We start from the raw sequence: 57,671 nt of genomic DNA on the forward strand, positions 1-57,671 counted from the left end.
CTTTTTGTCAAAAACAGTAGCAAGACAACCACGCATCAGGGACGACTTGCCGCAGCCCGAAACCCCGGTCAGCACCGTGAGCCTGCCCAGGGGAATACGCACATCGATATTCTTCAAATTATTGGCATGGCATCCTGTTAGTTTCAGCCAGCCTGTTGTCGCCTTCACCTTGGGCAGGGTTCTCCGGCGGTAGTCGGCTTTGGTTTTTGGAGTTTGGTATTGGCAACTTAATACTTCCCCACCCTCGACTCCCGCCCCCGGTCCGAGTTCGATCAAGGTGTGTGCCCGGGAAATGGTTTCTTCATCGTGTTCCACGACCAGCAGGGAGTTGCCGCGCTGGCGTAGCGACTCTAAGGTGTCGAGCAGTTTTACATTATCGCGTGGGTGCAGGCCAATGGTCGGTTCATCAAGCACGTAGAGGACGCCGCGCAGGTTGGAGCCGAGCTGGGCGGCGAGGCGGATGCGCTGGGATTCACCGCCGGAGAGCGTGTCGGCTGAGCGATCGAGCTGAAGGTAGCCGAGTCCGACGTGGTCGAGGAAGTGGAGGCGCTGGATGATTTCCGGGAGGATGTCGCGCGCGATGAGTTTTTCCCGGCCCGTGAAGCGCCACTTTTCTAACATCGCGATGGCATCGACCACCGAGAGGTGGTTGATGGTCTGGATCGGCGTCTGGTGGATAAAAATGTGGCGTGAGTCTTCGCGGAGACGGGCACCGTGGCAGTCCGGGCAGGTGATGCGGGTGCTGCTGTCCAGTGATGACAGGGTCTCATGGATCTCGGCTTCGAGCTCTGAGTTGAAATGATGGGAGTTTTTGACGAGGCGGTTGGAAACCGCCGTCACGGTGCCGTAGCCCCGGCAGGTGGGGCACCAGCCCCGGTGGGAGTTGAAGGAAAAGTGGTGGGGGTCTGGTTCATCGAAGGATTTTCCTGTGACGGGCGATACGCGGGCGGTGCTGAAGCTCCGCATTTGTGATGGGTAGCTGGGGATTTGTGATTGCAGGATGGCGGAACAGCTGCCCTTGCCGAGGGTGAGAGCCTGTTCGGCGCTGTCGCAGACGGCGAAAATATCGTGGGGTTGGAAGCGTTTGAGTGGTTGAAACCCCTCGGTGTCGATGAGCTTGCCATCGACGAGTAACTGGGCGATCCCTTTTTTGGCGGCGGCAGCGGCGACGTCCGTGTGGTAGCCTTTCCGGGCGCGGATCAATGGGGCGAGGATGAGTAGGTCCTTGTATTTTTTGCGTAGCTGACCGATTTGTTTTTCGATGGATTCCGTGGTTTGTGAAATGACCGCTTCGCCGGACTCCGGGCAGTGCTGGATTCCGAGTTTGGCGTAGAGGAGGCGGAGGAAATGATAGATTTCTGTGACGGTCCCCGTGGTCGATTTTCCACCGCCACGGGAAACCCGCTGCTCGATGGCCACGGTCGGAGGCAGCCCGGTGATGCGGTCGACGTCCGGTTTTTCTAACTGACCAGCAAATTGGCGTGCGTAGGGAGACATGGAGTCGAGGAACCGGCGTTGTCCCTCGGCAAAAACAAGATCGAACGCGAGGGTTGATTTCCCCGAGCCGGAGAGGCCGGTGACCACGACCAGCTCGTCGCGCGGGATATCGACGGAAATGTTTTTCAGGTTATGTTCGCGGGCGCCGATGATGGAGATGCAGTTTTTGGGTGTTGGCGGGCTTGTTATTTTGGTGCGGGTTTGGCGACCGGAGGTCACCGCCACGAGGGCTTTGGATGTTGCCGTATTGGCTTTGAGGAGCTCATCCAGGGAGCCGGCAAAGACGATTCCCCCCCCGTCGATACCGGGTCCCGGCCCGAGGTCGATGATGTGATCGGCTGAGCGAATGACATCGAGGTTGTGTTCGATGACTAACAGACTATGGCCGGCCTCGGTGAGCCGATGGAATACCTCGAGGAGTTTTTCAATGTCGGTGAAGTGCAGACCGGTAGTTGGCTCGTCGAGAATGAGCAGTTTGGCTGTCGACTGATGCGCCTCGGCGAGGATTTTACAGAGTTTGAGTCGTTGTGACTCACCGCCGGACAGGGTGTTGAGAGGCTGGCCGAGTCGAAGGTAACCCAAGCCGACGTCGATGAGGGGCTGGAGAGTGGTCCGGATTTTCTTGAGCAGGGACTTTTCCTTCGGGGTATTCGCTTTATGGCTCGCGGCATCTGAAACCGCCTCGGTCACTGTGAGATCGAGGGTTTCGGCAATGCTGCGGCCACGGTATTTGATTTCCCGGGCCTTGTCGGTGAAGCGTTTGCCATCGCATTCCGGGCAGGTGATATAGAGATCGGAGAGGAATTGCATCTCGACTTTTTCAAAGCCGTTGCCGAGACAGCGCTGGCATCGGCCTGTGCCCGAGTTAAAGGAGAAGTATCCGGGGGTGAGGTTTTGTTCCTTGGCTTCGGGTGTCAGGGCGAAAAGCTGCCGGATGGCTTCAAAGGCACCCGAGTGCACTGCCGGGGTGGATCTGGGGGTCCGGGTGAGGGGTGACTGGTCGACCTGCTCCACCGATGAGAGCTGTTGGTGGCCCGTGAGAGACTTGATAGGAGCCGCTTCATGGGTGGCGGTGATCCCGAGTTGCCGGGCCAGGTTCAGGTAGAGGATATCGTGGGCGAGGGTGGATTTGCCCGAGCCGGAAACGCCGGTCAGGCAGGAGAAAACACCGAGCGGAAGATCGAGGCTGAGATTCCTGATGTTATGTCTGCTGGCACCCGTGATCTGCAGGTGGTGACTGGCTTTTCGGTGCGTCGTCGGTGGTTTGAGCCGTGTGAGCCCGGAAAGGTAGGGCAGGGTTTTTGACCTGGGGAATTTTCTGGCAATGGATTTTTGTTGGGCCTGGCGACCGGTGGTCTCCGCCACGATCTCTCCACCGTGTTCTCCGGCGGCGGGGCCGAGGTCGATGAGGTGATCGCAGGCGCGCATAACCGTTTCCTCGTGTTCGACGACGACGACTGTGTTCCCCTTGTCGCGGAGATCGTGCATGACCCGGACCAATTGATCGATATCACGTTGATGAAGCCCGACCGTTGGTTCGTCTAACACAAAGAGGGTATTGGTCAGAGCTGCGCCGAGACATGTTGTTAGATTGACGCGCTCAATCTCCCCGCCGGACAGTGTGTTAGCGGGCCGGTCGAGGGTGAGGTAAGTGAGGCCGACCTCGCACAGATAGTGGAGGCGGGATCGGATCTCGGTGAGGGCGTGGGTGATTGAGTTTGAGGTTTTCTGTTTGAAATTGGCAGAGAACCAGTCGGAGAGCTCATTGACAGGCATTTGCCAGAGGTCGGGCAGGGTTTTGCCATTGATTTTGAAACAAAGAGCCTCGGGTTGGAGGCGGGAGCCTTTGCAGTCCGGGCAGTTGGTGTAGGCGCGGTAGCGCGAGAGAAAAACGCGGACGTGCATTTTGTAGGAGCGGCTTTCACACCAGTCGAAGAACCCTTTGACACCATACCACTCATTGTTTTCCCAGGCGTCCTGGGAATCCTCGCGCTCACCATAGAGCAGCCAGTGGCGTTCGTGGTCCTGGAGTTCGTAGTATGGAGTGTTGATATCGATGCCGGATACCCTGGCGGCGCGGAGCAGGTCCCGCTGGCACTCCGCACCCCGCGAGGTGGTAAAGGGGGTTACGCACCCCTGTTTGATACTGAGCGACGGGTCGGAGATGGCTTTGGTGAGATCGATGCCGATGGTGCGGCCAAAGCCCCGGCAAGTAGGGCAGGCACCCAGCGGGGAATTAAACGAAAACAGGGACGGGGTAGGGGGCCGGAGGGTGAAGCCCGTGGCCGGATTGGTCCACGAGGTGGAAAACGCCATGATTTGTCCGTCATGCACAATGTGCACGTTCCCTTTACCCAGGGTGAGCGCGGCATCGATGGCTTCGAGAAGACGAGCCTTGTTCTTTGGCGTGACCTTGAGCCGGTCCTGTACCACCAGCACCTCATGGGTGAATACCAGAGGGTTGTCAGGCTCCTCGGTACGGTGGGTTTTACCGTCGTGGAAAATGCGTGGGTAGCCTTGCTGGTTGAGAATCGACAGGACGTCACCGGTTGTTGCCCCTTCAGTGACCGGAACGGGAAACACGACCATGATGGTTTCGTTCAATTGCTGCTTGCAACACCAGGCGGCAATGCTGTCGGTGCTGTCGGGTCTGATTTTCTCGCCAGTGCGCGGATCGAACGCCTCGGCGAGGCTCGGGTAGAGCAACTTCAGATAATCATTGAGTTCGGTCAGCGTTCCCACCGTGGAGCGGGTGCTGCGGATCGTGTTTTTCTGTTCAATGGCGATGGCCGGTGGGATCCCGTCAATGCGGTCGACCGCAGGCTTATCCATTCGGTCAAGAAACTGGCGCACGTAGGGGGAAAAAGTCTCCACATAGCGTCGCTGCCCTTCCGCGTACAGGGTGTGGAAGGCGAGGGATGACTTCCCGGAGCCGGAGGGCCCGGTGATCACAGTGAGCTTGCCCAGAGGAATCCCGAGGTCGAGGTTTTTTAAATTGTGTTGCCGGGCACCGTGGATGGTGATCGCATCCGTGTTTTTTGTGGCAGCTGGTGGGGTCGTCTTGGTTGGCACGCAGCGAATATGCTACCTCCGTGAAAAATTGCCAACAAGGACTTCGTGCATGATTTGCTTTATCGGTTTCCCGTCGGTGTCGTCGAAGTGGGTGACGAGGAAGCGGGTAAGCCACCGGTCGCCACAGGTGGCTGACTGCCCTGTTTCTGCGAGCTGATCAGAATGGTAATCACGGCCAGTGCCAGAGTGATGCAAGCGGCCATGATAACAACCATCGATTTGGCGTTGGGCAGGGAACTGTTTGAGAGTGACGGCAGGGGAGTCGACAGTCTGGTCGGGCCCTGGGTGACGCGCCTGCCGGGTGTGGAAATGGGTACGACGTTAGTGGCCGGGATCGGGGGCGCGGCCAGGTAGGCGGTTTGTCCGGTTGCCATCTCGGGAAGCGTCGCAGGGGTGAGCAAGAGAGGGGAGGAGATGAGTTCCTTGCCAGCGAGGATATTATCGAGATCAATCGCCAAGGCATCGATGCTGGTGTAGCGCATGGCAGCCGTTGGGTGTATGGCGCGCATGACAACAGAGTCATAACGCTGGTCCACGGGTGCCAGGCGGGAGGGCGGGATATAGGGTTTTTGTGGCAACTGACCGGTGAGCAATTCGTGGAAAAGAACCCCGATGGAGTAGACATCCGCCCGCTGGTCGGCGCTGTAGGGTGGGACAAGGACTTCCGGAGCGGTATAGCCCGGCGTGCCGTAAACGGTTTCCCCCTTCATGGTGGATTCATGGGCGTGATGGGCCAGGCCGAAATCCACGACCACCGGGTTAAGCTTGGAATCGATCAGAATATTGGCCGGTTTGATGTCGCGGTGGAGGATACCCGATGCGTGGGCGTGCCCGAGAGCCTTGCTGATGCTGGAAACAAGTGACGCTGCTTCGTTCTGGGTGACGGCCCGGCCATTGGCGGCCTCGTGTAGTGACCGGCCTTCGACAAACTGCATCACGATGAAGAGCATGCCATTGACCTCGCCGTAGTCGTAGATGGATGCGAGGTTCGGGTGGTTGAGCTTGGCCATCACCCTGGCCTCACATTTGAAAATCTCGCGGAACTGCGTGGAAGCCGAACATGCATGGGTGAGCACCTTGATGGCCACAGGCCGGTCCAGGGAGATCTGTCGCGCCTTGTACACAGCTCCCATGCCGCCTACGGCGAGCAGTTCAATCCTGTCGTAGGAGCTGAGTTGAGACTGGAGCTCTCCAGGGGTCGGAGAGGTGCTGGATGCCGTCGCCGGGTGTGTGTTGATCATGTGTGTTGAGGGTGAACAGCATGATCGTAAGTATTTTTAAACTATACAGCAAGGCTAAACTTTATTTTTTAATAAACGGGGCATTCCTGCCTGAATCAGTCCTTTTTATCATTGTTGCCGGCATTTTTATTGTTTTTCCTGCCCCGTTTACCCTTTTTGTCCTTTTCATTTTTGTCCTCAGGATCGGGTTCTGGCTCGGGATCCGGCTCCTGGCCTCTCAGGATGCGGATGAATCGCGCCATCTCTTTTTGCGTCAGTGAGATTTCCTCCTCCAGCGAGTCGGCGTGACGGTCATTGCCTTCTTTTCTCAGAATCGAGATTTGTTTGTCGAGTCCCTGGATGTAGGTGATGCGTAATTTGGTAAACTGGGTGAGGAATTTGGCATCAACCTCCTCCTGGTCAAGCAGAGCCGCCTTGTAGAGATCCTTGATGTGTTTCGGGGTATCTTTGTCGGTTTCTTCGGGTAGGCGGCCAAGAAGTCGGAATTTTTCAAAAGTTTCTTCGGCAGAAAGTTCAGCCGGTTTGCGGAGGTTCCGGTCGAGCTTGCGGATGACACGTTTCACATCGCGCTCGAAGCGGTCAATGTTGGCTAGCAGAGCCTTGTCGTAGTCGGAGAGGATATACCGCCCCTTGTTCTGCATATAGTCACGCGCTTTCAGCAGCCATGCGTCGATATCAAATTCCGGGGGGGCTGGCTTTACGGGGGGTGCCGGGGCCACGGGCGGTGGGGTGTCAGCCACGCCGGTGTCTTTTGGCTCCGGGGGGGTGACTGGTTCAGGTGGACCCTCTGGTTCCGGGGGAGTGACTGGTACGCGTGGTTGATGGTTGGTGATGTCCCGGTCGTGCTTGGGACGTTTTTTGGGTTGAACGGGTTTCGGTGGTCCGTCGTGTTTGTTTAGTTGAGAATTGTTTTGAGCTCCGGATGGCTGGGTGGTGGATTTCCCAGGCTTGCCATCCGGTGTTTCCGAGGCCGAATTGATGACGACGGCAGCGATGCCGATGATGACGGCGACCGTGAGCAGGCTGACGACAATGGCGGGCGTATTGGATGGCTTGGCAACATGGATCGCTGTGGCGGGCCTGCGTGAAGCAGATGAAGCAGCGGCCGAGGTCATCATGGTCTTGATGACTTGCTGGGTGGGGGCGGCCCCCATTTTTTTTAACATCTCCTCGATGGACTTGGCCATTTCACCCGCGGATTCAAAGCGATTGGCCGGATCGGGCTGGATGGCACGGTAGATGATCTGGTCCAGCTCGGGGCGGCAGTTCCTGACTTGTGAGGGAGGTTGATAAGGATTGCTCGGCAGCTGCCCGACAATGAGTTCATAGAGCATCATGCCGGCTGAATAGATGTCGGCCTTGGCATCCACCACGCCCCCATGTTGGAAAAGCTCGGGGGCACTGTAACTAGATATCTCGTCACCGGTATCAACGCCTGTCAGGCCAGCGATGCCGAAGTCGACGATTTTTGCCTGCGCCTCGTTATTGATCAGCACATTGTGGGGGTTGAGGGCCCGGTGAACAATCCCGGCCTGGTGGGCATGTTCGAGACCGTGACAAAGGTCGGCGACCAGGCGGGAGCTTTCCTTCTGGTCCACATGATGGCCGTGTGTTGTCTCGAAGAGGGACCTGCCTGGGACGTGCTCCATGATGATGTAAAGCATGCCCTGGATGTCGCCAAAATCGAAGACATCGACCAGGTTGGGGTGGTTGAGGCGGGCCATTGCCTTGGCCTCGGTTTCAAAGGCGTTTCGGAGGGTGGCATCCTGGCCGATTTCAGGGGGCAGGACCTTGATGGTGACCGTGCGATCCAATGAAATTTGTTTGGCGTGATAGAGAGCGCCACGGATACTGGACGATACAAGTTCGGTTACCTCATAGCCGGGTATCAGCCGGGCGAGTTCTGCCGGGCTTGGGCAGTTGAATTCTAGTTGGGGCGACATGATTGCGTATGTTGTCCTGATCCGTTAGCTGGTGGATACTTGGTGGGCGGGGAGAGGCTGATACGGGTCATGTATCCATAAATCCATGACGATGCTAGATCCCGGGCTGCTGCAGTTTACCTTGCATGACTCAAGGGTTTCAAGCTGAAAGTATGGTATGAGATACATTCAAGAAAGCCTAAGCTCTCAAGTTGGAGGCGTGGGCAAGGTGGGGGAACTCACCGGATTTGGCTAACCGTTTCCCAGCATGTAGTCGATAAAGCTCTGGCCTCCTGACTTGGTCTCATCGATTTCCTCCTGGACTTTGCGGAGTTGGAAATTGAGGCCCTTCGCCTTATGTTCATTGGCGATGTTGAACAGGTTGGTCCTGTATTTTTCACGCAGGGTTTCGATTTCCGCGAGGCACTTGGCCTCTGTCTTGCGTTGCCTGAATAGTCGGGAATCGAGTATCTCCGCTAATTTGGCTGGCATGGCGGCGCGTGGGATATCTTCGGGAATGCGGTTATTGACGTAGCGGCTTTGCATTTCCAGAATCCCAGGTCCGTAGGCTTCCTGGAGGCTCTTGGGGAGGGTGCGATGAAAGGCCCGCAGCTCTTGTTCGTAGCCTTTGATATTGTTCGTGAAGTCTTTCTCGTAGCGGGCGATGATTGAGCTGACCAGGAGGGCGCATTTTTTATGCAGTTGGCCAATACCTCCTGTGCTGGCAGTGGCTGTATGTTTGACGGTGGTGTGGCCCTCTCCGTCTTTACTCCATTCTATGAGAAAGCAGGGGAGGGCGGTATCGACCGGAAAGTCGTCCCATGTACGGGTAGGCAGCACAGCGCAGGCACTGTCGGTGGATTCGTCTTCATCGGGTAAACCCTTACCCCAGCGTGCGAATTGCCATGGTTCACCCGTGGCCCAGCTCCAGGCGTGGTTGGCCTTACGGAGGCCACCGATCCAGCACGCCTGGTCTTTATTCATTGAGGAGGCGAGCAGCCCGAGCATCCATTCGTTTTCGTCCGCATTGGATGGCACCGCGAGCACACCACCACCGAGTTTGGCAAGTGCGCGTGCAGCGTTCCAATCGGAGTCCTGCTGGATGAGAAGGAAATTACGGTTGTCGTAGGAAATGGTGCCCGCAGGGTACTGGGCCGATCCCTTTGCGATGGATTCGGCGCAACGTTTCAGCTGGTTTTCGAGGGTAGCCGGAGTCTTGCCATCCAGATACCATTCGATGAAAAAGCTGTGTTTGGTCCGACCCGGCTGGGGGTCGAGGACACCTGTATCGTTGACGGCAACGTAGGAGGCTTTGGAGGTATTGCGGATCGCCAGTTTCCACGGTGAGCCATCGATCCATCGCCAGGCGCCATTGCCGGCACTGCCTGCGCCAAGCCAGATGGTATGTTGGTTACCCAGCTTTGAGCAGAGCCACTGAAGATCGGTGTTTTCAGGAAGCACGGCCAGATGGCCGCCATAGCGCTCGCAGTATTGTCGCGCTTGATGCCAGCTCATGGCATCCTCAATAAAAAACCTGGCGCGTCCCGCCTGGGTCAGTGTGCCCTTGGGCATTTCGTCGCGTTTTCCAGCCCTCAGGGCTTTTCTAAGGCGATTCAACGACTCGCGCGCGGTTTCAACCTTGGGGGTAGCGGGGATGTTTTTTGGGGGAGGGACGGGGGGGGGGACTGGACGGTGTAACTTTTTGGCTTCCTCGGCTTTTCGTTTGCGCTCAGCCTCGGCTTCCTGTTTTTGTTTTTCGTTGAGTTCAGCGATGCGTGCGTTTTCCTTCTCACGTTGGACCCTGACTATCTTGAGCCCTTCCCATGCGATATAGATGGTGGCGAGCAGGGCGATGATGATGATGATATTGCGGACAAACGGGATGTTGGAGCCCACTTTCACCGGTGGGGTCGTCGAGGTGGTGGCTGCTGGTGATCCAGTGTTACCCGGGGTGAGCGCAGTGTTGAGCGCGGGCTTGCCTGTACCGGGAACGGCGGTGAGCAGCGTTTTTGCGGTTGCCGTGGTTGGCTTGGAGGCTGGCTGGAGAAGCTGGCCGACCGGTGGTTTGTTGCCACTGATGACGCGCTCGATTTCCTCGGCCATGGCTTCTGCACTGCGGTAGCGCAGGGCGGGCGTCGGGTGCATCGCCTTGCGAATGATTTGATCGAACCTCGGGTCGCAGTGGACGAGTGTTGCTGCCGGGATATAGTTACTGTCGGGCAACTTGCTGGTGAGGAGTTCGTAAAGGATGGCGCCGACGGCGTAGATATCCGTGCTTTGGTCCACCGCGGTAGGGTTGTGCACAACTTCCGGGGCTGTGTATCCCGGCGTTCCAAAGGATGAGTCCGCTTCGTGGTCCCCTACGGGGCGGGCCAGTCCGAAGTCACCGATTTTGGGGGATGCGCTGGGGTCAAGGAGGATGTTCGCCGGTTTGATATCGCGGTGGAGAATACCGTATTTGTGTGCATGGGCCAGGCCGTGGCAGATACTCGCAACGATGCGCGCGGCTTCGGTCGGGTCGATGGTTTTTCCGTAGGATGAATGGTAGAGGGATTTCCCCTGGACCATTTCCATAATGATGTAGAGCAGGCCGTCGATTTGCCCGAAATCATAGATACTGATCAGGTTGGGGTGATTGAGCTTGGCCATGCTCTTGGCTTCTGCTTCAAAGGAGGCGCGGAAATCGGCGTCCTCGCCAAAGTGGCGTGGGAGGACCTTGATGGCGACCTCGCGGTCAAGGGATCTTTGACGGGCCATGTAGACGGCGCCCATGCCTCCTTTGGCTATGAATGAGAGAATATCATAGGCGGGCAGGAGTTTGGCGATTTCTTCCAGCTCAGGAGGCGTGAAATCTGTTGGTGTGGGATCGGTGCTCATGGTGCTAGCTGGCCAAGACCCTGAGTATACTTAAACAGGCATGCCTGCAACCACAATACCTTGTAATTCAGGGCGGGGTTGTGACATGAGGGATCATTCTTTTCCAAAGAATCCCTCTTTGCGACGTTCGATCTGTTCCTGTCTGATGATGGCTAACGGATTGGGTGAAAGCGAGTCGGTGCGAGCTGTCCGGTATGTCCGAATGGTCTCGCCAGGGCAGATGGATTCGCCGGGATCGGATGTGTAGCCATGGCCGATGTGGATGCCGGTGCTGTCCCTCATTTCCAGATGCAAGTGGGCCGGGTAGTTGAGGTTTGCGGTGCCAACCGTGCCGATGACCTCCCCGAGAGAGACAAGATCATTGAATGGGGAAAAACTCTTGTCGAGGTGGGCATACATCGAGAGCAGGATGGTCCCCTCATGGTTCTTGTGGGCCAGGACCAGGGTTTTCCCCCAACCTGGCGACGGTTCGCCGCGGTAGACCACCAAGCCGTTGGCAATGGCGTAGACGGGGTCGCCAAGATCGGTATTCATACCGCCGATACCATTGAGGTCATCGCCGGTGTGATGACCTCCCCTTTGCGGGTTGTTGCTCCAGTAGGGTTGGGCGTTGTAGGTGAGAGCGCCCGATTCGGTTCCCATGGCGGATGCCATGTGGGTAGCCAAGGGCACAGAGGCTCGCTCAAAAGCGCTTAGTTGGATAAACCGCGGATCGAATGGGGGGGCGGCCCCTGTGGAGGGCAGGGGAAATCCAAGGGGAGCATCCGCCTGCTGAGGTGATGCCAGGGATTTCACCGGCACGCTGCGATCATTCTTGCTACGCATGTAGCCCAGGGTAGCCATACCCAGGACCGCAATGAATATGGCGGCGACAAAGCAGTAGAGGATTCTCTGTCGTGTGCTGATGGGCTTGGCTCTGGCCATGGTTAGAAATCGAGAAGTATTTCCGCACGCCGATTGGCGCGGCGCCCGTCTGGGTCGTCCGATCCGTCTTCAGAGGTATTGGGTAGGCGTGGTTTTTGTTTGCCGTAGCCGATGATTTTCATCTGGCTTCGGGCGACACCTTTGTCCACCAGGAACTGCATGACCTGCTCCGCCCGCTGTTTGGAAAGGGAGAGGTTATATTCATCTGACCCAAGGGCATCGGTGTGGCCGGAGATGGTGAGGTTTTTTTCAGCGTCTGTTTTGAGTAAATTGGCAACGATGCTGAGTTGGCGTTGGGTCCGGAGTGTTAGATCATTGGAGTCGAGGTCGAAATAGATGACCAGGGAGTCGCCGCCCTTGGGGTTTTTGATCAGTGGTGTGTAGTGGATATCTCCACCCGATACCCGGTTGGCGTAGTCAGCGAGTAACTTGTCGAGATTGACCTCGGTGATTTTCCAAGGCGACTGGTTGTCTTTGCGTTTTGAGTTCAGGGCAAACATGGCGGATTCCCCGGTGCCCTCTGCTTCAACGCGGGCCAGCCAGCCCGCCGAGGTATCACGCAGGAACATGTTGCGCAGGGCTTTTTCCTTGATCAGGCTGTATTTGCCTTCTTCGAAAATGATACAAAGGCCGGCGATCCTCGCATAAGAGACCTTGGTGGGATCGATGTATACGCGAGCCGAGGCGGGGTCGAGCTTGATGATGGCATCCAGGAATCCCTGGACTGCGGCGGCAGCCTTTTGTTCCTCGTCGGGATTGACCTGGTTGTCAGGGTTGGTAGGATCACCTGTTCCACCGGCGGTTGCCCCCGGAAGCGTGATGCGGTTCACCTGCCATTTGCCGTCGCTGGTTTTGGAGAGGTCGAGGTAAATGCGTCTCCGGTCGGCCATGTTGAGAAACCACCGGTTATCGACTCCCTGCACCGAAGAGAACGGGGTTGACTGGTTTAGTTTCAGTCGGGATGCAGCGGCAAGTTGGCGCAGGTGCTCCGTCTGTGCGGGAGTGAGGGCGTGTTGTCCAAGGATGTCGACCAGAGGTTGGATGTCACCGGTATCGTTGGCCCTGATCGTAACCTCGCTGATGCGACCGACCAATTCTTCGGGGGTTCCGGTATGGCCGGTATTAACGTCATCAACGTGTTTGCCATCGGGCGTGAGTGTGATGCTTGAGCTGTCTCCAGAGTTAGCCGAGTTGTCAGCGGCAGTAGTACCGTCGTCAGTCGTCGCCTTGTCAGAAGAGCATTTACTGACGAGCAGAAAAACCGCGACGATACTCAGTAGAAGAACTGCGCCGAAAAAAATCAGAGGTGTTTTGGAGCGTGTCTGTTCCATGGCACACATGTTAACTCCAAAATGCGGAACTCCAACTTAAAAAACCGAGGCTGCCGTTGTACGGACGCGTACCGAATGGAGCGGGGCGCGGTAGGTGTCGTCGCGGGACTTGAAAATGGGAAATTGATGACCTTCTATCTGGCGCGGGCGTTGGGAGCCTCGGCAAACGGGGTGGCACCGTGACGCTGCTGCACGGCAGAGCGGGACCACTTCCAGGGGTTGACTCCTTTTTCTGTGAACACAGCCATGCCGATGACACCGACATTGCGTGTCGTGCCGTGACGTTGGTTGGAGTATGAGCCTGCCACGGATGAGAATTTAAAGGTTGCAACGGCAGATTCGCTGGTGCGAAAACCTTTGATAGTCAGCGTTTTACCCGGCTGGATGATGTAACCGCGCTTGCTGACCGAGGCGGCGCGCCCGTCCATGACATCCAAACCGTCAACACTCAGGACAACCTCCAGGCGTGAGTGGCAGATGTTTTTGACCACCAGGGCATAGGTGGCCCCTTTGCGCCCAACCACATATCGCCGACTGCCTGCGTTATAGTTTTTTAACGTCCCCCAGCTTCCCTTGACACCCCACTCCACGAGCCCGTTGGCGGCGCGCTGCATACCGCTGCCGGTGTAACGCCATGCGCCGGTCATGGCGGCAACCCCCTCCTTGTCGTTGTAATAAATGGTGGCGACGCTTTCAGGTTTTGAGCTGGCACGCCGGAAGCTGGTGTACCCGATGTTAGAGCTGACCTCCGAGCCCCATCCGGTGCCAAGACCTGGGCGGGTCTTGGGATTGTTCTGCAACGCGTCGATGGAATTGCGTGTAGTGCCATAATCGCCACTGCGCATTCCGGCAGTGGCTGTGTTGCCTGCCTGGCTCCTGGCCGGACCGTTCCAGGGCATCTCCGCGGTCGGAGCCACAGGAGCAGGCGCGCCAGTAGGTGCGCAGGAAGAAAAGAAAAACGGGGTGACCAGCAAGGTTCCCGCGACGACTAGGTTGATGCATGTTGAGCTTTTCATTTCGGTGCTAAAAAACCAGCAATTGGGGGTGGTGTCAAACCCTTTATGCTAAAAAATCAGCATTTTTTAATTGCGGGATTTCCAGCACTGTGTGAGGTTACGGTCATGAACCGAATTGAAAAGGGGCAGATGTCACGTCGTGAGCGACAGATTATGGATATTCTCTATCGTCTTGGTCAGGCATCGGCGAAGGATGTCCTGGACAATCTGCCGGACCCTCCCTCGTATTCCGCCGTGCGTGCCCTGATGGCGACACTCGAAAACAAGGGGATGGTGAAACACAGCAAGGAGTCCCGACGTTATATCTACAAACCTGCCATCACCGAGCAACGCGCGCGTCGCTCGGCAATGAGCAATCTCCTGAGTACCTTCTTCGATGGTCGACCGGAGAAGTTGGTGGCTGCCTTACTTGACCCCAATGACATGCAGCTTAACAAAAAGGAAATCGACAAGATTCGCCAAGCGCTCGACGATGAAGGTTAGGGGTGCGTTTTTCCATTTATTCAATCATTCACACCTGCATCTCCCATGGCTCTTTTACTGACCAGTATTTTGATTTCGTTGCTAGCTGCGCTGTGGGTGTGGATGGCTGGTAGGAAGGACCCGCGGGGACGGCCATGGTTAACGGGGTTGTGTATGGGTATGTTGTTAGTGTTGCCGTTGATGACCCTGCTGCCCAAGTTTCATTGGGAACTCGTGGCTGTGGGGGATAGCTTGGCTCAGAGCCTGCACCGGGATGGCAGCCAATGGGGGGTGGTGGCATGGTTGTTGGTTGCCTGGTCCGTGGGTGCCGGTTTGATGGCTGTGCGTTTAATCCGCAGGCAGCGTCTGTTAGTCAGATGGGTGGCCGATAGTGCACCCGCTGACTGCCGGGAGTGGAAGAGCTGTATGGCTCAATGTGTTTCGATGTTGGGGATGAAGTCCTTGCCCGCGCTACGTGTTAAGATGGATCTGAACTCTCCCGTGGTGACCGGTTTGTTCAAGCCTGTGGTTTTATTTCCGCCGTCGGCGCAGCAATGGCCGGAAGAGACGGTGAAAATGGCCGTGCTGCATGAACTCGGTCATATTCAGCGAAAAGATTTATGGCTTAGGCTGACCGCGGACATCACCTGTGCCATGCATTGGTATAATCCCCTGGTATGGTGGATGAAGTCGCGGCTGCTTACCCAATGTGAATACGCTTGTGATGCACGGGTGATTGCTTCCGGGGCGAACCCGAAGACCTACATCCATGCGTTGTGTGATGTGGTGGAAAGTGCATACCGGGCTACCCCAAGCCCCTGTCCAGCCGGCGTTTGTGCCATGGCCGACCACGCACCACTGAGGATGAGGGTCAACCGCTTGCTCCAGGGGCATCGTGTGCGTAGCCCGTGGCTTGCGGTTGTGGCGGCGGTAATAACCATTGCGACATCCCTGGGGATGACGATGGTGCGACCGGCATTGAAAAACCAGGCGGGTTCATCGGTACCGTCATCCCCCGGCTTACAGTATAGCCAGGAGGAAATCGACCTGCGCCATTCGGCAAACCCATTCCCGGAACACTAATTTTGTCGGGAAGGAAGCTGTTTGATCCCATCCTTGAGTTTGATGCATAAATCCGCGAGTTCCTGATGGTGCTCGGGTGATGCCCCCTTGGGATCAAACCGGATGATGGAGTGGATCCTGATGGCAGGTATCAGAGATGATTCCAATGCCTGTTTGGCCGGATGATCCACTTGCAGGAGCCCTTGTAGCCAGTCGCAGAGCGGGCTTCCATCGGGGCGTGCACCTATTTTTTTTGCAGCCAGCCGCTCTAACCTGTGAAGGGGCGTGACGGGTGAATCTTTCGGGCGTCGGTAGCGTGCCTGTTTCGACCGCGTCTGTCGTTGGCGTGACTGCCATAGCCGCCATGAAATCCAGAGGACAAGCAGCGTGATGATAATGGCAACAACCACATAAACCTTGTTTTTGTTAGTCTCCCTGGTCCGCCAGATGAGAAAATCCTCGCGGAATCGTTGCCACCAGTCGGATAGCTTTTGCTGCCATTGTCCGATGTGCGCAGTATCCATGGACTCCCACGCCGCTGGGGTGAGATCGACATCCTCCCAGTGGCCCTCGATCTTGCCTTGTTGGTTTGCCTCTTCGATCCACACCCGGCACCATGCGTGGGCATGGGTGCCACGCATCACCCACTCGTCGCGGTCGTGATCACGCTCGTTGACGGAGAACCCGACGCAGTAGCGGGCCGGTACACCGGTTTCCCTGAGCAGCATCGCCGTCGAGGTGGCAAAATACTCACAGTGACCGGAACGTGTTGTTTCGAGGAAAATACCGACAGCCGACTGACGTTTGGCGCGATCGATATGAGGTGTGTTCAGGTGGGTGCTGTATTTGAACTCGGTGTTAAAAAAGTGCCTGAGCTTACTGATTTTATCACGGGTGCTGAGGTTTTGATTATAGAGGTCGAGCTGATGACACACGCGCTGCAGGGCATTCTGTTCCTGATGGGGGATGCTCAGATCGAGGTTCTTTTTTTGGTCCGGTTCAGGGTCGGGTGGATCTTCCGTGCTGGAGGTGTCACCCAGCCAGATAGCATATTCCACGACGTTGTAGTTGGGGTTAGCCATTCGGACCGTCCCGAGTGAGTTGCATTCGATGTCGGCCTCGGCATCGAGGTCGCCAATCGCGAGGAAAAAATGGGGCAGGGGCAAGGGGTTTTCCTCCACCTTGGCATCGACTTCCCCAATGATGGTGATGGGTGCTTGCTCGGATAAGACCGGTTCATCTTTGGTAAACCACCGGATGTCGCGATCGTCCTCGGTGGCATCGACAGCCTCAGAGTAGCGCCGGTAGCCAAACTCATCGTAATCACTGTCGGCCATGTGCCTGAATTCATGGCTCCATCGGGCACGGAAATACTGGTTGTAGGTGGCGGTGCGCAGCAGGGTGGGGGTGTTGCCCTCCACGACCTTCATTCGCCAGAAAATGCGTGGGCTAAGCTTGAGGCGACCGAGCCTGCCGATGCTGGTTGTTGCTTCATTGGCCGAAGTGTGACGGCTGGAGTCGCCGCCCTCCCCATCGACGTAGTAATTGTAGAGTTTGAACATTCCCCACTGGCCGAGGTAGGACAGTGTGAGGACCAGTAGAAAGGCGGTGATCCATGCCCAGGGCCGGAAACCTGCTTTCCGCATATAGGAGTATAGGCTTGTTCCTAACACCAGGGCGAGGCCGATAAAGTGATAGAGTTCGTTTCTGCTAGCCATGGCCGTGGCCAGGACGACCACAGCCATATAGGGGTATCCCGTGTTGATCATCCGAGGTGAGATGTTGCGACCATACTCAATATCCTGCTCCATTTTTTTCCGGGCAAAAAAGGAAAAGGTGTTCAGGGGGATTGTTTTCGCGTTGCCATAGCGCTGGGCAAGCTCCACGGGCAGGATGATCAGCGGGGCCCAGACAAACAGGGTATGGATTTTACCTACTTTCATACCGTTCATCCACGCCAGGATGGCGATGAAGGCGCCACACAAAATGGAGAACTGCCACGCCTTGATATAGGATTCCCGTTTGAAGTCCCAGCGCAGCCCCAGCCACGATCGGGCCTCCAGCAGGACGGCTGCAAGCACCCCCGCAACCAGATGCTCGGTGAGGTAGCCCCAAAAGAGCAGGGACGCACCGGCAAGCAGTCTGGGAGGGGAGGTGGACATGGGGAGGGGGAGGAAGGAAAGGGGTTATGACGTCCGGCTCATGAGGTCTTGTTGCACGCGACCGGATCTTAACCAGTGCACGGGAGCCGGTGAGGGATAGCGTTGGTGCAGTTTTCCGGTTTCCTCAAGATTACTGCATACGGAAATGATTTTCAACTCCATGCCTGAGCGGTGCAGCCGGGTGACGGTATCGCGCCGCTGTTCGCACCACCCTGTGAAAATACAAATACAGGCAGTCAGGTCATCACGATACCGGAGAACCAGTTTTTGCAGTGCCTCAAAGTCGGCGGTGGGTTCACAGTTCACACCAGCAAGGACCTCCAGCATTTTATCGATGCGTTCCTCACCGCGACCCGCACTGAACACAAAGGCCTCGTCGCGGATAAACATCAGGTCCAGCAGTGTTTCCCGGGTGTCGATGCTGGCCGCAAACGAGGCGGCCACCGACACGGCTTCTTCAAAAAGGTCCGACTGTTCGGCACGGGCGAAGGTGTCGAGAACCAGTCCGTAGCGGGGGAAAAACACGTCTTCGTATTCCTTGACGATCGGTTTGCCTGTGCGCGCCCAGCTTTTCCAATGGATGTGTCGGAGCGGGTCGCCGGGGCGGTATTCCCGGACGCTGGTGAAATCGCCCGACTGACCGATGGCGCTGGAGGCGGCTTCACCACCCAGCTGGAAGCGGGCACTCCCGGGGATGTCCAGCAGTGGTAAACGGTAGCGGTGCGGGAGCACAATGAGTTTGTCACGACTTGATTCCACCTTGCGGCAGCGCTGGAACACGCCGAAGGGATCGGGCAGGCAGAGGCGGAGGTCCTTGAGGATGATGACCCCTCGCTTTTTGGGAGTGAGTGACAACATCAGGTGGGCTTCCTCGCCCGGTCGTAGTCGGGGGACGGGTGGGGAGGCTTGGTTGGTGAAGGGAGTCAGGTTCTTTTGTAGCCACTCCCACCGATAGTATGCCAGGGTGCGGTCGAAGATGTTCCTGGTTTCTTCACCCGGCTCATGGGATCGACTGAAGAGTTGGAAGCCGGGTCGGTTGTCCGGTGCCATCTCTATCAGGTTGGTTCCGGCGAGTGCCTTTTTTCCGGTATTCCGGACATTGACGCGGTAGTGCAAGGTCTCACCTGCCGTGGCAAGCCGGGGCAGATCCCGTGTTGCTTTGACCGTGGCTTTGCGGAAAAACGCCCACAGGCAGCTGATGCCCAGGATAACAAAAATGATACCCCGCACTTGAAAAATAGGGCCCAGTGCATGAATGGGCATAAGGATCCATGAAGCGGGGATTAGCAAAACCAACAGGATTCCCGCTGGCCGGATCCTGTGGGTCAGAAAATGGGCCAAGGCGGAGTTCCGGTGATAGACCCAATAGATCAATCGTAAGAACAAGGGGGATGTTTGGGCGTCCGCCATGAATCCGGGCCGATTTAAACGGGTACGGGAGTTTGCTCGAGAATGGTTTCAACGATGGCCCTGCTAGTCAGTCCGTTGAATTTGGCTTCCGGTGAAACGACAAGGCGGTGGGCGATGACATCGGGGGCGAGCTCCTGGATTGTTTCAGGGGTGACAAAGTCCCGGCCTTCGAACAGCGACAAGGCTTGCGCGAGTTTCATCAACGACAGGGACGCCCTTGGGCTGGCTGATAGATGGACTTCCTCGATGCTGCGCGTGGCATTGCTGAGTGCCACAATATAATTCCTGAGCTCCTCGCTGATCCGAATATTGGATACAGCTGCGGACAAGGCCTTGATGTCTTCAAGTGTGACCGCCGGTTTCAGGTGATCGAGTGGATGGCCCTTGTTCTGGTCGGCTAGAATACGGGATTCTTGTTCGGGACTGACGTAACCGAGTGCGCATTGCATGGTGAAACGGTCCATCTGTGCCTCTGGCAGCGGGTAGGTGCCCCGGAACTCCACGGGGTTTTGGGTGGCGATGACAAAAAACAAGCCGTCCAGATCGTGGCGTTTACCCTCGATGGTGGCTTGTCTTTCAGCCATGGACTCCAACAACGCGCTCTGGGTCCGCGGCGAGGCGCGGTTGATTTCATCCGCCAGCAGAATATCGGTAAACACAGGTCCGGGGTGAAAGCGAAACTCACTGGTCTGCTGGTTGAGGATGGAAACACCCAGGATGTCCGACGGCAGCAGGTCGGGGGTGAACTGGATACGACTGAACTTCGCACCACCAATCGAGCCGGCGATTGCCTTGGCCAGTGTCGTCTTTCCCGTCCCCGGATTGTCTTCTAACAGGACATGCCCGCCGGAGACCATGCAGGCGAGGACGTTGCGGATCGTTTTTTCCTGTCCTTTGATAATGCTGGAGACGGAGGTTTCCAGGAGTTGTGCGGTTTCCAAGGGTGACATAGACGGGTTGACTGGGTGTTGACGTGAGACGGGAGGCTGGCGGCATGGGCTTCTATTCACGCAGCTTGAGCTGGGCTTCGACATCCTTGGCCGTGAGTTTGAGGTGCTCGTCGAAAATGGCCTTCACATCATCGAGCGAGTCCTTGGCGAGGATTTGCTCGAGTTTGCGCCAGTTCTTTTTGTTGAGTAGTTCCCGGCCTTTGTTCGATGCCTGGCGCAGGTCGATATCGAGCAAGACACGGGGCCCCTTGGCGGTGTTTACAATGAGGTAAAGGGGGTAGTCGTTGATGCCGACGAGCTTCGATTCCGTGCGCACGGAAAGTCCGGTCCATTTGCCCCTTTGGGTTGTGCCGCAAACGTGATCATAGTTCGTATGGTCGGCGGCTCCACGGAGGGCGTAGTTAAATGTTTTGAGTGTCTGGATGCTGCTGGTGCCTTTCAGCACAGCGCAACTCGAAAGGGCGGCTTGTGTATCCTTGCCACGCAGGTGGGCGCGGTAACTTTTGAAGAGCCTGGCGGCGTCATCAGCGGAAACGGGTTCGAGTTGCAGGGGGGGCGTAATGGTCACCACCTTGTCGAGAAGGTCCCTGGCCTGCTGGTCCTGGCGGTCTTTTTCCTGAGCGAGGAAACGCTGTTTGATCCTGGCCGAGGAGGTTTTGATATCGTCGCCCAACGATTCGCCGAGTTCTTCCGGGCTGATGAGGTGCCAGCCGTCATCATCTTTGATCATCCAGACCTTGACCGTCTCGAACTCACCGGTGCGATTGGTTTTTGCATACTGGAGGGGTGCGAGCGCGAGGTTCTTTTCTTCAATGATAGCAAAGGCCCGGCGTGGTGATGACCGGAGTTTGTGGATACTGCGCCAGAGGTTTCCCAGGTTGGAAAGGATTTTGGATTGGTTGTCTTCTTTGCCGAAGTAGGCACCCTTGCGAGGCAAGAGCCTGATGCAGTCGGTGAAATCCTCCTTCTTCAACGAGTCCAGGAAATGATCCATCAGCTTGCCGGACGTCGGGTAACTCACTTGCCGGATATTCTTGAAGATGGTGGCAGGGAGTTGTTTGCGTAGTTCGTCCTCGTCACCCCGGCGGTGCCGCCAGCGTTGCTGCCAACGTTCATTTTCCGGTAGCAGCGCCACTTGCAGCAAGGGGGATAAGCGGACAAAAATCTTGCCGTCCGCTTTATGGGTGGGGAAGTAGAGCACCGCGGGTTTGGTTCGTTCAAGGGGGTTGAAAAATCCGACAGCCACCTCGTTGCGGGTGAGGTCGATCTTGAGGGTCTGGGCGATGACGGACCGACTTGTAACCAGGTGCCACTCGCTGGCCGTGTCTTTGTTGTTCAAGCCCTGGGTAACGAGGGTGATCGTGGTCTCCATGGGCTCGGTCAAGGCATCTGAAGCCCCTCCCATACTGGCGAGAATGCCGTGGAGGTTTTTATTGCGGCATTGTTCCAGGAAGTTTTCGACGGCTTCTTCCGGGGACATTTTTTGCAGGCCTGCCTGTTGCTCAATGGTTGCGAGCGTCGACTTGAAGTCCTTGGTCGCCTGTTCCCGGTAGGTGGATTCCAGCCGGTTTTTTTCCTGGGCCATCCACCGTTGGAGCGAGCGGACGGACTGTTCTACCTTTTCATCATACCCGTAGCCTGTGTTAGAAAACACACCCGGCAAGGGGGCGGCTTTCCAGGCCTTGCCTTTTTTGATCAGCGCGACAGTGTGGATGCGTGTGCTGAGAGGGGCTGCTGTGTTTTCTGCCCGGACGAGAATGCCGGCCAAACCGGAGTCCACCTTCTGGGCTTCGATGGTCAGGGCGTCACCATCGCGAAAGTAGTTCTTTTTCAGAAAATCGATACGTGTGCGCAGCACCTTGCGCCGCTGGATACCACAATGCTCGGACAGGGCAGTGTGCTTTGCGAGGTCCAGCTCCCCCTTGGCGAGTTGGTTCAGGTAGGTTAATGCCACCCTGGCCCGGTCATCGGCCGCGGAGTTGTTTGCAGCATGATCTTCTGCGCCCGTAACCGTGGCAGCTATGGCGATGAAGACAAGGCTGTGATAGAAAATGATAGCAGGGTTTCTCATGGTTGTATGTTGGGTTGTTGGCTGATGTCGTCTGATGCTGTGAGCGGATTCCACGACCGGATGCACGCAGTTTGACGGCAGCGGGAATGCCATTGGGGATGTCAAAGTCTTATCAGCATCCGTGCCTGCGAACAAGCTGGCCGTTTCATGTTCAAGGGGACGGTGCAGGTGTTAGCCTCCACGGAGCCGGTGAAGTTGCACGTTGAGGCGCCCCTCATGGGTTGACCGGGCATTGCAGATCCCGGGTGGGGTGGAGTCTTGAGCAGATCGAAGGGAAACGTTTTGTCCGCTTTGGTCATAAAACTGATTCAAACAGTTTTTGCTGCGATGACAACCCCAGATAATCAGGAAGACTATCGAGTGAGCTCTTCGAAGTCTTTTTCCTTCTGCCTGGCTTCCCCGTTTGTCTTGTCCCGCGGGTCAAGCAGACCTGCTCCCGGTCCGGGTGTGGGGCTGGGTTGGGGTGTTGGATTGCTGGCTTGAAGAAGCTCGTTGAGGTTGTCGTGCGGATTGTTGATACTTCCGCTGAGCGTTACCTTGGTATAGATAAAGCCAGCGTGTGGCTCGGAGAATATCGTAGGCGCGGGCAGATTCTTGGTAAAGATCCTGGCGGGGATGCCAACAGTGAGTTCGCCTGATAGGACACCCAAGGCGCTCACCGAGATATCACCGTTCAGGGTGATGATGCGGCTGCTTGTCAGAATGAGGTTGCTGAGTGTCACCCCGTCCGAGGTCCGCATGATGGTGCCACGGCAGGAACTGAAAGTAGGGCGCACATACTGGGTGTCACGGGTCACGTCCTTCAGGTCAGTGAACATCGGGAGCTCGCTGAAACGCAGTTCGGTGGAGTTGAATGGCAAAATAAAGCTCAGGGCCTCGGTGTTTTTCTTTTTGTAGTCATAGGAAAGGGAGCCCATGTCACTCTGGATTTCCCCTTGGATGATGCGGCCCAGCTCTTTACCGAGCAGTTGCTGGATGGGGTAGTCTTTTGCTTTGACATCGAGAACGATGGGGCTGTCGGTCGACTTGGCAATCCTTCCTTTGATGACCAGCTCTCCCTTGAGGCCGTTGCTGGCTTCGAGCCGGGCTTCAATTTCGGTGTCACTGGAATTCAAGCTCATGATACCCGATGATATTTCCAGGGCCGGCCAGTTGGGGACATTCATCAGCCCGTTGTTGAAAACGATCTGATAATGGTCATCAACTTGTTTTCGCAGTGATACCTGTAAGCCGGTGATGGCGGGCGAGTTCCGATCTGCCCCAAATTGAATATCCAGCTGGTTGCAGCGGAATGCACCGAAACTGTAGGGTGACAGAATAGGGTCGGTGGATGTTTCGACTGTGACCGCAGGAGTTTGCAGCTGGACTTTTCCCAGGCTGGCAACAACTTCCTCACCTATCCAGTCGCTTGTAAAAAAGCTGGTCGCCTTGATGTCAGCCTTGATGGCATTGAAGGTGGCCGACTTGAAAAACGAGTGTTTGTCCCAGGAGAGTTCGGCTTTGCTGGCCTTGGCCGAGACGGGTGTCACCCTCAGCTGGGTGAGCTCGGTTGATTCCGCCCCGGCGAGTTTGGTGACCGTCGACTCGGTGGTCTCCTTGAATGACCTGCCGTTGTATTTGGCAATGATGAAAATGGTGCCCGCTATCAGAATGACAAACAAGCCGATCAGAGAGCCTAGAACGGCCCACTTGATTTTTGGGTTGGTTTGTTTCTGCTTTTTCTCGGGTTGCTTAGAGCGTCTCTTGCGCCTGCGCACTTTGACAACCTGTGAGCCATCGGGCCGCGTGATGAGTTCACCTTCCTCCCGGGATGATGAATCCGCTCGCTTCTGACGGTCATTCCGCTTTAAGCGGGCCATCATCTCATCGACCGAATAATTTTCGTCGCCTTGTTTGGGGTTGTTCGGGTTGGCTTCCATTGACCTCAGGTTGTTGCGCGCAAACTAGCGAGTATTCATCGATCTGCAACCGTCAAATGAAAATATCAGAGGCGTCTAACGATTTCTCCAAGGTGTGCCCGTAGGGTCGACCAATTCAGCATTGACCGTAATGATGACGGCTTCACGGAATGTGCGCTCGGCATCGGAGCGGAACAACCTGCCCGCGAATGGAATATCGCCCAGGATGGGAATTTTGTCTTCCACCTTGGTTTTCCGGCTGGTCATGACTCCGCCTAAAACAATCGTCGCTCCATCCTCGATGGTCAGGGTGGAATTCTGCAGTCGGACGGTTTTGAACACGGGCATCAGGATGCGGTTGTCGGTGATTGCACCAAAGGTGCCGGCGGTGGTGGAAAAGACGTTACCGCCCCCGAGGTTGTCTTGATCAACACTAAGACTGCCGCCGGAAACCCCGCTGATCGGCGTGCCGTAGTTGATAAATCCCTCGAATTCGACCATTTCGGGACGGAGTGAGAGTTCGATGAACTTCCGGTCAGCGCCTACCGTGGGCTCGACCTCCAGAGTGACACCAACATTGCGCGTTTCGAATGCAGTGGGGTGTGCAGGTGTTACAGCTGTTGCCACGGGAGCCTCTCCAAACTCTCCGGAGATGGGGTCGATAAGCCCACCGCCACCGACGCTGTTAGGTAGTTCGGGTGGCTCGTATTCCGTGGGGTAGATAAACTCACGGATGATTTCAATCTTGGAGCGTTCACCGCTGCGGGAAATGGTGGAGGGATTGACCATCACATCGGCACCGGTGTTTTGGTTCAGGCCACGCATCATCATCTGGATAGCCATACCATTGGTGATTGCCGTGACAGTCAGGATACCGGGAGCCCTGGCGCCGGCGTTGAAGATACCGGTCGAGCTCGAATTCAGGTAGGCATCGATGGCTTGGCCCGGCGTGGCCTCGCTGCCACTCCGATTTCCCGCGGTGACACTGGATCTTCCGTCAAGGGTGGTAAAGGGGGGGCTGGGGATTGGGCCCAGTGCTGAGCCATTACCCGTGGTTCCGCCACCTAGGTGGAGGCCGCCACCCAGTCCAAGAGGCGTAATCGCCCAGTCGAAGCCAAGCTCTTTTAATTTTTCCTCACTCACCCGGATGATGGTGGTCCTGATGACGACCATCACCGGTTCCTCATCCGCGATGAGCGATACGAGCTGGTCGACCAGGTCGATGTTGTCTGCGGTGTTGCGGACGATAAGTGTGTTGTTGGAAGGGGTGTAGGTGGCTGAAGCTCCGTCTGGGAAGCTGACGCCGCTTTGTTTCAGGAAATCCGTGATACTCATCTGGGTGGGCAGTTTGCCCTCGTCATTGTCATCCTCACCAAATGGATTCTCGTTATCCTCCTTGCCGGAAACGGCGGCCGACTGAAGGAAGTTCGGTGGCACCCGGAAGGTTTTCGAAATCAGCTGCCCGGTGGCTGAGCCGACAGGGGTGACGAGAACCCCGACACCATCAGTGCGCCATTGGGTCCGGGTCTGGTCGGTAATATAGTCGAGCACTTTCGAGAGGGGAAGGCTGCGCGCTTTCAGGGTGACACGTGTCGCCGCCACGGCCTTGGCCATTTCCGAGGATTTATCACCGAGGTTCAGGATGACGTTGATTCCGGTTTGTTCGCCAGCGGCATTGGGCGCATCCCCTAGCCGACTCTGGAGTCGTACGAAGTCGAGCGCCTCATCAATGCTGACGTTATCGAGATCCATCGTGTCGACGATGATACCGGCCAACTTGTCGCGCAGGTCGGGAGCGAGGGCCGTGGGGGCGTTGAGGGGCACATGGGGGGGCTTGTTTTCAGCCGACGGCACATAAAGCTCCCAGCTGCCATCCACCTCGGCCAGCATACCTGCTCTGGTGTGGTCTCTGGCAGCACGGTAGTAGTCGGCCTGGATGTCGTTGACGCGTTCCATGCCACGACGGGCAGCCTTGTTAAACGGGTCGATACCGATGACCGCCTCATAGACAGTCATGGCGCGGTCGTATTGGCCGATGCTGTAAAACCCTTCCGCTTCACGGAGAAGCCTGCCGACCTTGACAATGTCGACGACGTGTTCGGGGGTGATGGCGTGGTTGTAGCGGATGGGGTCGTCAATCTGCTGCCTGAGTTTTTGCGCGCCGAGATGGGACGGGGCGATGCCGGGTTTCAGCACCTTGTCGAGCAAGCTGCGGGCTTTATCGTAGTTGCCTCCCTTGGCTAGGGCACGGCTGCGTTCCGTGGCTGCGGTGGCATAGCGGTCAGCGGCGGCCGAGCGAAGCTCATGGTTCAGTGCGCCGACAGGGAGCAGGTCGAAGGCCTGGGCGTAATCTTTAACGGCGGATTTATAGTCCCCTTTTTGATAGGCAAGATCTCCGGTATTGAGAAGGTCGTATGCCTTGCGGGCGTTGCCAATTCTGCGGTTTAATTCTTTTTGGACGGCGGACTCCTGGGCGGTGACAGGGGGGGCGAGAAGCGGTGCACTCAAGCTGAGTACACATGCCAACCCGGTGCGCGCCATTTGCCTCCGGTATGCAAAACACAATTTTTCCATGGGACGTAGTGAGAGGCTTATAAACAGGACTGGGCTCGGGGGTAAGCGTAAAATTCAAAAAAATGACGTGTTGGCATTGTATTATCCTGGGGCGCGATATCGAGGTGGTGTCGACGAAGCCGCCCTGTTTGAGAGTCATACAGTCAAAAATTGCCTGCAAAATGGGCTTGTGATGGGGATTTCTCAAGCTAGGGTTCGCACGCGGACGATGTTCCGCCCTCCCATTCGACTTCCTCCGACCTCCTTCCGCTAATTGCCATGGTACATTCTACCGATCATTCTGCTGACACCGCCGAATCCGCACGCTCTGTTCTCGCGCATGCCGCCTACGATTCCAAAATCGAGGGAAACGTGATCTTTACCCGTGTGGATGCCGCCATTAACTGGATGCGGAAGAATTCCCTCTGGCCGATGCCGATGGGGCTGGCCTGCTGCGCGATCGAGCTGATGGCCACCGCGTCATCCCGCTTCGATATATCCCGCTTTGGCGCTGAGGTGATGCGTTTTTCTCCCCGTCAAAGCGATGTGATGATCGTTGCCGGCACGGTGACCTACAAGATGGCGCTGACCGTCAAACGCGTCTGGGACCAGATGCCTGACCCCAAATGGTGTATCGCCATGGGTGCCTGTGCTTCGAGCGGTGGCATGTATCGCAGCTACGCCGTGCTCCAGGGCATCGACCAGTTGCTGCCGGTGGACGTCTATATCTCCGGTTGCCCACCACGCCCTGAGGCATTGATCGAGGGTTTGATGAAACTGCAGCAAAAAATCGACGGTGAACAATCGACCCGTGACCTCAAAGCCGATCCCGAGGCAAAATCCTCCTGCCCAGGCTAACCGAGGCTAACATTTGCTAACACTCGTTTTTCCTCACCCGTTTTCCGCCCAACCATGAACGCGCAAGAAGCAGCCCGGCAAGTCCTGGAAAAATTCCCATCCTCCACCAGCCTCGAATTCCGGGGTGAGCACAGCGTGACGGTCAAGCTCGACGAGCTGCGTGCCGTGATGGAGTTCTGCCGGGAGGAGATGAAGCTTAATTTTCTGCTCGATGCCTCCAGTGTCGATAACATGGGCACTGAGCCGAGGTTTGAAATGGTCTATGAACTTGCGAAGGTGGACGACTCCGTGCATCTCCGCGTCAAGGCACCCGTCCCTGAAGGGGAGGAAGTGCCCACGGTCAGCGACCTCTGGGCAACGGCCGATTGGCATGAGCGTGAGGTCTACGATATGATGGGGATTCGCTTTGCGGGCCACCCTGACCTGCGGCGTATCCTGATGTGGGAGGGCTACCCTTACCACCCGCTGCGCAAGGAGTTTCCGCTGGCCGGAAAACCAAGCGAGATGCCCGATGTGGCAAGCTCAGGTGTGGCACCACTGGCCGATGGTCCGTTTGTGACCAGTGCCGGTGCAGGCTCGCGCGTCAAGGCCGAGCCAAGGTCCAGAGCCTGAGATTCCCCTGGAGTGCGGACGGCTTGCCTCCGCTTTGGGGAGGGCCGAGGCTTGCCGTGATGGGAAATGATCTGTAAAATTGAGCAGATTGTCGGTTTGTCTGTCTGAGGATGGTAGCCAATTTCCGTGTGACGGTTGACGGGGATGCTAACCTAACCCGTAATACCCAGCTAATGCCCTCGCAAAACCGTCAACCCTCCTCTTTCCCTGCACTGTTCCCGCGCATGCAGGTGCATCTTCCGGGTATGGATGTGATGACGGGCTTGGCACTGGTGCTGGTATTGATTCATCTGTTTTTGGAGCGGGCGGGCGGGCCGTCGGAGGCACCTTGGTACTATCTTAATTTCGGTCTGTCGTGGGACGGGTTTTCCCATGGCAAGATCTGGCAGTTAGCCAGTTATGGTTTCTTGCATGGCGATTGGTTTCACCTGCTGGTCAACATCCTGATGCTGTGGCTTATAGGGGGGCGTGTGATACATATCCTGGGTCACCGGTGGTGTTTTAAAATCATCGTCATTGGCATGCTCGCCGGCGGGGTGGTTCATTTGCTGACCGGGTTGTTGATGCTGCGGACGGGATACCACGAAAGCCAGTTGATCGGCATCTCGGGCGCCTGTTTGGCGTTGCTGCTGACGCTGACCACGCTGTCGCCTGATTCCCGGATGTGGCCTGTACCGATCAGCGGCAAGACCCTTGGCCTCGGTATCATGCTGGCCGAGTTGCTGCTTTGGCTGATGCAGCCAGGCCTTGGGCTGCCATTTTTCTCAAGCATGGGCGAAATGATCATTGCATGGAGTGGCGGTGATGACTCTATTTTCCGGATCAGTCACGGCTGCCACCTTGGCGGGGCTTTGGCCGGCTGGTTACTTGCCCGCCGGTTGTTGGCTCCGACGCCAAGTCTGGAAAGCCTCCGGCAAATGCGCGACAAGCGGGAAAAAGACCGCAAGCTGGAAGACCACGGTTGAGGCTTGCCAATGGGCGCCCGGCACCGCTACATTCGCGTGGCGCTGCACGTGGCGCCAATGATAACAACCCAAACCAACCATCTTATCACTATGAGTATTCAAGTCGGAGACAAAGCCCCTAATTTCAACCTCGTCACCCTCACCGCCGAGGGCCCGCAGACCGTTCAGCTGAGCGATCTCGTCGGTGCATCCAACATCGTCCTCCTTTTTGTGCCCATGGCATTCACCGGAGTATGCACCGAGGAGTTCTGTGCCATCACCAAAGGCCTCTCTGTTTACGACCAACTTGATGCCAAAGTCATCGGTATTTCCGGTGACAACCCGTTTGCCCAGGCTGCATGGGCGGAAAAAGAGGGTATCGGCATCACCCTTCTGAGCGACTACGAGCATACCGCTACGCAAGCCTATGGCGTGGCATACGAGTCCTTCCTTCCTGAGAAAAACCTGATCATGGGTGGTGTGCCCAAGCGTTCCGCCTTTGTTGTCGATAAAGCCGGCGTCGTCCAATATGCCGAGGTCAACGACAACCCGGGTGACCTCCCTGACTTCGACGCCATCCAAGCGTGTCTGAAGGCACTCTAACGAATTTGATCCGATGATCTGGGCTCTGCACGGAGCCGTCGGAATGGCGGCGGACTGGCGCGCGTTTGGTGCCAGTCTGTCCGCCGAAATCGGTGGCCTGCGCCGACTCGACCTCTGGCGCTTTCTGGATTGCTGCCCGATGCCGTTGGAAAAATTCGGCGACACCCTGGCGGGGGAAATCAAACGAGTCGACCCGGAGCCGATACTTGTCGGTTACTCCATGGGGGGCAGGCTCGCGCTGCACGCATTGTTAGCCCAGCCGGAGCTCTGGAAAGCGGCGGTCATTATCTCGGCTCACCCCGGTTTGGCGGATGAATCCGAACGGATGGACCGGCAAAAAAAAGACGCCGAGTGGTCAGCGCTTGCACTGAAGGCTGACTGGTCCGATTTCCTGGATCGATGGAATGCGCAGGGGGTGTTAGGGGGGGCTGGTGAGTTGCCCGACCGCACAAGGCTCAAAAGCCGCCGGGCATCTGTCGCCCGGTCGTTCATCGACTGGTCACTCGGCGCGCAGGCCGACCTCCTGCCTCGGTTCGATAAAATCACCTGCCCGGTTTTGTGGATGACCGGGGAGCGGGACAGCAAGTTTACCGGGATCGCAGAGGCCGCCGTCCCTCATTTGCCACAGGGCAAACACGTGGTAGTCCCCGACTGCGGGCACCGGGTTCCATGGGAAAATGCCCCCGGTTTCACACGCCACTGCGTGGAATTTATGGGTGATAGATCATGATCTTTTCACCTTCCTGCCGCAGGTTGGTATCGAAGCCCTCCTGGATGCGGTCGAGTGGGAAGCGGTGGGTGATCAGGCTGCTAACAGGTATACCGATCCGCTCCGCCCGCTGCAGAAAATGATAGGCGTTCGGGTAGTCGGTGCTGTTATAGACCCATGAGCCGATCAGGGAGATTTCCTTATGGCAGATATCCTGATGCGGATTGATCCTGGCTTCCCCGCCCTCGACGAAGTGGCCGATTTCGATCACCGAGCCACCGCGGCGCACCATTTTGAAGATGTTGGAAAATGCCTGGGCCACCCCGGTGACCTGGAAGCCAAACTGGGCACCCACCCCCTTGGTGAGCTTTTGCACCTCCTTGACCAGTCCGTTGAGATCCGGGTAATGGGTGAAATTGAGCGTGTGGTCGGCGCCAAAGGTCCTGGCCATGGCCAGCCGTTCGTCGTTTCCATCCACGGCAATGATGTTGTTCACCCCGTAGGTGCGCAGCACCGCGATCATCAGCAGTCCGATAGGCCCGCAGCCTTGCACTAACACCCGGCTCCTGAAGTTGAGCCGGCTACTGCTCTCCTTGGCGCGGTCAAGGGCATGGCAGGCGACGGCGGCTGGCTCGATCAAGGTGCGTAGTTCCAGACTCATGTCCTTGACCACAAAAAACGACGAGCCCGGACGGATGATCAGGTATTCGCCGAAGTAACCATTGAAGTGGTTGTCGGGTGTGTCCGGGAGTAGTCCGTAGATTTGCAAATCATCACACAGGTTCGCACGCAGCGGATTGTACTTGGCGATCATGCACTCCTGGCTGGTTTCCATGATGCTGGTCACGATTTTATCGCCAACCGCCACCGGTTTGCCGACGGAGTCCATGACGATGTTTTTACCGACCTGGAGCACCTCGCCTGTTCCTTCATGGCCGAGGACCACGGGGGTCAGTTCAAAGGGGTCATTCTGGTAGCAGTGAATGTCCGTGCCACAGATGCCGCAGGCTTCCACCTTGACCAGGATCTCGTCATCGGTGATGGCGCGCAGTGGGAACTCCTTGATGCGCAGCGTTTTTTTAGCTTCAAGCACAGCGGCCCGACCCGTGGTAGGTACGGTGCTTGGCCTGGATACCGTCCGGTTTTTGAAGGCGTCGTTTACTACTGAGCGAATGAGTGCAGGGTCGATTGGGTCAGCCATTTGACACGGCTTCTACCCTGAAGCCGCCGCTATTTCAATAGCAGAGAAGCAGGATGACACCCAAAATCGGGATGGTTTTTGGTATTTGGAGTTGGAAACTTAAAACTGACAACATAAAACAATCCCATGTGGACATCAGCACACCAATTTGAAGACATTCTCTACGAGAAAAGCGAAGACGGGCAAATCGCCAAAATCACCATCAACCGGCCGGAAGTCCGGAATGCGTTCCGACCCGAAACCACCAAGGAACTACTCGTCTCCCTTGAACTCGCCCACGAAGACCCGGAGGTCGGTGTGATCATTCTCACCGGGGCAGGGGACAAGGCGTTTTGTTCGGGGGGCGACCAGAAAGTGCGCGGCCACGCCGGCTACATCGGTGGCGACGGGGTGCCCCGCCTCAACATCCTCGATGTGCAACGCAAGATCCGCAATTTGCCCAAACCCGTCGTCGCCATGGTCGCCGGTTACGCCATCGGCGGCGGACACGTCCTGCATGTGGTCTGCGACCTCACCATCGCCGCCGACAATGCCATTTTCGGCCAGACCGGCCCCAAGGTGGGATCATTCGACGGCGGTCTCGGCTCCAGCTATCTCTCCCGTATCGTCGGTCAGAAAAAAGCGCGTGAGATCTGGTACCTCTGCCGCCAGTACGATGCCCAGCAAGCACTCGACATGGGACTGGTCAATACCGTGGTGCCACTCGCCGATTTGGAAAAGGAAACCGTCCAGTGGTGTCGGGAAATGTTGGACCACTCACCCATCGCCCTGCGCTGCCTCAAGGCGGCGTTGAATGCCGACTGCGATGGTCAGATGGGTTTGTTAGACCTCGCCGGAAACGCCACCATGCTCTACTACATGAGCGAGGAGGGCAAGGAGGGGAAAAACGCCTTCGTCGAGAAACGCAAACCCGATTTCTCCAAGTTCCCGCGCGTGCCGTAGAGGTCGAACTCCAAGTTTTAAACTCCAAATACCAAGGTAAGAAGTAGCGACCGTGGCGGTCGTGCTACTCAGCAGGCTCGATCATGCTGCCGTATTTATTGCGCAGGGTGACGGTGACGACACCAAAGACCTGACCGACCACACAGGAGATGAGGATCACGGGAACCGACTTGCCGTAGTCGCCCCCCAGAAGATGGTTAGCTGCGAAAAAACATGCGGCACCCACAAACCACGCGGGGATGAAGTCGAGTGCGGGGACTTTTTCAAAGAGAATCACAAAGAAGGCGATCAGGCCCACCGAGACAGGGAAGCCAATATTGGCTGATCCGGAGCACTCGGTGAGCATCAGGCCAAGTTCGATGATGGCGATGGAGGCTGCAACGCCGAAGACCCAGCAACCGATCACCTTGGCGCCACCCTTCGGAGTGCATCCGGCCACAAAGTAACAGGCCCAAGCGGCAAAGCCTGCCCAGGCATAAAACCAGTCACCGGTCATCAGGTCCAACCACTGCATCAGGCCTGCGAGAATCGCGATAATCAAAGCGTGCGGCGTAAATTTAAGGAATTCTTTCATCGTGGGTTTCCTATGTAGAAACAAGTTCTATATGACAACCCAAATCAGCAAAAACCCAAAAGCCGCCCCGAGGTGAGCAAGATATGCGCAGTGGGGAGGGCGGACACTCCTGTCCACCGGCTTTCAAGGGCGACAGGAGTGTCGCCCCTCCCTATTCCACAGCCTTGAACCGATCCCGGTAAAAGCTGCCGTCGGGGGTGATGATATCGGCGTGGAGGATCAGGAGCAAGGTGTGGGTATTGCTGTTGGGGTGGCCGGGTTCGATGATGGCTGGTTCCCCGCGCCGCCAAACGGATCATCGTCTACGTCTGTTTCGGACCGGTCAAGTTGTCTGAGGAAATGGTGGGGAACGGTGATGAATCCGTAGACATATGGGGAGCCGCCGGTAACAACACCATCCTCCCGATGATGGTCATCCCAGGCATATTCCGGTTTCTCCCCGTTGGTATTTTCCTCTGCAAATGCGGTCAGGAACACCCCGACAACAGCAAGTGATCCTACATACAACCAAGTCTTCATCTTAGCGGCACTCTATCAGCCCATCCGAATTCTGTAAATGATGTTCATTCTGTCAAAATACCCGACTGAAAAGCTTGCAAATCCGCGCCAGTAGTGGCTTTTTTGCGCCGCAATGTCAGAAAACCATGAACGCAAGACGCTGGACGAGCGTCATCAGATGTCCGACCTGGAACGCCTCAGGCACTCGTGTGCGCACGTGCTGGCCACCGCCGTGCTGCGGATTTGGCCGGATGCCCAGCTTGCCGGCGGCCCTCCTGTGGACAGTGGTTTTTATTATGACATCGATCTGGATCATTCCATCACCCCCGATGACTTCGCGGGCATCGAGGACGAGATGAAGAAGATCGTCAAGGAGAACCAGACCTTTGAAAAAGTGGTGGTGACCCGCGACGAGGCGATGGCGCTGGCACAGAGCGGTCGGTTAGGCGCCCTCTCCGGGCGCGATGCCGTCAGCCAGTTCAAGATCGACCTGCTCAATGACATTCCCGAGGGAGAGGAGATCTCGATTTATAAAAACGGCGACTTCTGGGACCTCTGCGCCGGACCACACGTGGGCCGGACAGGCAACTGCAAGGCGTTTAAAGTGATGAGTGTGGCCAGTGCGTTTTACAAAGGCGACAACACACGTCCACAACTCCAGCGTATTTACGGCACCTGTTTTAAAAACAAAACCATGTTAGACGAGCATTTGGAAAAGCTGGAGGAAGCCAAAAAGCGCGACCACCGCAGGCTCGGTAAAGAGCTTGGCATTTTCCATATCGATGAAGCGGTCGGTCAGGGGCTTATTCTCTGGAAACCGAAGGGGGGGCTGATGCGCCGTGCGTTACAGGACTTCATCACCGAGGAGCTTGACAAGCAGGGGTACTCCCAGGTGTTCACCCCCCACATCGGCAAACTCGATCTCTACCGCACGTCCGGCCATTTTCCATACTACCAGGAAAGCCAGTATCCGGCGATTGCCGAGCGTGATGCGTTGGAAAAACTATCCGATGAAGGCGCCTCCTGCGCCACCCTGGTCAACGGTTTGGAAACAGGCACCATCGAGGGCTACATGCTCAAGCCGATGAACTGCCCGCATCATATCAAGATTTTTGCCAGCGACCACCACAGTTACCGTGATCTGCCCGTGAGGCTGGCCGAGTTTGGCACCGTTTACCGCTGGGAGCAATCCGGCGAGCTTGGCGGTATGACCCGTGTGCGTGGATTCACCCAGGACGACGCTCACCTTTTCTGCACACCGGACCAGGTGGCGGAGGAAGTGCAGAGCTGCCTCGAACTGGTGAAAAAAGTCCTCAAGACACTCGGTATGGACGATTACCGGGTGCGCCTCTCCCTGCGCGACAAGGATAGCGACAAGTACGTCGGGGACCCGGCGAACTGGGACAAGGCGGAAGACGCCCTGCGCGCAGCGGTGCAGGTGCTTGGGGTCGAATACACCGAGGAGGAAGGCGAGGCTGCTTTCTACGGGCCTAAAATTGATTTCGTGGTAAAAGACGTGATTGGGCGCGACTGGCAGTTAGGCACCGTGCAAGTGGATTACAACCTGCCCGAGCGTTTTGACCTTTCCTACATCGGCTCCGACAACAAACCGCACCGGCCGGTGATGATTCACCGGGCGCCGTTTGGTTCGTTGGAGCGTTTTAGCGGACTGCTCATCGAGCACTTCGAAGGTAAGTTCCCGACCTGGCTCTCACCCGAGCAGGTGCGCGTGTTGCCTATTTCCGAAAAATTCAACGATGCCGCCGAGGAGGCGGTGCAACTGCTGCTTGAGGCAGGCGTGAGGGTTGCCTGTGACCGGAATGCCGACAAGGTGGGTGCTAAAATTCGTCTTGCAAGACTCGACCGTGTGCCGTATATGCTAGTCATCGGAGCACGGGAGGCCGAGAGCGGCACCGTCTCTGTCAGACACCGGGATCGGGATGATCTTGGTTCGATGCCAATTAATGAATTTGTTTCTACCATCCAAACGGAAATTGCTACTCGGTCATTGTAAACCGACTAGGCTCCGTTGATTGCTACCTGCATGGATTATTTTATTGGCATATTCATTACCCCAACACGTCGAAGTGACGTGGATGCCCCGCCGCGCTCGCGCCGTGGACTCAAATCACTTTTCCCAACAAACCAAAGGAGAACACCATAGCTAAACCTAAGAAAAAAACATTCCGTCCCCGTCGTGATATTACGCGTGTCAACGAACGTATCCGTGCCCCCAAAGTACGCGTAGTCTATGAGGACCAGCAGCTGGGCGTCATGAATACGCGGGAAGCCGTTGAAAAAGCCAAATCCGTTGGCCTGGATCTCGTCGAGGTCGCCGCCAACGCCAGCCCGCCAGTGTGCCGCGTGTGCGATTACGGGAAATACAAATACGAACAGGCCAAGCTGAAAAAGAAGTCGCCTAAGACGGTGAACCGCATCAAGGAAATCAAACTTCGGGTGGGAACGGATAAACACGACTACAACATCAAGCTCGCCCGTGCTGAGCAGTTCCTCGATCATGGAAACAAAGTGCGCGTCCGTCTTCAGTTCCGTGGCCGGGAGAATGCCCACCGTGAAATCGGCTTCGATGTTCTCCAAAAAGTAGCCGAGGATTTGAAAGGGATTGCGAATGTCGACCAGCAAGCCCGCCTGGCAGGCCGCGCTGTCAATATGATGCTGTCACCACTCCCCGAGGCACAGCGCAAACGTAAATTCCTACTTAGCCACGGCAACCTCATCGATCCGGATGACCAGGGTGACGAGCATCTTGAGTTCAACGACGACGATGAATTGGTGGCAGGCCACCAAGCAGCGCCCACGGATAACAACGCAACCGACGAAGAAGAATAGGGGGGTTAACACCCTGGAATTCGAAATGTCATGGGCCCGTTAGGATATCCGGAGCTGGTTGTCATCGCTCTGATCGGCTTCTTTTTCCTCTCGCTGGCATTCTGGATCTGGATGTTGGTGGATTGTATTATCCATGAGCCTGCCGAGGGCAACGAGAAGTTGACCTGGGTGATCATCATCGCCCTGACCGGGGCGATCGGCGCGTTGATCTATCTGTTAGCCCGTCGACCAACCCGGAAAAGACTGTATGGTCGTTAGAGTGCATTCACCGCGCCGCGAAACTATGTCCAGACTGCTGTTATTTGATATCGACTGCACCCTGATCGACACGGGGGGTGCGGGTATGGCGGCCATTAAAGAGACGGCCTGTGAACTCTTTGGTGCCGAGGGCCCTGAGCTTGATCTTGCCGGAAGTACCGACTCGGGAATCGTAAGTGGCCTACTCAAGCACTTCGGCAGCGATCTTACGCTGGAGGATTTCTATCAAGTCTACCTCACCAGGCTGGGGCCCAATCTGGCTTCGTTCTCCGGTTGTGTGCTTCCGGGCGTGGAGACGATGTTGTCGGAGCTTGAACAATCAGAAGTAACCCTCGGGTTGCTAACAGGTAATATCGCAGCAGGGGCAAAAGCCAAAATCGATCACTACGGCCTGGATGGATACTTTTCCATCAGCGTAGGAGCCTATGGTGATGACCACCATGACCGCAATCTGCTAGGCCCGGTGGCCCTCCAGAGAGCAAGTGCCGAATACGCCAAGGATTTCCAGGCAGCCAATACCGTGGTCATCGGTGACACCCCCAAGGACATCGCCTGTGGCAAAGCCATGGGGGCGTTGACGCTTGCCGTTGCAACCGGTGGCTTCACCGTGGATGACCTTGCGGCATACGGTCCCGACCTGACGGTGGCTGATTTGACCGCCCCCGTGGTCAGGGAGTTCCTCCGGTAGGACAGCTTTGCAAGCTGTCGGCTGGATGAGGACTTGGGTTGCCGACAGCTTGCAAAGCTGTCCTACCATAACAAAGGTACGACGTCGGCGCCGTGTCGCCGGTCATCTGTCCTGCTGTGACCGCGCCTATAGAGAAATCCCCCAATCAATGCTCCGCCACGGCAGAGCCTGCGATGTAACCGCTGGTCCAGGCATTTTGGAAGTTGAATCCTCCGGTGACGCCATCGATATCAAGAATCTCGCCGGCGAAGTAGAGGCCGGGGGTGATTTTACTCTCCATCGTCTTAAGGTTGACGTCTTTCAGGGGGACACCACCGCAGGTGACAAACTCGTCTTTGTTGATGCTCTTGCCGGAAACCTGATAGGTTCCACCGGTCAATTCACGGCAGAGTTGTCGGGTGCTGTTTTTGCTGAGTTGCGACCAGATACAGTCGTCTGCGATTCCCGCCGATCTACAGAGGCGGTCCCAGAGTCTTTTGGGGAAAGGGTCAAAGGGCGCCCGACCGCACACGCGTCGTTTTCCCCAGTCCTGGCGCGTGTGGCGCAGGGTATCCTCAACGGCTTGGTGGGGGAGCCAGTTGATGTTGATTGGAAATTGGTATCCACGGTCATGCAGCTCCCGCGCGCGCCATGCCGAGAGCTTCAGGATACCCGGCCCGCTGAGTCCGTGATGCGTGATCAGCAGCGGGCCGCTTTGGCTCGGTTTCATCCCGGGCACTGAGACAGTGGCATCGGATACCGAGACTCCCGGAAGACCCTCAAGGCGTGGATCATCAACGTTAAAGGCAAACAAGGACGGCACATTCGGGATGAGTACATGACCCAAAGATTGCGCCAACCGTGCACCGGCCGCTAGGCGGGTGCCACCTGTGGCGAGTAACACAGACCTGGCTAACAGCCTGTCGCCCGGCTCGGTGGTGACGCTGAAATGTCGGGAGTTGTCATTGCCTGGCTGAACCGACTTGACACCGGTGTTTGTTCTAACAGAAACTCCGGCTTCACCGGCTGACCGGGTCAGGCAGTCGATGACGGTTTGTGAGTCATCGGTGACGGGAAACATCCTGCCGTCTGGCTCGGTTTTAAGTTCCACCCCACGGCTCTGAAACCAATCGACGGTGTCGGCCGCCCCCCATCGGTGGAACGGGCCGATCAATGACTTGCACCCACGCGGGTAATATTGAGTCAGTGCCTTGGGGTCGAAACAGGCGTGGGTCACATTACAGCGGCCACCGCCGGAGACCTTGACCTTGCCGAGGACGTGGGCGGTTTTTTCCAGAATTAGCACCCGCGCGCCGGGCAGGGATTCCGCACAGGTGATGGCGGCGAAATATCCGGCGGCACCACCCCCGACCACCAGCAAATCCCACGGTTCTTGATCAAGCATCTTCCTCGAGTTCAAACTCGGCCCAGGTCACGGATTCGTTGAGGGCTGCGACCGCTTCATCGATCAGCTGGTCAAGGTCAGGCTCCTCTCCCTGGCTGTTGAATGCCAGCAGCGGCCCGCCGTGTTCGACTTCCGGTGGATCGTCATCGATGCCCGACTCGCGGACAAAAAACCAGTCGAGGATACCTTCGCCGGTTTCCGGAAGCCATTGCACGATCAGCTCGATGGTCGCGATCGGGTCGTCATCACCGGCTTCACGCTGGTTGGCGAGATCCTCGTCATCACAATCTATGCCGGCAAGCACTTCTAGCTGGGTGTCGTCCTTACGCGCAGCCAGCGATTCTTCAATCTTCGGATACACGGCGTCTTTGGTAGATATGATTCTCATGGTTGGTGGGTTGTTTTTTGACAGGGTTTACGAAATTTACAAGATTTTGGGAATGGTATGTGTGGGGGCATCCCCTTCCTCGGTGTCTGTTTTTTTCTAACACAGATGGGCACAGGTGAAGATTATGAGATGGCAACTATTGTTTGCTGCAAGCCTGTGACTCAATAAGTTTTTTGTTATCAGTCCAACCGGAATTCACCCTCCTCATCGGAGCCATACCAGCCGAGTTTGCCAAAGGCGGCGAGAATCCGCGTATTGATGTCATCGCCATCCTCCTCCGCGTGCTCGACGGTCGCCGAGCTGGCCAGACCACGCATCGACTCGATGCTGATGACGGTTTGTTTGCCGGTGAATGATATCCAGTCGCCCCAATCCTTTTTCTCATGCGTGGGTTCGAGTTGTTGGCTGCGAAGTGCCACCATCACCTCCGTGATACTTGACGGCGGCTCCATGTCGGGGAGATGCACTCGTGTTTCCATGGGGAAATTTTAACGGATGATCCGGGAGCTTGCCAGACTTATCGGGCTTATTGTTTTTCAGCTGCCAGTCGGATGGACTCGAGCTCTTCCCAGCGGGTGTAAAGCCGGGGGACTTTGGCTTTCGCTTCTTTGAGTTCGGTTTCAAGTGCCTGCCAGTTGTCTCCGTGCTTTTCGTAAAAGTCGGGTGCTTCGAAAATGGCCTCGAGACGAGCCACGTTTTCCTCGGCGGCGAGGATGTCATCCTCGATGGATTCAAGCTCCTTGGCTTCAGCCCATTTCAACTTGCGGGGGCGTTCTTTTTTCGGCTCTTTTTTGGCGGCGGGCACCGACTTGTAAACGCTGCTGGTCGCGGCGCGGGCGGCTTTTTTCTCCAAATAGTAATCGTAGTTGCCCACCTGGTAATCGATCACCCCGTCACCCTCAAAGGCGAGGATGTCCGTGCACACCCGGTTGAGGAAATAACGGTCGTGACTGACCACCACCACGACACCTTTGAAGGCACACAGGGCTTCTTCTAACAATCGTAGTGTATTCAGGTCGAGGTCGTTGGTTGGCTCGTCTAACACAATGACGTTGCCGCCCTTTTTAAGGATCTTGGCAAGCATCACCCGGCTTCTTTCCCCGCCACTGAGGAGTTCGATCTTGGTATTGATACGTTCCTCGGTAAACAGGAAACGACGCAGGTAGGCGCGCAGGCCGATGGTTTCACTACCGAGCTGCACATTCTCCTGGCCTTCACCCACTTCCTCGAAAACGGATTGATTGTCGTCGAGTAGGAGGCGGTTTTGATCGATGAAATTAATGTCGGTCTTGAGGCCGATATCGACCCTTCCCTCCAGTGGGGTGAGCTGACCGAGGATGATTTTCACCAGGGTGGATTTACCCATTCCATTTTGGCCGACAATTCCCAGGCGCTGCCCGCCTTCCAGGCTCATGCTGAAGTTGGAAAAGAGATAGGGGCCGTCGTCATACGCCATGGCGACTTCGTGTACATCGATGATTTTATTACCCAGCTTGGGTGGCACCGGGATGATCAGGTCGACGTCGAGCTCCTCTTCGGGTGCCTCCTGGCCGGCAATTTCAAAGTAGCGGTCCATGCGGTCCCTGGCCTTGGTCGTCCGCGCCTTCGGTCCCCGGCGCACCCATTCGAGTTCCCGGCTGAGAAAGCGTTGCCGTTTGTGTTCATTCCGGGCCTCCGCCATGTCGCGTTCGGCGCGGGAGATGAGGTAGTCGGTGTAATTCCCTTGGTAGGTATCGCATTTTCCACGGCGGATTTCCACAATGCGGGTGGCGATGCGGTCGAGGAAATAACGGTCGTGGGTGACAAACAGGCAGGTGCCATTGTAGCGGGCGAGAAATGTTTCCAGCCACTCGATGGAATCCGTGTCGAGGTGGTTGGTCGGCTCGTCCAGAATCAGGAAGTCCGGTTTGGCAAGCAGTGCCCGGCAGAGGGCGACCCGACGTTTTTCCCCTCCGGAAAGCGTGGCGACGATGCGGTCAGGATCGGGTGCATGCAGGTGCGTCAGCAGACTGGTCGCCCGGTGTTCGAGGTCCCACCCCTCGAGATGGGTGATTTCATCCAGCACCTCGGCGCTACGATGGCTGTCTGCGGGGATGGTTTCGTATTCCTCGATCAGATCGAGGGTGTACTGGGCACCCGCAAGCACGTTGTCGTGTACGTTTGCCCCTTCATTGAGTTCGAAGTTCTGCGGCAAATAGCCGGTGACCAGCCCGCGTTTAAAAGTCACAGCCCCGGTGTCGGCAACGGTTTCGCCGGCGAGTATTTTCAGGAAGGTCGATTTGCCGCAGCCATTGCGCCCGACCAGGCCAATGCGGTCACCCTGCTGGATCGCGAGTGTGGCACCGTCGAGCACCGTGTGGGAGCTGTAGCGGACAACAAGCTCGCTGGCACTGGCAATGGCATCTGGGGCAGGGGCGGACATGGGCGGCACTATACTGGTGGATCGCATCTTGTCATGCTTTTTGCATCATTGCATGGAGTGCGCGTTTGCAACGTGCGGCAACCCATGTACATAATCAGCGGCAGGTTGAAAACCTGCACGCCACAATATGTCCCTACGTTCCAAAATAAAACCCGGCCAGCGATGGATCAGTGAAACCGAACCCGAGCTGGGGGTCGGCATCATGCTCAATGTTGAGTTTAAACGTGTCGAAGTCATGTTTCCGGCCGCCAATGAGCTCCGCCAGTATGCCCTCGACAGTGCTCCGCTGCGTAGGGTGGCCTTGAAGGCCGGGGAGACGTTGGAAACCCATGAGGGTGATGTGATGGAAGTCGACGAGGTGTTGGAGCGTGATGGGCTGTTAGTCTACCTCTGTGGTAAACGCGAGGTGGATGAGGCCGGGCTGTCCGATACCATGAGCTTCAGTAAACCGGAGGACCGATTGCTGGGCGGGAATATCGATGACCTGCACACCTATGACCTGCGCGTCGAGGCCCTGCGGAAACAGTGCGAGGTGATGAAGTCACCCGCGCGTGGCTTTGTCGGCGGTCGGGTCGATCTGATCCCCCACCAGATGTACATCGCCGGGGAGGTGGCATCGCGGCTCGCTCCACGGGTTCTGTTAGCTGATGAAGTGGGCCTTGGGAAAACCATCGAGGCCTGCCTGATCATGCACCGACTGCACCTCACGGGACGTGCCGACCGGGTTCTGATCGTCCTTCCCGAGCCATTGCTGCACCAGTGGTTTGTGGAATTGCTGCGCCGGTTTAACCTGCTGTTCAGCCTGTTCGACGAGGAGCGTTGTGAATCGATCGAACATGGTGGGGAAGGGGAGGATAATCCGTTTCTCGATAGCCAGCTTGTCCTCTGCAGCATTGATTTTCTCGCGGGTAGCGAAACCAGGTCCAGGCAAGTCATCGACGCAGGCTGGGACCTGCTCATCGTGGATGAAGCGCACCACCTGGAATGGAGTGCCACGGCACCCAGCCCGGCCTATCAAGTGGTGGAGGCGCTGGCCCGGCAGACCGAAGGTTTGTTGTTGCTCACCGCCACGCCACGCCAGCTGGGGCCCGAGGGGCACTTTGCCCGGTTGCGATTGTTGGATCCCGACCGCTATGTCGATATGGAGGCGTTTCAAGAAGAGGCCGACCACTACGAGGAGGTGGCGGATGCGGTCGGGCGGCTTCAGTCCGGTGAGGTGCTCAGCGCGGAAGACCGGGCGCTGTTCACCGCGCAGTCCGAGCGTGTCCACGACCACTGCCTGGCGCTTGACGGGGGTGACGAATCGGCCCGCGAACCGCTGGTGCGTGAACTGCTGGATACCTTTGGCACCGGACGCGTGATGTTCCGCAATACCCGCGAAGCGTTGACCGGGTTCCCCGAACGACGTGCCTCATTGGTCGGCCTGGACTCCGCGGAGGAAAAAATCACCTGGTTGGTGGAGTTACTCAAGGAGCTGGGTGAGGCGAAGGTGTTGCTGATCTGCCGCACCCGTGAACTGGCGGAAGAAATCCCTGAGCAACTGAAACATATCATCAATATCAATTGCGGCCATTTTCATGAGGGGATGACCTTGCTGCAGCGCGACCGGTCGGCCGCCTACTTCGCCGAGGAAGAGGGAGCCAGGATCCTGGTCTGTTCTGAAATTGGTAGCGAAGGGCGGAACTTCCAGTTTGCCCACCACCTGGTTCTTTACGACCTTCCCGATGATCCGGAGTTGTTAGAACAGCGGATTGGCAGGCTTGACCGGATTGGCCAGACGGAAACCATCAACATCCATGTACCCTACGTCAAAGGGAGCCACGAAGAGGTTCTTGCCCGTTGGTATCACGAGGGTTTGAATGCCTTTGAGCACAGTTTGCATGGTGCCACGGAGATCATGCGTGAGCTCGGTGGCAAGCCGCCGCATCGGGGCATGCACGAGCCGGCCTTACATGCCTTTATCGATATCTCCAAGGCCTGCCGGCAGAGGGTCACGCAAAGGCTGGAGCGTGGTTACGACCGGCTTCTGGAGCTGAACTCAAGTAGGCCCGAGGTCGCGCGGGAAAAAATCGACCTGATTGAAAAAATGGACTCCGACAAGGAATCCGAGGCGTTTTTGCTCCGGCTCTGGGACCACTTCGGCCTGCACATCGACGAGCTGGTGGACCGGTCCTATTTACTGCTCCCTGGGCACCTTATCACCGATGCTTTTCCAACCCTTCCCGACGACGGGCTGAACGTGACCTTCGACCGGACACGCGCCTTGTCGCGTGAAGACACCACCTTTATGAGCTGGGACCACCCGGTGGCGAGAACGGCGCTGGAGCTGCTGCTGACATCCGAGGCCGGCAATGCCTCGTTTGGCGTCTGGGAAGGCGCGCCTACAAAGGGAATTCTACTGGAAACCTACAGCGTGGTCGAGTGCATAGCACCCGCAGCGCTGCACAGCGACCGTTTTCTGCCCGTGACTCCCATCAGGGTGCAGGTCGACCACACGGGGGAAGACCGGACTGACGATTACCAACTCAACGGCGACCAGCTACGGACGGGGAATGTGCACAAGTTACTTGCGCAGGAAAAATTCCGTCGCGTGATGCTACCGATGATGCTCGATGCATGCCGGGAAATCGCTACCGGGTTGATGCAGTCGGTGATCGACCAGGCCCTGGCAGAATCCGATGCCAAACTGGGTTGGGAAATTGACCGCCTGGTGGCACTGGGCGAGATCAACGACCATGTGAGTGAGGAGGAGATTTGCGCCCTGCGAAGCCAGCGCGACGCCTTGCATACCGCCATTGCCAAATCCCGCCTCCGCCTCGACTCCGTGCGGGTGATTTTCTGTCAGCCATAAGCACGTATAAGCACGCAGGTGGGGGGATACGAGGGCGTATAGGAACTTGCCGAGTCGTTACAAGCTGATCATAGTCCGCAGTACACGTGATGACAACAGCTGCCAACAAGACAGGTATCCTCTATGATGCGGGTTTCCTCAGACATGACACCGGACCAATGCATCCGGAGAGTGCGGAGCGTTATGAGGTATTGATGACGGCGATGGCCAGGTTGGATACGGGTAAAATGCCACTCCTTCGCTTGTCGGGTAGGAAGGCGCAGATCGGGGATGTGCTGCTTTGCCATGAGGCGTGGTATCACGATGTTGTTAGGATGGATGCGGATCACTTTGCCGAGGTGCTTCGCACGGGTGACACGGCGATTTGCCACGACTCGTATGATGTGGCCTTGGAGGCGGTTGGCGCATCGATTGCGGCGGTGGATGCCGTGTGTGATGGCGTGGTGAAAAATGCCTTTGTTGCCGTCCGCCCACCCGGACACCATGCGTCCCAAGGTTGTGGTATGGGGTTTTGTATTTTTAACAATGTGGCGATCGCAGCGCGGCATTTGCAAAAACGGCGCGATGTTGAGCGCATCGCGATCCTCGACTGGGATGTGCATCACGGCAATGGGACCCAGGATATTTTTTACGATGACGGCACCGTGTTTTTTGCGTCGAGCCATGAGGACAACCTCTACCCGCACACCGGAGCCGTGGAGGAAACCGGCGAGGGCTTCGGTGCGCACACCACCTTGAATCTACCCGTGCCCGAGGGCTCGGGTGGAGGTGTCATCCTGCCCCTGTGGCGCGAAACCATCGGTGACGCCCTGCGTGCGTTCCAGCCCGACTTCATCCTCCTTTCCGCCGGGTTTGACGCGCGGGTGGGTGATCCCGTGGGAATGTTGAATCTAACGGATGGCGATTTTGTAGAGCTCACCCGGATGGTGTGTGGCTGGGCGGATGAGATGTGCCGCGGACGTGTCGTGTCCGTGTTAGAGGGTGGTTATCATCCGGAGGGGCTGGCCAGTGCCGTGGTGGCGCACATCGGCGAATTGGCAAGCCATTGAGTCACGCTTACGCTTGTTGGTGGAGCTGCTGCGCCTGGATACAGGTGATGGCGATGGTGAAGACGATGTCTTCGACCGAGGCACCGCGTGAGAGGTCATTGACCGGTTTGCGCAGCCCTTGAAGAACGGGGCCCATGGAAATCACGTTGCCGGCGCGTTGCACGGCTTTGTAGGTTGTGTTGCCGGTATTGAGATCGGGGAAAATGAAGACGGTGGCATCCCCCTTTATTTTGCTGTCAGGCGCCTTGGTTCTGGCCACACCGGCATTGCTGGCGGCATCATACTGCAGCGGGCCGTCGACCAGGATGTCCGGTCGCAGCTCGCGCACCTTGGCAGTGGCGGCGCGGACTTTCTCCACATTGGCACCGCTGCCGGAGTCGTGGGTGGAATAGGAAATCATCGCCACGCGCGGCTCAATACCAAAGGCTGTAGCGGTGTTGCTCGACTGGATGGCGATGTCAGCAAGCTGGGCCGCATCGGGGTCGAGGTTGACAGCGCAGTCGCCGTAAACCAGCACCTGGTCGGGGAGGCACATGAAAAAGACGGAGGAAACACCGGTGGCGTCAGGCGCGGTGCGGATGAGCTGGAGTGCGGGGCGGATGGTGTCGGCGGTGGAGTGGATGGCGCCAGAGACCAGGCCGTCGACCTCGTCATTGGCCAGCATCATGGTGCCGAGTGTGATGTTGTTTTCCAGCAGACTCACCGCCTGCTCCTCGGTAAGGTTCTTGTGTTTCCTGATTTCCATCAAGGGCGCGATGTACCGGCCTTGGCAGTCGAGTGGATCGATGACGGCGAGGTCGTCAGGAAGAGTGATGCCATTGTGGGTGGCGACAGCCTTGATGGTTTCCCTGTTTCCTAACAAAATAGGGATGGCGATACCACGTTGCATACAGATTGCGGCCGCCTCCAGCGTGCGGGGTTCCTCACCTTCGGGCAGCACGATCCGTTGCGGGTTCAGACGGGCAAGCTTGGAAATCTGATGTCGGAATGCCGGCGGGGAGAGCCGGGGTTTGTTAGGAGTGGTGCAATGCTGTTTGAGCCACTTGGTATCGACATTGCGGGCAACGTGGTCGACGAGGTGTTCCAGTCGCTCGGTGTCATCGGGAGGGGTTTCCGGATTGAGTGACGACAGAGCCTGGGCGGTTTCAAAGGATGATGTTTTTGCTGTCAGCACCGGCAGCCCCGAGGCAAAACCCGCCTGGCAGAACTCGAGTACGTCCGGTTCCGGATCGGTGCCCCCGGTGAGCACCAGGCCGGCGAGCTGGATGCCGTTCAGTGCGGCATAAGCTGCGCTGATGATAATGTCCGAGCGGTCTGACGGGGTCACGACCAGCGAGCCCGCATGAAAGACGTGGGTGATGTGGGCAATATCGCGGGCGCACAGGTGGATCCCGGTGACGCGGCGGGTGTTGATCTCGCCCTCGTTCAGGGTGGTGGTGTGGAGCGGGGCGACGAGATCACTGGTGCGCAGGTACCTGAGGCTTTCTTTGTAGGGAATGAAGCCGATGAGTTTGATTTTCTGGTTCACCAGCACAGGGCAATCCTGGGCGAGGGACTTGGCCGTGACGGAGCACTCGCTGCTGCCCTGGTTGATGAGGACGCCGATGATGCGTTCGCTGTTGATCCCCCCGAATGCCTGGCAGGCGGACTCCAAGCGACGGTTGATTTTTTTGCAGACCTTGGAGGAACTTGATCCTTTGGCGGAGGATACGAAAATGACCTCGGCATTGAGCGCGTGGGCGATACGCGGGTTGAGTGAGTTGAGGAACTGGTTTTTTGACGATGCTTGCAGCCCCTCGACGATCACGACATCGGCATTCCTGGCTGCTTGCTGGTAGTTCTCGGTGATGTGTTCGAGCAGGTTTTCAGTCTCCCCGGATGCCAGCAGGGTTTCCGTCTTGTCCATTGAGATCGGCTCGGGTGGATCGAGTGCGGTGATGCAGCGGATATAGGCGGTCGAGAGATCCTTGCTTCGCTCGTGGTAGGACTGGCTGATGGGTTTGAAAAAACCGACGCGCAGCCCCATACGGTCAAGCGCCCGGACAAGCCCGATGGATGCCGAGGTGAGGCCGGCGTGATCGGATGTAGGGACGATGAGGAAGGTGTGCATGTTTTTCGGGTGACAGGGGTCAGGGGTCAGGGGTCAGGGGTCAGGGGTCAGGGGTCAGGGTGCTTTTGGTGAGCCGGGCGATCATCAGCTCTTCGTTGGTGGGGATGACGACGGCTGTGACCGGGCTGTCATCGGTGGTAATGATGCCGTTGCTTTGGTGGCCGTGGCAGTCATTGCGTTTCGTGTCAATTTGGATTCCAAGATAGTGCAGGTGGGCAATGATCTGTTGACGTGTGCGTGGGTCGTTTTCACCGATTCCGCCGGTGAAGACCAGGGTGTCGAGACCTCCGAGCGAGACGGTGAGAGCTGCCAGGGATTTGGCGGCGCGATAGCAGAAAATCCCGATCGCCAGGGCCGCCTCCTCGCACCCGTCGTCTGCTTCCTCGCGGAGTTCCCGCATGTCATTGGATATATCACTGAGTCCGAGCAAACCGGATTGTTTGTTGAGCAGGTTGGATATTTCCGGAGTGGTCATGTGCAGTTGCTCGGAAAGGAAAATGACGAGTCCGGGGTCGATGTCGCCGGAGCGTGTTCCCATCACCAGGCCTTCGAGCGGAGTGAGGCCCATGGTGGTATCGACACTGCGTCCGTCCAGGATGGCGGTGGCCGAGCAGCCATTACCGAGGTGCGCGCTGATGAGACGTGATTTTTTCAAGGGAAAACCAAGCTGGTTTGCCGCCGTTTGGGAAACGTAGCTGTGGCTACTGCCGTGGAAGCCGTACCGTCTGAGACCATGATCCCGGTAGTATGACATGGGGATGGCATACAGATAGGCATGTTCGGGGAGTGTCTGATGGAATGACGTGTCGAAAACGGCGACTTGTGGGGTCTGCGGGAAGAGTTGTTGGGCCACCTTGATGCCGAGCACGCCGCTGGGGTTGTGCAGTGGGGCGAGGTGATTACAGGATTCTACCAGTCGGACCACCTCGGGTGTGATCCTGGACGGGGCGGAGAAGTATTCACCTCCATGCACGATGCGGTGGCCAATGGCATCGGGGTCGGAGTCCAACGCGCCGTGTTCCTTGAGGATGGTGACGGCGGACTTGAGGGCTTGCTCGTGGTTGGAGCCGGGCACCGGCAAAGTAAGGCCCGCCTCGGGGAGCTTGAGCTTGAGGTTGGCATCGGGCGTATTCAGGCACTCGCCCAGGCCGGAGGCGATGGGGGAGGTGTCGCCATTTTCGAAAAGGGCGAAACGAAGTGAGGATGAACCACTGTTGAGAACGAGGATGCGCATGGCCGTAGGTGGGTTGGCCCGGGGAGAATGCTCTTGGTTCGGAATTACTTACAAGTTGAAAGAACGGGGGGGCTTGCTAATTGTTCTGCATATTCTTGCGGGGGCAATGACCGGATTGTCGTTGTGTTGTAGAGGTTTGGGGCACATGATCCGGGTATGAGTGACGCGCCGGGTGAGACCAGACCGCTTTGTTTTCAACGTATGTCCGGGGGGGAGATGCAGAGCATGGCCCGTGGATTTTACGAGGAGATCCGTCAACGGAGATCGGTGCGCGACTTTTCGCCCGACCCGGTTCCAGAGGGGGTCCTGGTCGATTGTATCCTGGCCGCGGGCACGGCTCCGAGCGGAGCCAACCTGCAACCTTGGCACTTTGCGGTGGTGACGGATACGGGGGTGAAAAAACAGATCCGTGACGCGGCCGAGGCAGAGGAGCGCGAGTTTTACGGGGGCCGGGCAACGGAGCAGTGGCTGGATGTCCTGGGCCACCTTGGCACCGATGCCAGCAAGCCATTTCTGGAAACAGCACCGGCCCTGATCGCCATTTTCCAGAAATCCAGAACGGTTGATCACCGGGGGGTGGAATCCAGAACCTACTATCCCAAGGAGTCGGTGGGGATTGCCACGGGTTTTTTAATCGCCGCGCTGCACCGCGCTGGTTTGGCGACACTGACCCATACGCCGAGTCCGATGAAGTTTCTGAACGAAATACTGGGGAGGCCTGCCGATGAGAAACCGTTTCTTCTCTTGGTGGTAGGGTTTCCCGCAGCTCATTGTAAAGTGCCAGTGATCGGCAAAAAGCCACTGACGGACATTGCCAGTTTCCACTGAGGGTGGGCCAATGGGATCATTCTGTTTGTGCTTTACATCGGTTCACGGAACACATGATGATCGACCGTATGAAGGCAGTGTTTTTCTTCCTGGCTTGGCAGTTGGCAAGTGCCTTGAATGTATCGGCGGCCGACTATTTGTTGCTTTATAAAGTGAATCATACCGACCGGGATGCCGAAGTGAGATCTGTGTTGTGCAAGAAAATCGAGCGTCGCGACACCCATATCCATGCCCTTTCCGAGAGCGGCCGCATGATGGTTGTGGCCTCTGCCAAATGGCACCGGGTGTTACTTATACCCGATTACCGTTTCCCGGAGATCACCAGTCAACGGGAGGTGGAGCTGTTTAATCAGAGGCTGGAGCTGCTGCAAGGTTACGCAAGGACCTACCCGAGTTCAGCGCCGTATCTGAAAGCGGCAATTGCGGTGATGGAGCCCATTGACAGCAAATTGAAGCAAGGGCTTGTCGTTCACGGTGGGGTATGGATGGCCAAGGATGAATATCTCGCTCGGATGGAAACCGAGCGCAAACAGAAGGCGGCGGCGATGGCGGCAGCCGAAAAACACAGGCAACAAACCATCAAGGAGGAAGAAGAACGGGCCAGGATGATCGCTGAGCAAGAACGCAGGCTGGCGGCGGCCAGGATGGAGAAAGAAAGGCGTGAGTATGAGGCGCAGGCGGCTGCGGAACATGCCCGGAGGCTGGCTGGTATTGAGCGAGAAAAAAAGGAGCGGATCAAACAACTACAGGACGAGATCCAGGAGCTTGATAGCGCATTGGAACAGGCGTCTGCCGACAAGCAACGGAGAATGGAGGAACTGCAGGCACTGCTCAGGAAATGATGTGCAACTCATCCAGAATCGTAACTGCCCTGGTTATCGCTGCCTCGGTATTGGCAAGCGCTTGCAAGAGTGATCATGCGCTGGGCAATCTCGGGAAAGAACGGGTGGATGGCCAGTTGTTCATCGTTCAGAAAAATCGTGAAAACATCAAGTTGGGCGATGTGAAAATCATCCTGGTGGAACGGCGTGTGTTTGATGCCACCCTGGATGAGGCTGCCCGGCAGAGTCAGTCCATGGAAGGGTTCATGGATTACAGCAGGCAATGGAGGTCTGTGAGCGATAAGATTGAATCGGATTGCCAGGTGTACGTTAGAAGTCGGAATGAAGACATCAGGATTTCCGCTGAGCACGCGTTAAGGAAAGTGAAAAAGGAGAAGTTGGCGTTTGAAAATACTGAATTCGCCAGGTCGATGGGTGGCCATTGGGCGTTCTATCAGGCTGGTAACCATCGTCTTGCACCGATCCGGCTTGATCAGGAGGCATTACAGAAGTTGTGTTTGTCCTATCTGTTTTATGCCTCAGGAAATTACGCACATCTGGCGGTGACAACGACCGATGCCGACGGCAAATTCTCACTCAACATACCGACGTATAAAGATTGTCTGGTCCTGGTCAAATCATCGCGCTCACTGATGGGGGCGGCCGATGAGGACTACTACTGGGTCCACCCGCTCGATCCCGGGATGACGGGGGCGTTGATACTGAGCAATTCCAACATGGTTACCCCTGGCCGATTACGGCAAATGCTGTCGGCTTGCCGTGTGGAACTCAAATCCCTGCCGCTCGATGTCGTTATGAAGGAGCACAAGCTGCCCAGCCTGGAGTGGTATTCGGAATGGCGAGAGGCAATGCGGGCATACAACAAGGCCGAACGCGAGGAGGAGCGAATCAGGAGTCTGATCGAAACAAAGAAGAGGGAACTCGACGGGTTGACTCTCGAAGACTGAATCATCCACGTCATGCCTCGGGAAAAAACAAGATTGGCCAACCTCGATGCACTCAGGATCCTGGCGGCGTTGGGGGTTTGCCTGTATCATTTCAATTGGTACGACGACAGCGCGGTCAGCTGGTTGTTTACCTTCGGCTACCTCGGGGTGAATGTTTTTTTCTGCATCTCGGGATACATCACCCCCCTGGTCCTGGTGTGGTCGAAGTTTAGCTACCGGGACTCGGGCCGGTTTCTGGTGAGTCGTTTTTTCCGTCTGTATCCGGCATTCGCGATGATCGCTCTGCTGGAAATCATATTCTACGCCTGTGGCAACCCACTGTTTGGTTACGGCCAGCATCTCGAGGATATCACCTGGTCGAGGACACTGGCGAACTATTTGCTGTATGCCGATTTCGTCGGGGAAAGGTGGTATGTGCCCGTGTTCTGGACACTTGGCGTGGAGGCCCAGTTTGTGGTGGCGATCCTGATGTGTTTCCCGCTGTTGGTGCATCCCAAACCGGCTGTGCGGATTGGTGTGGTATTGCTGTGGGCCCTGGCACCTCTAACGGTCGACAAGGGTCCGACAATTCTCAGTTACACGGCATTGTATGCCATGGGAATGGCGGTCTTTTTGAAACAACACAAATCGTTGTCGGTCTGGGTGTTAGGTGTCTTGTTAGCCTGTGCCTTTTATGGCCACTATACGGCGGTTAGCACCAGGGCCGCGTGGACGGCGCTGGGCACGGCATTGATCGTGGCCTATCTCCCGCAACTGACCGTCAAGTGGACGGAGAAATTGAAAATCGATTACCTGGGAAAATTGTCGTACTCGTTTTTCCTCATCCACATCACCTTGGGTGGGGCGGTGTTGACACATACCAAGCACTTTCCGGCCACCTGGCTGTATCAACTTCCGGCGGTGATCCTGGCGACTGCCTTTTCCGCTTTTGCCGCCGCCCTGTTCCATCGCTGGATTGAAAACCCGTGCCACAACTACGCGCGGAGCCTGAAGTCGAAGAAAGTCTAACTGCCCCTTGCCCAATCCGAGACTTGGGCGAAGTCCTCCGGTGAGTCAAAAGCCTCCAGGGGCACCCAGGTGTAGGATTTTTTGCCGTGGTAGAGGAGCAGGCCGTGTCTGGTGGTGACCGCCTCAAACAGGCCGGACCACTTGACCCTGGCGTGTCGGTCCTCCCCGTCGATTTCAATACCCTCGGGAGTAAAGGTGTAGACGACCGACTGCCCGTAGCCCGGCAGTTGCCGCAGGTTCCGGCCGTGCATGATTTTCCAGATCAGTGGCCTGAGCAGCGCAAAGGTGCCGACCATCAGCATCAGGATACTCATCGGCTGCGGCCCCTGGCTGATCAGGATGACCAGACCAGCCAGGATCAGGGCAACACTCAGGAAGGTGCGCAGCATCAGCCAGATCCGGTAACGGTGCCACATGTGTAAACGAAAGGCCCCGAGGTGGGACCTTTCATCAAAAACCATTGTGGCTTTGATGTTGGAGTAGTCAGTTTTCAGTTGGAAGTATTCAGTTGGAATCCCGCGCATGGCGGGATGGGTTGCGCTACTGCTATACAATGGCCGGAAGTGATGCTGCGGCAACAGCCTGGCCGTGACGCTTCATCTTTTCATCCGGCTGGGTGATGTTGATTTGTTTCGCCAGGGCTGGGAACTCAGCGTTGAGCACCTCTTTGGCTGCATCGATCATGATCTGCCCACCAGGGCCGGAGGTGGCGCGCCCCATGATGATGAGTGTGCCGATTTCGTAGAAGTCGGCGTAGTGGGCGATGGCATATCCGAAACAGGTGCCGATCGTCTGATAGATCCTGGCAGCGCGCTCGTCACCTTCAGCCATGGCTTTCTGGACTTCGATCAGCTGCTCGGGGAAGGGCATGTCACCGAAGTCGAATCCGGCGGCGGGGGCAAGGCGGGCGACTCCTTGCTGACAGAAAAACTGTACACCGCAGCCTTCATCGCCCGACCACTCGTCGACGGGAGCGTTTTCACGGTAGTCGATGGGGGCAAAGGCGAGTTCGTTGATCTGCACGGTGACGTTGCCCTGGGGGTCGACGTAGCCGACGGCTTCGGACGTTCCCATGGCGACGCCTAACACGGCATTGGTGTCCAGGCTGATGGAGCCGGCCAGTGCGGTGACCTCGCCATCATTGATGACGTCGAAAGGCACCCCGGGGTATTCCGCCGCCATGATGTCCTTGAACATCGGAACCACCGTGTTCTGGAAAACCTCCTTATCCTTGATCCCCCGGAAGAGGGAGGCAATACGGACCTCGTTGTTGATATACACCCCGGCGGACGAACCACCGATGGCATCGACACTGGGCAGGTGCGCGGCGGCGAGTTTCAGCGAGTGGATGATGCCTTCACGCTGATAGCTGGGGTCTTCCTGAAAGTAGGGGTCCCACGGCACCTCCTCGGAGAAGACGACCTCGCCGTTGATCACGGCAGCGCATTTTCTATCAGACCCGCCAAGATCGAACCCGATGCGGTTGCCTTCAAGGTGACGGCCAAGCGGGGCAGCCGGGCTGTTTTCAGCAGGTATCTCCTCCGGCGTGGTGGCAATGACCTTGATATACTCGCCAAACATACCTTTGCCCACGATGTCCCAATCGAACTTACGACTGCCGTTTTCAGAATACATGCCGGAGATAGCCGCCGCGATGGCATCGTTGCCGGCGATGTAAATCCGACTCCCCCCCTGGGCCCAGAGCATGAATTTGACCAGGCGTTCGACATACTTGATGTTGAGCGCAACGTTTTCCCCCTCGTGGGTGAGGACGCGGACGGAGCGGCGGAAAACGGTGCCGTCCAGGCGGCCCAGTGCGATTTCAACGTCATGTGCCCCTGGGTCGGTAGCTGCTTTTTCCTCAAATGCCCTGTTCCAAAGAACCGCTGGAACGAATTCGGGATCGAGAACCGGTGTGATTTTAGCATGGGTAGTGATCATAAGTCGTTTTGGTGTATGAGATTACGAGGTTTTCGCAACTGATTTTTAACCGATACGAGCCTACTGAAAAGAGAAATCAGGTCCGGAACCCTTGATTTACGGGGAATAACCCCCTCATAGGAGAATAAAAACTCTTTCATGAAGATTCTTATTGCAACAGAGTCTCAATTACGCTTTATTGTGTCCGAAGATGATATCAGACATCGCCAGCGACCTTAAAGCAGACAGCGCCATGACCTTGAGCAAGGCGAGCGCCGGCTGTCAGTTACGCATCCGCCAGCTTGATGGCGGCGAGTGCCAGAGGCTACGGGAAATCGGCTTCTGTGAGGAAATGGAAATCTGTAAACTCTCCGACGGCCGCAACATGATTTGTTCTGTCTGCGGAACCCGTCTCGCCCTCAGCCGCAAGCTGGGTGACCAGGTTCTGGTGGAAATGGTATAACGATGTCTTGTTAGGAGACGTGTCCCCGACGTGCTCCCCCCATTATTTCAACGATCTATTACTGCCACTATGGAAACTATCGCTCTTGTCGGGAATCCTAACAGCGGCAAGACGACTTTGTTCAACGCGCTAACGGGGGCGAACCAGAAAACGGGAAACTATCCGGGGGTAACGGTGACCCGCGTATCGGGTACCCTCCGGACCCCCCATGGACACAAGTTTGAGTTGTTAGACCTGCCCGGGTGTTACTCATTAAGCCCCAAGGCACCCGACGAGAGAATCACGCGTGATGTTTTGTTAGGTGATCTGGAGGGAAGTGAGTTGCCGACCGCCGTGGTGTGCGTGGTGGATGCATCCAACCTGGAGCGGCATCTGTATCTGGTGCTGCAGGTTGTCGATCTCGGTCTACCGGTCGTGGTGGCGCTCAATAAAGTCGATCTGGCTGAGAAAAGCGGCCTGCGCATCAATGTCGAATTACTCTCCGAAGAGCTGGGCCTGCCCGTCGTTCCCCTGCAGGCAAACAAAGGCAAGGGGGTGGTCGATTTAAAACATGCCCTCAGGCGACCCTTCCCCCGGCCGTCCTCGCGGAAGTGGCAGGCTGACAAACACACCGAGTCGGCTGTCCATGAGCTGACCCGTCAACTGGAGTCACAAGGGACGCCTAACGCATCGGCGCATGCGATTCATTTGCTTGCGGATACTGAATACCGGATGAAGCAACAGCCTGGTATTGACGACGGAGTCCGCATGGCGGGTATCGAAGAGGCGGCTAAATGCATCAGGGCAGGTGCCTCACCCGATGAACAAATATCACGGGCGCGGACGAGGTGGGTGCAGTCGATCTGCAAGGTGGCTGCCCGCAGGCACAATCAGGATGGTGCCGTCGGCGGTCTGACGGTCAGCGACAAAATTGACCAGGTCATACTCCATCCGTTATGGGGATGGGTGGTGTTTGCGGCGCTTATGTTTGCTGTTTTCTGGATGATATTCAGCTTGTCGGAGTATCCGATGGCGTGGGTGGAGGCCGGTATCGGTGCGGTCAGTGAGAGTGTCTCCAACATCATGCCTGAAGGAGACCTGCGGGATCTGGTGGTCGATGGGGTCATTGCCGGAGTGGGAAGTGTGGTGATTTTCCTGCCGCAGATACTGCTGTTGTTGTTTTGTATCGGCATGATGGAAACCACGGGTTACATGGCGCGTGCCGCCTTATTGATGGATGGCCTGATGAGCAAGGTGGGACTGAGTGGCAGGGCCTTCCTTCCTTTGCTGAGTTCCTATGCCTGCGCCATTCCAGGGATCATGGCAACACGGAGCATGGACAGTGCCAAACAGCGCCTGCTGACCATACTCATCGCGCCTTGGATGAGCTGTACGGCACGGCTTCCCGTCTACTCCTTGTTGATAGGTATGTTGCTGGCGGGTTATGGCGCAACGGTTCAAGCCCTTGTTCTCGCGGGGATATATCTATTGGGAACGACCAGTGCCTTGCTGGCGGCATGGATGCTGGCCCCCAGGGTGAAGGGGGATGAACAGGCGTCACACTTTCTGATGGAGCTGCCCTGCTACAGCATCCCGGACATGTCTTACATCGGCCGCCACCTGGTCGAACGGACCTGGTCGTTTTTACGGAAAGCCGGCACGGTTATTCTCGGGCTTTGTATCTTGTTATGGGCTTTGCAGACCTATCCCAAACCCGGGCAAGGCACACCGGCCGCCGAGGATGCGGCGCTTGCTCTGGAGCAAAGTTACATGGGGAAAATGGGACATGCGATCGAGCCGGCGGTCAAGCCCCTTGGCTACGATTGGCGCACCGGCACAGCCCTGATCGCCGCCTTCGCTGCACGTGAGGTTTTTAATGCCAATCTGGCCATTTCATACTCGGTGGAAGAGGACGAGGATGAGGATAGGTTCCTGGAAAAACTCAGAGCTAAACTCGGTAATGCCACCTGGCCGGACGGAAGGAAGGTCTACACCCCGCTGACCACGTTCAGTCTGTTGATTTTCTTTGTCTACGCCCTGCAATGCCTGCCGACAACGGTGGTGGTCCGCCGGGAGACCGGCTCCTGGAAGTGGGCGCTCGGACAGCTGGTCGCCATGACGGGCGTGGCGTGGCTGGCTGCCTTTGCCGTGTATCAGGTCGGCAGCTTGTTTGCCTGACCGACTATCTTTTTCCTGAAACAAGGCTATACTGACGACGACATGGATTGGACGAACTGGCAAACTTACGCGGCGCTCACGGTGGTGACCGCCACGCTGGGTATCTTTTTGTTCCGATGGCTCAAAGTGTGGCTTGTGGGGAGCGACAAGGATTGTTGCGGCGGTCGCTGTGGATGTGCGGCCAACAAGATCGTGCCCCGACCGGACGATCCTTCCGGAAAGTGACGTTTTGTTGTCCTTTTTTGGAAAAATTGCACACTTGTTTCCGTATCGGGATGTAATACACTGAACGGTGTTTTTTCCCATGGTAATCAATTGTTCAACATCCCGTGCAGCATCCGGTGCAAGATCCGGTGCCGCACCGAAGCGTGTCTCTTTGACCGGTATCATGTCGGCCTCCATGGCTGCCTGTATGCTTTTTGTTTCCTGTGGTAAAAATGAGAGTGGGCCAGGGGATCGGGACGACACTCCCAAGCACTCTGGAGATAAACCCAAGGCCGCGGCCGCTCCAGGCAGTGTGCAGCTGCCCGACAAGGTGACGTTCAATGCCCACATCCAGCCTGTTCTGTCGGAAAAATGCTACCACTGCCATGGCCCGGACTCCGGCACGCGCGAACCTAAAAAGGCACCGCTGCGCATCGACCGCGAACAGTTTGCTTTTGAGAAACGGGAAAACGGCAAGCCGGTCATCGTCCGGGGCAAACCCGCCGAGTCCCTGCTGGTCGAGCTGCTCAAGTCGGAGGACAGGGACACCGTCATGCCTCCGCCCGAGAGTCATAAAACGATGTCGGCCCACGAAATCGCCCTGGTCGAAAAATGGATCGCGCAAGGTGCCGAATACGAGGAGCACTGGGCATTCATCGCTCCCAGTAAGCCCGTGGTG

Annotated in this window: 45 protein-coding genes (2 of these 45 cut by a window edge); 21 read left to right on the forward strand and 24 right to left on the reverse strand. The window is 56.9% G+C overall.

The genetic code is table 11. The features are described 5' to 3' along the window. From uvrA to H7A51_01525, 7 genes are all read right to left on the reverse strand, one after another. Positions 1-4,569: the 5' portion of an excinuclease ABC subunit UvrA gene (gene uvrA / locus H7A51_01495; protein MCP5534886.1), read on the reverse strand. The gene continues 864 nt to the left of window position 1, outside the view; 4,569 of the gene's 5,433 nt are visible here — the first part of the coding sequence; its start codon is at positions 4,567-4,569; its stop codon lies off the left edge, out of view. 59 nt (positions 4,570-4,628) lie between these two features. Continuing rightward, entirely contained in the window at positions 4,629-5,810 is a 1,182-nt protein-coding gene (locus tag H7A51_01500; GenBank protein ID MCP5534887.1) for a serine/threonine protein kinase, read from the reverse strand. A gap of 95 nt (positions 5,811-5,905) precedes the next feature. Beyond that, positions 5,906-7,753: a serine/threonine protein kinase gene (locus H7A51_01505; GenBank protein ID MCP5534888.1), complete on the reverse strand. Its 1,848-nt coding sequence runs from the start codon at positions 7,751-7,753 to the stop codon at positions 5,906-5,908. 231 nt (positions 7,754-7,984) lie between these two features. Further along, positions 7,985-10,609, reverse strand: coding sequence for a protein kinase (locus H7A51_01510; GenBank protein MCP5534889.1), 2,625 nt, complete (start codon positions 10,607-10,609; stop codon positions 7,985-7,987). A gap of 93 nt (positions 10,610-10,702) precedes the next feature. Beyond that, complete coding sequence (locus H7A51_01515; protein ID MCP5534890.1) at positions 10,703-11,533, reverse strand: M23 family metallopeptidase; 831 nt, start codon at positions 11,531-11,533, stop codon at positions 10,703-10,705. Positions 11,534-11,535: 2 nt separating this feature from the next. Continuing rightward, a complete protein-coding gene (locus tag H7A51_01520) occupies positions 11,536-12,864 on the reverse strand; it encodes an OmpA family protein (protein MCP5534891.1) in 1,329 nt (442 codons plus the stop codon). Between the two features lie 134 nt (positions 12,865-12,998). Continuing rightward, a complete protein-coding gene (locus H7A51_01525) occupies positions 12,999-13,880 on the reverse strand; it encodes a hypothetical protein (protein MCP5534892.1) in 882 nt (293 codons plus the stop codon). A gap of 105 nt (positions 13,881-13,985) precedes the next feature. Between H7A51_01525 and H7A51_01530 the strand changes: the two genes are divergently transcribed. After that, positions 13,986-14,363 carry a BlaI/MecI/CopY family transcriptional regulator gene (locus tag H7A51_01530; GenBank protein MCP5534893.1) on the forward strand — a complete coding sequence of 126 codons (378 nt, stop codon included), beginning with the start codon at positions 13,986-13,988 and terminating at the stop codon, positions 14,361-14,363. Between the two features lie 45 nt (positions 14,364-14,408). Next, positions 14,409-15,425, forward strand: coding sequence for a M56 family metallopeptidase (locus H7A51_01535; GenBank protein MCP5534894.1), 1,017 nt, complete (start codon positions 14,409-14,411; stop codon positions 15,423-15,425). On the opposite strand, the gene H7A51_01540 is transcribed toward H7A51_01535, so the two are convergent. From H7A51_01540 to H7A51_01565, 6 genes are all read right to left on the reverse strand, one after another. Next, positions 15,422-17,566: a transglutaminase domain-containing protein gene (locus H7A51_01540; GenBank protein ID MCP5534895.1), complete on the reverse strand. Its 2,145-nt coding sequence runs from the start codon at positions 17,564-17,566 to the stop codon at positions 15,422-15,424. The two genes, H7A51_01535 and H7A51_01540, sit on opposite strands and share 4 nt — an antisense overlap. Before the next feature lie 24 nt (positions 17,567-17,590). Beyond that, a complete protein-coding gene (locus H7A51_01545) occupies positions 17,591-18,829 on the reverse strand; it encodes a DUF58 domain-containing protein (protein MCP5534896.1) in 1,239 nt (412 codons plus the stop codon). A gap of 161 nt (positions 18,830-18,990) precedes the next feature. After that, entirely contained in the window at positions 18,991-19,926 is a 936-nt protein-coding gene (locus H7A51_01550) for a MoxR family ATPase (GenBank protein ID MCP5534897.1), read from the reverse strand. 52 nt (positions 19,927-19,978) lie between these two features. Continuing rightward, a complete protein-coding gene (locus H7A51_01555) occupies positions 19,979-21,997 on the reverse strand; it encodes a hypothetical protein (protein MCP5534898.1) in 2,019 nt (672 codons plus the stop codon). A gap of 353 nt (positions 21,998-22,350) precedes the next feature. Further along, the gene (locus H7A51_01560) at positions 22,351-23,916 is read right to left on the reverse strand and encodes a hypothetical protein (protein ID MCP5534899.1); all 1,566 of its coding nucleotides are present in this window, start codon (positions 23,914-23,916) and stop codon (positions 22,351-22,353) included. 75 nt (positions 23,917-23,991) lie between these two features. Further along, positions 23,992-26,403 carry a hypothetical protein gene (locus tag H7A51_01565; GenBank protein ID MCP5534900.1) on the reverse strand — a complete coding sequence of 804 codons (2,412 nt, stop codon included), beginning with the start codon at positions 26,401-26,403 and terminating at the stop codon, positions 23,992-23,994. A 324-nt stretch (positions 26,404-26,727) separates the two neighbouring features. Here H7A51_01565 and nuoB point away from each other — a divergent pair, with 324 nt between their 5' ends. The 5 genes from nuoB to H7A51_01590 all read left to right on the forward strand — a co-directional run bounded on the left by nuoB (position 26,728) and on the right by H7A51_01590 (position 30,195). After that, on the forward strand, positions 26,728-27,306 hold the full coding sequence (gene nuoB / locus H7A51_01570; GenBank protein ID MCP5534901.1) for an NADH-quinone oxidoreductase subunit NuoB: 579 nt from the start codon (positions 26,728-26,730) through the stop codon (positions 27,304-27,306). Between the two features lie 54 nt (positions 27,307-27,360). Then, positions 27,361-27,918, forward strand: a complete 558-nt coding sequence (locus H7A51_01575; GenBank protein MCP5534902.1) for an NADH-quinone oxidoreductase subunit C — start codon at positions 27,361-27,363, stop codon at positions 27,916-27,918. 173 nt (positions 27,919-28,091) lie between these two features. Then, entirely contained in the window at positions 28,092-28,883 is a 792-nt protein-coding gene (locus tag H7A51_01580; protein MCP5534903.1) for a rhomboid family intramembrane serine protease, read from the forward strand. 90 nt (positions 28,884-28,973) lie between these two features. Further along, positions 28,974-29,465: a redoxin domain-containing protein gene (locus H7A51_01585; GenBank protein ID MCP5534904.1), complete on the forward strand. Its 492-nt coding sequence runs from the start codon at positions 28,974-28,976 to the stop codon at positions 29,463-29,465. A 13-nt stretch (positions 29,466-29,478) separates the two neighbouring features. Further along, positions 29,479-30,195, forward strand: coding sequence for an alpha/beta fold hydrolase (locus H7A51_01590; GenBank protein ID MCP5534905.1), 717 nt, complete (start codon positions 29,479-29,481; stop codon positions 30,193-30,195). Here the strand turns inward: H7A51_01590 and H7A51_01595 are convergent. Next, entirely contained in the window at positions 30,176-31,375 is a 1,200-nt protein-coding gene (locus tag H7A51_01595) for a zinc-binding dehydrogenase (protein ID MCP5534906.1), read from the reverse strand. The genes H7A51_01590 and H7A51_01595 overlap by 20 nt on opposite strands. Positions 31,376-31,501: 126 nt before the next feature. On the opposite strand from H7A51_01595, the gene menB reads away from it, so the two are divergent. Continuing rightward, on the forward strand, positions 31,502-32,317 hold the full coding sequence (gene menB / locus H7A51_01600; protein MCP5534907.1) for a 1,4-dihydroxy-2-naphthoyl-CoA synthase: 816 nt from the start codon (positions 31,502-31,504) through the stop codon (positions 32,315-32,317). 64 nt (positions 32,318-32,381) lie between these two features. Here the strand turns inward: menB and H7A51_01605 are convergent, their stop codons facing one another. Next, positions 32,382-32,891, reverse strand: coding sequence for a DUF1097 domain-containing protein (locus H7A51_01605; protein ID MCP5534908.1), 510 nt, complete (start codon positions 32,889-32,891; stop codon positions 32,382-32,384). 219 nt (positions 32,892-33,110) lie between these two features. Then, positions 33,111-33,410, reverse strand: a complete 300-nt coding sequence (locus H7A51_01610) for a hypothetical protein (GenBank protein ID MCP5534909.1) — start codon at positions 33,408-33,410, stop codon at positions 33,111-33,113. Positions 33,411-33,522: 112 nt separating this feature from the next. On the opposite strand from H7A51_01610, the gene H7A51_01615 reads away from it, so the two are divergent. The 4 genes from H7A51_01615 to H7A51_01630 all read left to right on the forward strand — a co-directional run bounded on the left by H7A51_01615 (position 33,523) and on the right by H7A51_01630 (position 37,185). Next, positions 33,523-35,403: a threonine--tRNA ligase gene (locus tag H7A51_01615; GenBank protein ID MCP5534910.1), complete on the forward strand. Its 1,881-nt coding sequence runs from the start codon at positions 33,523-33,525 to the stop codon at positions 35,401-35,403. Between the two features lie 188 nt (positions 35,404-35,591). Then, positions 35,592-36,239 carry a translation initiation factor IF-3 gene (locus tag H7A51_01620; protein MCP5534911.1) on the forward strand — a complete coding sequence of 216 codons (648 nt, stop codon included), beginning with the start codon at positions 35,592-35,594 and terminating at the stop codon, positions 36,237-36,239. A 30-nt stretch (positions 36,240-36,269) separates the two neighbouring features. Next, complete coding sequence (locus H7A51_01625) at positions 36,270-36,497, forward strand: PLDc N-terminal domain-containing protein (protein ID MCP5534912.1); 228 nt, start codon at positions 36,270-36,272, stop codon at positions 36,495-36,497. Positions 36,498-36,522: 25 nt separating this feature from the next. Next, positions 36,523-37,185 carry an HAD hydrolase-like protein gene (locus H7A51_01630; GenBank protein ID MCP5534913.1) on the forward strand — a complete coding sequence of 221 codons (663 nt, stop codon included), beginning with the start codon at positions 36,523-36,525 and terminating at the stop codon, positions 37,183-37,185. A gap of 145 nt (positions 37,186-37,330) precedes the next feature. Here H7A51_01630 and H7A51_01635 read toward each other — a convergent pair whose 3' ends face one another. The 4 genes from H7A51_01635 to H7A51_01650 all read right to left on the reverse strand — a co-directional run bounded on the left by H7A51_01635 (position 37,331) and on the right by H7A51_01650 (position 41,379). Next, entirely contained in the window at positions 37,331-38,569 is a 1,239-nt protein-coding gene (locus tag H7A51_01635; protein MCP5534914.1) for an NAD(P)/FAD-dependent oxidoreductase, read from the reverse strand. Then, positions 38,562-38,957: a hypothetical protein gene (locus tag H7A51_01640; GenBank protein ID MCP5534915.1), complete on the reverse strand. Its 396-nt coding sequence runs from the start codon at positions 38,955-38,957 to the stop codon at positions 38,562-38,564. The genes H7A51_01635 and H7A51_01640 overlap by 8 nt, the downstream gene beginning before the upstream one ends. A gap of 179 nt (positions 38,958-39,136) precedes the next feature. Next, complete coding sequence (locus H7A51_01645; protein ID MCP5534916.1) at positions 39,137-39,436, reverse strand: hypothetical protein; 300 nt, start codon at positions 39,434-39,436, stop codon at positions 39,137-39,139. A 47-nt stretch (positions 39,437-39,483) separates the two neighbouring features. Then, the gene (locus H7A51_01650; GenBank protein ID MCP5534917.1) at positions 39,484-41,379 is read right to left on the reverse strand and encodes an ABC-F family ATP-binding cassette domain-containing protein; all 1,896 of its coding nucleotides are present in this window, start codon (positions 41,377-41,379) and stop codon (positions 39,484-39,486) included. A 127-nt stretch (positions 41,380-41,506) separates the two neighbouring features. On the opposite strand from H7A51_01650, the gene H7A51_01655 reads away from it, so the two are divergent. Both H7A51_01655 and H7A51_01660 read left to right on the forward strand, forming a co-directional pair. Beyond that, positions 41,507-44,230 carry a DEAD/DEAH box helicase family protein gene (locus tag H7A51_01655; GenBank protein MCP5534918.1) on the forward strand — a complete coding sequence of 908 codons (2,724 nt, stop codon included), beginning with the start codon at positions 41,507-41,509 and terminating at the stop codon, positions 44,228-44,230. Between the two features lie 89 nt (positions 44,231-44,319). Continuing rightward, positions 44,320-45,279 carry a histone deacetylase gene (locus H7A51_01660; protein ID MCP5534919.1) on the forward strand — a complete coding sequence of 320 codons (960 nt, stop codon included), beginning with the start codon at positions 44,320-44,322 and terminating at the stop codon, positions 45,277-45,279. 7 nt (positions 45,280-45,286) lie between these two features. On the opposite strand, the gene pta is transcribed toward H7A51_01660, so the two are convergent. Both pta and H7A51_01670 read right to left on the reverse strand, forming a co-directional pair. Continuing rightward, complete coding sequence (pta, locus tag H7A51_01665; GenBank protein ID MCP5534920.1) at positions 45,287-47,389, reverse strand: phosphate acetyltransferase; 2,103 nt, start codon at positions 47,387-47,389, stop codon at positions 45,287-45,289. Between the two features lie 40 nt (positions 47,390-47,429). After that, positions 47,430-48,623: an acetate kinase gene (locus H7A51_01670; protein ID MCP5534921.1), complete on the reverse strand. Its 1,194-nt coding sequence runs from the start codon at positions 48,621-48,623 to the stop codon at positions 47,430-47,432. A gap of 156 nt (positions 48,624-48,779) precedes the next feature. Here H7A51_01670 and H7A51_01675 point away from each other — a divergent pair, with 156 nt between their 5' ends. From H7A51_01675 to H7A51_01690, 4 genes are read left to right on the forward strand one after another with little or no spacing between them, the layout of a single operon-like run. Further along, a complete protein-coding gene (locus H7A51_01675) occupies positions 48,780-49,451 on the forward strand; it encodes a nitroreductase family protein (GenBank protein MCP5534922.1) in 672 nt (223 codons plus the stop codon). Positions 49,452-49,504: 53 nt separating this feature from the next. Next, positions 49,505-50,293 (forward strand): hypothetical protein, encoded by a 789-nt coding sequence (locus tag H7A51_01680; protein ID MCP5534923.1) that lies wholly within the window; start codon positions 49,505-49,507, stop codon positions 50,291-50,293. Further along, positions 50,290-51,240 carry a hypothetical protein gene (locus H7A51_01685; GenBank protein MCP5534924.1) on the forward strand — a complete coding sequence of 317 codons (951 nt, stop codon included), beginning with the start codon at positions 50,290-50,292 and terminating at the stop codon, positions 51,238-51,240. Before H7A51_01680 ends, H7A51_01685 begins: the two co-directional genes overlap by 4 nt. Before the next feature lie 12 nt (positions 51,241-51,252). Next, positions 51,253-52,248 carry an acyltransferase gene (locus tag H7A51_01690; GenBank protein MCP5534925.1) on the forward strand — a complete coding sequence of 332 codons (996 nt, stop codon included), beginning with the start codon at positions 51,253-51,255 and terminating at the stop codon, positions 52,246-52,248. Here the strand turns inward: H7A51_01690 and H7A51_01695 are convergent. Next, the gene (locus H7A51_01695) at positions 52,245-52,772 is read right to left on the reverse strand and encodes a YcxB family protein (GenBank protein ID MCP5534926.1); all 528 of its coding nucleotides are present in this window, start codon (positions 52,770-52,772) and stop codon (positions 52,245-52,247) included. The two genes, H7A51_01690 and H7A51_01695, sit on opposite strands and share 4 nt — an antisense overlap. A 22-nt stretch (positions 52,773-52,794) precedes the next feature. Continuing rightward, a complete protein-coding gene (locus H7A51_01700) occupies positions 52,795-54,189 on the reverse strand; it encodes an ROK family protein (protein MCP5534927.1) in 1,395 nt (464 codons plus the stop codon). Positions 54,190-54,379: 190 nt separating this feature from the next. On the opposite strand from H7A51_01700, the gene H7A51_01705 reads away from it, so the two are divergent. From H7A51_01705 to H7A51_01715, 3 genes are all read left to right on the forward strand, one after another. After that, positions 54,380-54,631, forward strand: a complete 252-nt coding sequence (locus tag H7A51_01705) for a ferrous iron transport protein A (protein MCP5534928.1) — start codon at positions 54,380-54,382, stop codon at positions 54,629-54,631. A 69-nt stretch (positions 54,632-54,700) separates the two neighbouring features. Continuing rightward, the gene (feoB, locus tag H7A51_01710; protein MCP5534929.1) at positions 54,701-56,788 is read left to right on the forward strand and encodes a ferrous iron transport protein B; all 2,088 of its coding nucleotides are present in this window, start codon (positions 54,701-54,703) and stop codon (positions 56,786-56,788) included. 304 nt (positions 56,789-57,092) lie between these two features. After that, positions 57,093-57,671, forward strand: partial view of a DUF1553 domain-containing protein gene (locus H7A51_01715; GenBank protein ID MCP5534930.1) — the beginning only. 2,775 nt of this gene lie beyond the right edge of the window; 579 of the gene's 3,354 nt are visible here — the first part of the coding sequence; its start codon is at positions 57,093-57,095; its stop codon lies off the right edge, out of view.

The sequence above is a fragment of the Akkermansiaceae bacterium genome, from assembly GCA_024233115.1.
Taxonomy (GTDB): domain Bacteria; phylum Verrucomicrobiota; class Verrucomicrobiia; order Verrucomicrobiales; family Akkermansiaceae; genus Oceaniferula.

Excerpts from the sequence above, each read along its gene's own strand:
- H7A51_01500 (MCP5534887.1), bottom strand. The coding sequence starts at position 5,810 with ATGATCAACACACACCCGGCGACGGCATCCAGCACCTCTCCGACCCCT.
- H7A51_01505 (MCP5534888.1), bottom strand. The coding sequence starts at position 7,753 with ATGTCGCCCCAACTAGAATTCAACTGCCCAAGCCCGGCAGAACTCGCC.
- H7A51_01510 (MCP5534889.1), bottom strand. The coding sequence starts at position 10,609 with ATGAGCACCGATCCCACACCAACAGATTTCACGCCTCCTGAGCTGGAA.
- H7A51_01515 (MCP5534890.1), bottom strand. The coding sequence starts at position 11,533 with ATGGCCAGAGCCAAGCCCATCAGCACACGACAGAGAATCCTCTACTGC.
- H7A51_01520 (MCP5534891.1), bottom strand. The coding sequence starts at position 12,864 with ATGGAACAGACACGCTCCAAAACACCTCTGATTTTTTTCGGCGCAGTT.
- H7A51_01525 (MCP5534892.1), bottom strand. The coding sequence starts at position 13,880 with ATGAAAAGCTCAACATGCATCAACCTAGTCGTCGCGGGAACCTTGCTG.
- H7A51_01530 (MCP5534893.1), top strand. The coding sequence starts at position 13,986 with ATGAACCGAATTGAAAAGGGGCAGATGTCACGTCGTGAGCGACAGATT.
- H7A51_01535 (MCP5534894.1), top strand. The coding sequence starts at position 14,409 with ATGGCTCTTTTACTGACCAGTATTTTGATTTCGTTGCTAGCTGCGCTG.
- H7A51_01540 (MCP5534895.1), bottom strand. The coding sequence starts at position 17,566 with ATGTCCACCTCCCCTCCCAGACTGCTTGCCGGTGCGTCCCTGCTCTTT.
- H7A51_01545 (MCP5534896.1), bottom strand. The coding sequence starts at position 18,829 with ATGCCCATTCATGCACTGGGCCCTATTTTTCAAGTGCGGGGTATCATT.
- H7A51_01550 (MCP5534897.1), bottom strand. The coding sequence starts at position 19,926 with ATGTCACCCTTGGAAACCGCACAACTCCTGGAAACCTCCGTCTCCAGC.
- H7A51_01555 (MCP5534898.1), bottom strand. The coding sequence starts at position 21,997 with ATGAGAAACCCTGCTATCATTTTCTATCACAGCCTTGTCTTCATCGCC.
- H7A51_01560 (MCP5534899.1), bottom strand. The coding sequence starts at position 23,916 with ATGGAAGCCAACCCGAACAACCCCAAACAAGGCGACGAAAATTATTCG.
- nuoB (MCP5534901.1), top strand. The coding sequence starts at position 26,728 with ATGGTACATTCTACCGATCATTCTGCTGACACCGCCGAATCCGCACGC.
- H7A51_01575 (MCP5534902.1), top strand. The coding sequence starts at position 27,361 with ATGAACGCGCAAGAAGCAGCCCGGCAAGTCCTGGAAAAATTCCCATCC.
- H7A51_01580 (MCP5534903.1), top strand. The coding sequence starts at position 28,092 with ATGCCCTCGCAAAACCGTCAACCCTCCTCTTTCCCTGCACTGTTCCCG.
- H7A51_01585 (MCP5534904.1), top strand. The coding sequence starts at position 28,974 with ATGAGTATTCAAGTCGGAGACAAAGCCCCTAATTTCAACCTCGTCACC.
- H7A51_01590 (MCP5534905.1), top strand. The coding sequence starts at position 29,479 with ATGATCTGGGCTCTGCACGGAGCCGTCGGAATGGCGGCGGACTGGCGC.
- H7A51_01595 (MCP5534906.1), bottom strand. The coding sequence starts at position 31,375 with ATGGCTGACCCAATCGACCCTGCACTCATTCGCTCAGTAGTAAACGAC.
- menB (MCP5534907.1), top strand. The coding sequence starts at position 31,502 with ATGTGGACATCAGCACACCAATTTGAAGACATTCTCTACGAGAAAAGC.
- H7A51_01605 (MCP5534908.1), bottom strand. The coding sequence starts at position 32,891 with ATGAAAGAATTCCTTAAATTTACGCCGCACGCTTTGATTATCGCGATT.
- H7A51_01610 (MCP5534909.1), bottom strand. The coding sequence starts at position 33,410 with ATGAAGACTTGGTTGTATGTAGGATCACTTGCTGTTGTCGGGGTGTTC.
- H7A51_01615 (MCP5534910.1), top strand. The coding sequence starts at position 33,523 with ATGTCAGAAAACCATGAACGCAAGACGCTGGACGAGCGTCATCAGATG.
- H7A51_01625 (MCP5534912.1), top strand. The coding sequence starts at position 36,270 with ATGGGCCCGTTAGGATATCCGGAGCTGGTTGTCATCGCTCTGATCGGC.
- H7A51_01630 (MCP5534913.1), top strand. The coding sequence starts at position 36,523 with ATGTCCAGACTGCTGTTATTTGATATCGACTGCACCCTGATCGACACG.
- H7A51_01635 (MCP5534914.1), bottom strand. The coding sequence starts at position 38,569 with ATGCTTGATCAAGAACCGTGGGATTTGCTGGTGGTCGGGGGTGGTGCC.
- H7A51_01640 (MCP5534915.1), bottom strand. The coding sequence starts at position 38,957 with ATGAGAATCATATCTACCAAAGACGCCGTGTATCCGAAGATTGAAGAA.
- H7A51_01645 (MCP5534916.1), bottom strand. The coding sequence starts at position 39,436 with ATGGAAACACGAGTGCATCTCCCCGACATGGAGCCGCCGTCAAGTATC.
- H7A51_01650 (MCP5534917.1), bottom strand. The coding sequence starts at position 41,379 with ATGTCCGCCCCTGCCCCAGATGCCATTGCCAGTGCCAGCGAGCTTGTT.
- H7A51_01655 (MCP5534918.1), top strand. The coding sequence starts at position 41,507 with ATGTCCCTACGTTCCAAAATAAAACCCGGCCAGCGATGGATCAGTGAA.
- H7A51_01660 (MCP5534919.1), top strand. The coding sequence starts at position 44,320 with ATGACAACAGCTGCCAACAAGACAGGTATCCTCTATGATGCGGGTTTC.
- pta (MCP5534920.1), bottom strand. The coding sequence starts at position 47,389 with ATGCACACCTTCCTCATCGTCCCTACATCCGATCACGCCGGCCTCACC.
- H7A51_01670 (MCP5534921.1), bottom strand. The coding sequence starts at position 48,623 with ATGCGCATCCTCGTTCTCAACAGTGGTTCATCCTCACTTCGTTTCGCC.
- H7A51_01675 (MCP5534922.1), top strand. The coding sequence starts at position 48,780 with ATGAGTGACGCGCCGGGTGAGACCAGACCGCTTTGTTTTCAACGTATG.
- H7A51_01680 (MCP5534923.1), top strand. The coding sequence starts at position 49,505 with ATGATGATCGACCGTATGAAGGCAGTGTTTTTCTTCCTGGCTTGGCAG.
- H7A51_01685 (MCP5534924.1), top strand. The coding sequence starts at position 50,290 with ATGATGTGCAACTCATCCAGAATCGTAACTGCCCTGGTTATCGCTGCC.
- H7A51_01690 (MCP5534925.1), top strand. The coding sequence starts at position 51,253 with ATGCCTCGGGAAAAAACAAGATTGGCCAACCTCGATGCACTCAGGATC.
- H7A51_01695 (MCP5534926.1), bottom strand. The coding sequence starts at position 52,772 with ATGCGCGGGATTCCAACTGAATACTTCCAACTGAAAACTGACTACTCC.
- H7A51_01700 (MCP5534927.1), bottom strand. The coding sequence starts at position 54,189 with ATGATCACTACCCATGCTAAAATCACACCGGTTCTCGATCCCGAATTC.
- H7A51_01705 (MCP5534928.1), top strand. The coding sequence starts at position 54,380 with ATGATATCAGACATCGCCAGCGACCTTAAAGCAGACAGCGCCATGACC.
- feoB (MCP5534929.1), top strand. The coding sequence starts at position 54,701 with ATGGAAACTATCGCTCTTGTCGGGAATCCTAACAGCGGCAAGACGACT.